Genomic DNA, 57,671 nt, shown 5'->3' with positions numbered 1-57,671 from the left:
TCCATGATGCCCGCATCGCCGGTCTCGTAGTAGCCGGGGAAGGTGTTGAGGTAGCTCTTCTTGAAGCGCTCCTCGGCATTCCACAGCGTCGGCAGCGTGCCCGGGGGCAGCGGCAGCTTGATGGCGATGGCGCCAAGTGTATTCGCCGGAACAGGGTGACCTTCGTCATCGAGGATGGTCACCTCGTAGCCCGGCATGGGCACGGTGGGCGAGCCCAGTTTCGTCGGCAGTTCCTCGATCCCGATCGGGTTCGCGGCGATGGCCCAGCCGGTTTCGGTCTGCCACCAGTGGTCCACCACTGGCACTTTCAGTTGATCCTGCGCCCAGACGATGGTGTCGGGGTCGGCGCGCTCACCGGCCAGGTAGACTTGCCCCAGGCACGACAGATCGTATTTCTTGACGAACTCGCCCTTGGGGTCTTCGCGTTTCACGGCGCGGAAGGCGGTGGGGGCGGTGAAGAAGCTCTTGACCTTATGCTCCGAAATCACCCGCCAGAAGGTGCCCGCATCCGGCGTGCCCACGGGCTTGCCCTCGAAGACAATCGTGGTGTTGCCGCCAATCAGCGGGCCGTAGCAGATGTAGGAGTGGCCCACGACCCAGCCCACGTCCGAGGCCGCCCAGAACACGTCGCCCGGCTCCACGTTGTAGAGGTTCTTCATGGTCCAGTTCAGCGCCACAAGCTGGCCTGCCGTGTGGCGGATCACGCCTTTGGGCTGGCCGGTGGTGCCGGAGGTGTAGAGGATATAGGCCGGGTGGTTGCCCTCGACCGGCACACAATCCGCCGGCTCAACGCCGTACTGGAAGCCGTGCCAGTTGAAATCGCGGCCTTCGATGAGTTCAGCCACTTCCTGCTCGCGCTGGAAGATCACGCAGAAGTCGGGCTTGTGCTCGGAAAGCTCAATCGCGCCGTCCAGCAGCGGCTTGTAGTGCACCACGCGGCCCGGCTCTAACCCGCAGGACGCGGCGATGATCGCCTTGGGCTTGGCGTCGTCAATGCGCACCGCCAGCTCGTTCGCCGCAAAGCCGCCGAACACCACGGAGTGCACCGCGCCAAGGCGGGCACAGGCCAGCATGGCCTCCAGCGCTTCGGGGATCATCGGCATGTAGATGATGACACGGTCGCCTTTCTCCACGCCCTTGGCGCGCAGCGCACCGGCGAGATTGGCCACGCGGTTGCGCAGCTCCACATAGGAAATCTCGCGCTTGGTGTGGGTGATGGGGCTGTCATAGATGATCGCGGTCTGCTCGCCCCGGCCGTTCTCGACATGGCGGTCAACGGCGTTCCAGCAGGTGTTCACCTTTGCGTCGGCGAACCATTCGTACATGTTGTCGCCGCGATCAAAGAGCGCCTTTTGCGGAGCCTCGTCCCAATCGATGGCCTTGGCGGCCTCCATCCAGAACCCTTCTGGATCGGCTTTCCAGCCTTCATAGACCTCTTGATACCCCATGGTCGTCCTCCTCTAAATCGGTTGGGCACAGGCTTAGGGTGCGCTATGCGGTTCGGGCAAGCCTGTTGGCGCATAACAGGACAGATTACCGCAGGAAGTTTGCGAATTTTCGCCAAATAGGGTTGCGAAATTTTGCAAAGTCCTTTGAAATTTGCTGTGAATACAGGGTAAGAAAACGTCTTTGCAAAGTTGCAAAGTTTGCGGCTGCAAATCACCTGTGATTCATCTGCCCCGCCTTTGCAGGGAATCGGACTGAGGCGTTGCGGCGGGGCAGGGCCTGCTTGCGCTCATACCCCGCAAGAAAAACCCCGGAGGCCAGCGGCACCCGGGATCAAGCAGTTTGATCCCAATAAGGGGACAATCCGTTGGAGCCGGGACGAAATGCCTTGCAAGGCATTTGCAAAAGCCTTGGAAGGCTTTTGGCCCGCCCCGGACCGGGGGTTAGCCGTAGTGGTCCACCGGCGTGCCTGCGATGGCCGCCATGTTCAGCAGGCCGCGTGCGGTGATGCCCGGCGTGACCACGTGGGCGCGGTTACCCATGCCCATCAGGATCGGCCCAACCTCCAGCCCGCCCGCTTTCATCTTGAGGATGTTGCGCGTGGCCGAAGCCGCGTCCGCGTGGCCGAAGATCAGCACGTTGGCAGGCCCTTCCAGGCGGCCGCCGGGCAACAGGCGGTCGCGCAGTTCCGGGTCCAGGGCGGCGTCGACGTTCATCTCGCCTTCGTACTGGAAGTCCGTGCGCATTTCGTCCAGCAGGGCCATGGCCTCGCGAATGCGTTTGCCGGAGCCTTCGGTCTGGTTGCCGAACTGCGATTGCGAGCAGAAGGCGATGCGCGGCTCCACCCCGAACCGGCGGGCGTGGCGCGCCGCGCCAATCGCCGTCTCGGCCAGTTGTTCCGGCGTCGGCAGCGACCAGACATGGGTGTCGGCGATGAACAGCGGCCCGTCTTCGAGGATCATCATCGACAGCGCGCCGTTCGGGCGGTGCCGCTCGGAGCCGAGCATCTGCGTGATGTAGTTCAAGTGCCAACGGAACTCGCCGAAGGTGCCGCAGATCAGGCTGTCGGCCTCGCCGCGGTGCACCATGACCGCGCCAATCGCGGTGGTGTTGGTGCGCATGATCGCGCGGGCCAGATCCGGCGTCACGCCGCGCCGCGCCATCAGTTCGTGATAGCTGCCCCAGTAATCGCGGTACCGCGGGTCATTCTCCGGGTTGACGATCTGCAGGCCTTTCTCGGGCGAGATGTTCAGCCCCATACGCTCGCAACGGCGGCCAATCACGTCCGGGCGGCCAATGAGGATCGGCTGTTCGGTGGTCTCTTCGAGGATCGCCTGCGCGGCACGCAGCACCCGTTCGTCCTCACCCTCGGCAAAGACGATCTTGCGGCTGGCGGTCTGCGCGGCCTGAAAGACCGGGCGCATGAGCAGGGCGGATTTGTAGACGCTGGCGTCGAGTTTCTGTTTGTAGGCGTTGAGATCCGCGAGCGGGCGCTTGGCCACGCCGGTCTTCATCGCGGCCTGCGCCACGGCGGTCGAGACAACGCCGGAGAGGCGCGGATCAAACGGTTTGGGGATCAGGTACTCCGCACCGAAGGTCAGCTGCTCGCCGCTGTAGGCGGCGGCGGCTTCGGCGCTGGTGGTGGCGCGTGCGAGGGCGGCGATGCCTTCGACACAGGCCACCTGCATGGCGTCGTTGATCTCGGTCGCGCCCACGTCCAGAGCGCCGCGGAAGATGAAGGGGAAGCACAGGACGTTGTTGACCTGATTGGGAAAATCGCTGCGGCCTGTGGCGATGATCGCATCGGGTGCAACCTCGCGGGCGAGGTCCGGCATGATTTCCGGCGTCGGGTTGGCAAGGGCAAAAACGATGGGTCGCTTGGCCATCTTCGCCACGTTTTCCGGCTTCAGGACACCGGGGCCGGAGAGGCCGAGGAAGAGGTCCGCGCCTTCGATCACGTCATCGAGCGTGCGCTTGTCCGAGGCCTGGGCAAAGGCGGCTTTCTGAGGGTTCATGTCCTCGGTCCGGCCTTCATAGACCAGCCCGTGAATGTCGCACAGCCAGACGTTTTCGCGCTTCACGCCGAGTTTCAGCAGCATGTTGAGGCAGGCAATCCCCGCCGCGCCGCCGCCCGTCGAGACAACCTTGATGTCGCCCCAATCCTTGCCCGCCACGTGCAGCGCGTTGGTCGCCGCCGCGCCGACAACGATGGCCGTTCCGTGCTGATCGTCGTGGAAGACGGGGATGTTCATGCGCTCGCGGCACAATTGTTCAACGATAAAGCAATCTGGTGCCTTGATGTCTTCAAGGTTGATCGCACCGAAGGTCGGTTCAAGCGCGCAGACAATGTCTGCCAGCTTTTCGGGATCAGATTCGTTCACCTCGATGTCAAAGCAATCGATGTTGGCGAACTTCTTGAACAGGACCGCCTTGCCTTCCATCACCGGCTTCGAAGCCAGCGCCCCGATGTTGCCAAGCCCCAGCACCGCAGAGCCGTTGGAGACCACCGCCACAAGGTTGCCCTTGGCGGTGTAACGTGCTGCATTCTCGTCGTTTTCCTTGATTTCAAGGCAGGCTTCGGCGACGCCGGGAGAGTAGGCGCGGGAGAGGTCACGACCATTGGCGAGCGGCTTGGTGGCGCGGATCTCAAGCTTCCCCGGCTTGGGGTGCTCGTGGTAGAAAAGGGCTGCTTGCCGCAGGGTTTCCTTGGCCGTCTCGTCCATGCTGTGTCCTCCCGAAATGCACTTTGTTTAGTGCTAAACCATTTTTTGGCCGCTTTGACTAGCTGCGTCTGGCGCATAGCAGCATCCCGCCTGCGTCCACCATGGTGTAACACGAAACATCCGCGTTGGAAGAAAACGCGCCTGACCCTGCTCGGGTTTTTCTAAAAGAAACCGGCTTCGTTCAGACCAGAGGCGTCCAGACCCCGTTGGCCGCCGACGAGGCGATGCTGGCCGAGATGAAGCGCATACCGTCGAGCCCGTCGTCGATCCCCGGCACATGATGCCCCACGGGCAGGGCGGTGCCGTCCCGGACGTGGCGCACCAGCGCCGCCGCTTCGGAGTAGAGCGTGGCAAAACCTTCCAGATACCCCTCGGGATGGCCCCCCGGCGTGCGCGTCACCCGCAATCCGGCGTCCGTCGCGCCCGCACCACCGCGTGTCAGAATTTGCTTGGGCTCGCCCAGCGGGGTGAAGGTCATCACGTTCGGGTTTTCCTGCGCCCATGCGATGCCGCCTTTGGTCCCGTGCACGCGCAGGCTCAGGGCGTTCTCATTTCCCACGGCCACCTGCGAAGCCCAGAGCATGCCCTTTGCCCCGCCTGCAAAGCGCAGCATGACGTGCACGTTGTCGTCCACCCGCCGCCCCGGCACAAAGGCATCAAGATCGGCGGCGACGCTTTCGGTTTTCAGGCCCGTGACAAAGGACGCCAGATTGAAGGCATGGGTGCCAATGTCGCCAATGCAGCCGCCCGCGCCGGAACGCGCCGGATCGGTGCGCCAGTCGGCCTGTTTGTTGTCCGGGTCCGGCGCTTCGGTCAGCCAATCCTGCACGTATTCCACATGCACCACGCGAATGTCGCCGAGATCGCCGCGCTGGACCATCTCCCGCGCCTGCCGGATCAGCGGGTAGCCGGTGTAGTTATGCGTCAGGATAAAGAGCTTGCCGGTCTCGCGCTGCGCCTTGGCGATGGCGTCCGCCTGTTCGCGCGTCGCGGCCAAAGGTTTGTCGCAGATCACGTGGATGCCTGCGCGCAGGAAAGCCACGGCGGGGGCGGCGTGCATGTGGTTGGGGGTGACAATCGCCGCCGCGTCGATGCCATCGGCGCGGGCGGCCTCGGCCTGTGCCATGTCCTCAAAGGAAGTGTAGGCGCGCGCGTCCGCGATCCCCAGTTCTGCCGCCGAGGCCTTGGCGCGCGCCGGATCGGAGGACAGCGCCCCGGCGACCAGCTCCCATTCGCCGTCCAGCCGCGCCGCAATGCGGTGCACGCCGCCGATAAAGGCGCCCTGACCGCCGCCCACCATGCCCAGTTTCAACGGTTTCATCATGCGGTCCCCAGCATGGCGCGGATCGCGCCCATGTCGGTCTCGCCTCCGGCGAAATCGTCAAAGGCCTTGTCCGTCACTTCGATGATGTGATTGGCAATGAAGGGCGCGCTCTCCGCCGCGCCCTGTTCCGGCGATTTCAGGCAGCATTCCCATTCCAGCACCGCCCAGCTGTCATAGCCGTATTGCGCCAGCTTCGAGAAGATGCCCGAGAAATCCACCTGTCCGTCGCCTAGGGACCGGAAGCGCCCGGCGCGGTTGACCCAAGACTGATAGCCCGAGTAGACGCCTTGTCGGCCATCGGGATTGAACTCTGCGTCCTTGACGTGAAAGGCGCAGATGCGGTCGTGGTAGAGATCAATGAAGGCGAGGTAGTCCATGGCCTGAAGCAGGAAGTGCGAAGGGTCGTAGTTGATCCGGCAGCGCGTGTGCTCGTTGCAGGCGGAGAGGAACATCTCCCATGTGGCGCCGTCAAAGACGTCCTCGCCGGGGTGGATTTCGAACCCGATGTCCACACCCTGTTCTTCGTAGGCGTCAAAGATCGGCAGCCAGCGGCGGGACAGTTCGGCAAACGCTTCCTCGATCAGCCCTTCGGGGCGCTGCGGCCAGGGGTAGAGATAGGGGAAGGCGAGCGAGCCGGTGAAGCTCACGGTGGTATCCAGACCCAGCCGCCGCGCGGCCACGGCGGCTTTCTTCATCTGGTCCACGGCCCAGGCCTGACGCGCGGCGGGATTGCCGTGCACAGAGGCCGGGGCAAAGGCGTCAAAGGCATGGTCATAAGCCGGGTTCACCGCCACAAGCTGGCCTTGCAGGTGGGTCGACAGTTCGGTGATCTCGACCCCGGCATCGGCACAGATGCCCTTGACCTCATCGCAATAGGCCGCGCTCTCCGCCGCCTTGTCCAGATCAAACAGGCGGCTGTCGAATGTCGGGATCTGCACGCCTTTGTAGCCCAACCCGGCGGCCCATTTCGTGATGTTTTCCAACGTGTTGAAAGGCGCTTCATCACCTGCAAACTGCGCGAGGAAAAGCGCCGGTCCCTTGATTGATCCAGCCATGGCTCAGGTCTCCGGTTTGTGGTCTTCAGAATAACGGACATAGGCAAAATGGCGGCCGTCCGGGGCCCAGGGGGGCACGTTCAGCGCACCTTGTCCGCCAAAGATTGCGCCAAGCACGCGCGGCGCGCCGCCGCCGCTTGGCATGAGTTTGAGGGTCACGGACACGCCGAAGGGATGACCTTCGGTGCCCGCAGGATAGGCGATGTAGAGCACATGCCGCCCGTTCGGGGAGGGATGCGGGAACCAGTCCACCTCCGGGCCATGAGTCATGCGTTCGGGGTTGGAGCCGTCAGCGGCCATGCGCCACAGGTCCATGGTTCCGCTCAGGTCGGAGTTGAACCAGATAAAGGCCCCGTCCGGCGTATAATCCGGCCCGTCGTAATGGTGGCGGCTGGTGATCAGCAGTTGTTCGTCGCCGCCATCGCGCGCGCAGGTCGCGATGCCGAACTGATCGTCGCGCACGCAGGCATAGGTGTGACGCGCGCCGTCCGGGGAAAACCCGTGCCACCAGCTTGGCACCTCCTGCGTGATCCGGCGCGGCGTGCCGCCGCCCGCTGGCACGGTGTAGATGCAGGACTTGCCGGTTTCCGTCTTGTCGCTGAAGGCGAGCAGGGTGCCATCCGGCGACAGCCCCTTGTCATTGTTCAGCTGCGCAAAGCCGGTGTCGATCTCCTGCAGGCTCGGTGCCCCGATGACCACATGATACGCCCGGCCCGCCGCATTGACGATCAGCGCGTCGCCCGACGGCGCCCAGTTCGGCGCTTCGATATGCCGCTCGGTTTCGAGCAGGCAGTGTACGCGGCCCGTCTCGCTGTCCATGATTTCGAGAAACGCGGTCATGCGTTGGCCCCTGTGCTGCAAGGGTCGTGACGCACATAGGCAAAGCGCGCGCCATCCGGGGACCAGCAGGGCGAATTCATGCTGCCATTGCCGCCCTGAAACGATCCGAGCGTCCGCACTTCGCCTCCCTGTTGCGGCATCAGGTGCAGCGTCACCGGAGCGTCATGCAGATGGCCACGGGTGCCGGGCGCAAAACTGAGAAAACAGACATGCCGCCCATCGGGGGAGGGGTGTGGGAACCAATCGGCGCGTGGGCCTTGGGTCATACGGTGCAGCGCGCCGCCCTGCGGATCCGCGCGCCACAGGTCCATGGTGCCGGCCCGATCCGAGTTGAACCAGATCGCCGCGCCATCGGGGGTGAACTCCGGGCAGTCGTAGTGGTGGCCGTCCCCCTCGGGTCCGCCCAGCACAAGTGTCTCCGTCCCGCCGTTCACCGGGCTGACACCGATGGCGAACACGTCGTCCCGAATGCATGAGTAGATGATGTCTGACCCATCCGGGGAGAAACCGTGAAACCACGAAGGCTCGGCACTTGTGACAAGGGCAGGCGTCTGCCACGCCTTACGAATGAGGAAAATGCCGGTGCGGTCGCGGCCCGCTTCGTCGTCGCGCACAAAGGCGGTCATCGCCACCATGGATCCGTCACGCGACAGGCCGTGATCATTGGACACCCGTACCGTTGCGTCGCCGGAGACAAGTTGCAGGCTGGCCTCCCCAAGCGTCAGGCAATAGAGCCGTCCGCCACCATTGACATAAAGCCGCCGTCCGTCCGGGCTCCAGTTCGGGGACTCGACCCGGAAGTTCGCCTCCAGCAGGATCTCGGTCCTGCCGCTGTTCACGTTGTATGCTTCGACCACCGAATGCGTCATTCCCACACCTCACCATAATCAAACCGTGTAAACTCTGCGGGCGTGCCTTGCCCGGTGATGTCGAAACCCGCCATGCCGACAAAGTTGCCGGTAAAGCTGCCGTGTTCTCCGCGCCCGCCTTCATCAGACAGAACGCTTGCGTCAAGCGCAGAGCCGACCGGGGTCCAGTCGTCGCCTTGCCGCACAAAAAACTGCTGGCGGGCGTGATCCACCTGCACCGCAAGATCGACCGGGCCGGGGCCGACGGGGGTTGGCGTGACCGGGAAGGTCAGGCGGCCCTCGGGATGATCGCCCTCACAGGACAGGATCGTCACCGCCCGCCCGATCTGCGGCTCGTGCGTTACGGCAAGGAAGTGGAACTTGAAGCGGTTGTAATAGGTGACCAAGCCCGCCGCCTGTTGATAGCCGGTTGGGTCAAAGGCCGAGAGCGTGGTCTCGGCGCGGTAGCGGAAGTAGGTCTGCCGCCGCGCCACCAAAGCCTGTTCGAACCAGCTTCCGATGCTTTCCCGCCCGATCAGCCGCAGCGCCGAGCCGGTCAGCTCGAAAATCCGTTCCGGGTGAGGGGTGCGCAGCCATTGGAACTCCGGCGGCAGCGTGGGTTTGCTGAAAACGCGGGTGATGAAGGGCGCGGAGGGGCGTGTCTCTGGCCCCGGCACAATCTCGCGCGGGGCCTGATCGTCTGTTTCAAGGTACAGCCAGTCATCACGCCAGACACAGCGCTCGATCCCGGTTTCGCGCCCCATGGGGGAAAAGCCGCTGCCCGCGCGCTTGCCTGCCGCATCAATCGGCCGCGAGCACAGGAACGTGTGCCATGTCTCGCCGTCCGGTGTTTCCACCAGTTGCCCATGCCCGGCCCGTTGCAGCGCATTGTCCGGCGCGTCTTTGGTTGTGATCGGATGCAGGTCCGGGTGCAGCTCATACGGCCCCCACAGATCCCGCGCCCGCGCCATGGTGACCGCGTGCTCATAGCCGGTGCCGCCCTCGGCGGTGGTCAGATAATACCAGCCGTTCCGCTTGGAGAGATGCGGCGCTTCGACCAGCCCGTGTGCGGTGCCGGGGAAGATATTTCGTACCGGCCCGGTCAAACCGCCCTCAGGCGACCATTCCTGACAGAGAATGCCATCAAACGCCGGGCTTTTCGGGTGGCCGCCGATGCTGTCCGTGCGGTGGTTCCACTGCATGTTGATGAAATACTTGCGCCCGTCGTCGTCATGAAACAGCGAAGGGTCAAAGCCGCTGGAGTTGACATAGACCGGATCGCTCCACGGCCCTTCGATCTCCTCGGCCCAGACGATGTAATTGTGCGCATCCTTGAAGTTGCCGTCAAAACGCTTCACGTCCGTATAGACCAGCCAGAACCGCCCATCCGCATAGCTCAGGCACGGCGCCCAGACACCGCAGCTGTCGGGATTGCCGCGCATATCCAGCTGGCTGGCGCGGTTCAACGGGCGTGCGGCGAGGCTCCAGTTCGCCATGTCCGTCGAGCGGTGGATCTGCACGCCCGGGAACCATTCGAAGGTGGACGTGGCGATGAAATACTCCGACCCCCGCCGACAGACCGACGGATCAGGGTTGAAACCGGGCAGGATCGGGTTGCGGATCATCTCTTGTCGTCCTGTGTCTTGTCTGGGCCGCGTCCCGGGCTTGGCCCGGGACCTCGTGGAAAGCGTACCCGTGAGGCCCCGGCGCAAGGCCGGGGCGCGATGGCTTGGGTCAGACCAGCAAGGCCTGCGCGTCGTCCGGAGAAAGCGCGGCCGGGCGCTCGCAGCGGGTCTGCATGGTCATCCACGCCCGGTCTTCCCCGGCCTGCAGGATCGCCGTCATGACCTCGACCACATGAGTGGCCAGCTCCTGGCTGCAGCGATGCGGGCGGCCCGCGAGGATCGCCTGCGCCATATCCGCCAGCCCGGCACAGCGGTAATTCGCCCGTGGAATGTCGCGCCCGTCGTTTGTGTTGCTGACACTGAACGGATGGCCGCGCTCCGCCACAACCTCTTCGCCCTCTGGCTTGGCTAGCACCACATCACCGCCAAAGAAGTTCGGATCAGGCACGTAGAGCGAGGCATCAAGGCCATAAAGCTCCATGTTCGGGTGCCGATGCGCCTTCACATCCCAGCTTGCGCCGAAATTGATGATCGCGCCGTTCTCGAACTCCAGAAGCGCCTGAATGGTTGTTGGCGTATCCACCGGAATCTGCTCACCATCCCGCGGCCCGTTGCCGATGGTCCGCGTCTCGCGCCCTTTGCCGGTCATCGCAGCCACGGCTTTCACCGGGCCAATGAGTTGCACCAGATTGGTGATGTAATAGGGGCCGAGATCAAGGATCGGCCCGCCCCCCGGCTGGAAGAAGAAATCCGGGTTCGGATGCCAATGCTCCATGCCGAAGGACAGCACATGGCAGGTGCCGCCCCGGATCGCCCCGGTGCTGCCTTCGTCAAGCACGGCGCGTGCCAGCTGATGCGCGCCGCCCATGAAGGTGTCCGGCGCAGAGCCGACCCGCAGGCCTTTTTCCTCGGCCAGTTTGCGCAGGTTCTCGCCCTCTTCGAGCGTGAGCACAAAGGGCTTTTCCGAATAGGAATGTTTGCCCGCTTCCAGAATGCGCCTTGAGACCTCGTAATGCGCCGCCGGGACGGTGAGATTGACAATGATATCAATGTCATCGGCGGCCAGAAGCCCCTCCACCGTCTCGGCCCGCAGACCAAACTCCTCGGCCCGTGCTTTTGCCGCGTCCGCGTTGAGATCGGCGCAGGCGCGCATCTCGATGCCTTTGAACAGCGGCGCAAGTGTCATGTAAGAGGCAGAGATGTTGCCGCAGCCAATCACGCCGATACCTAAAGTGCTCATGCCTCAGAACCCTTTGAAATTGTTGATGGACCGGGTGGCGAAACGGGCGGCGTCCGAAGGTTTGTCATGCTCCATGACAAACAGCTCGACCCCGGCCCCGCGCAGGGCCGTCATAAGCCCGGCCCAATCCATGGTGCCCAGCCCCACATCGGCCCAGCCGTCCTCGTCTTCGCACTGCCCTTCGGGCGCGATGTCCTTGACGTGGGCGGCGGTGATGCGGCCCTTGTAGGCCTCGATCCACGCCATGGGATCGCCGCCGCCGCGCACCACCCAGGCCACGTCCATTTCCCATTCCATGTCCGGGGCCTCTTCGAGCAGGATCTTCATGCCCTCAGCCTCGTTGAAAAACTCCCAGTGGTGATTGTGCCAGCCAAAGGCAAACCCCGCATCGCGCACCTTGGCCGAGGCCGTCTGGATCCGCGCCGCCAGCGCCTTCCACGCCGCCGGATCAGCAGCGTCCTTGCGCAGGTCATCCTCCGGGGCCGGGCAATAGAGCCGCTCCATCCCCAGTGTTTTCGCCGCCGCCAGAGTCTGGTCCAGCCCTTCTTCAAAAGAGGTGATGGGGAAGAAATGCCCGGACGGCATGCTCAGGCCATTCTCGTCCAGCAGCGCCTTGAAGGCGGCCGGATCCGCATAGACCCCACCAAAGCCCTCCACCTGCGTATAGCCCAGATCGGCCAGCGTTTTCAGGGTCCTGTCCCACGGCCCGGCATCGCGCGCCGAATAGAGTTGAAACGATACGTCCATCTGTCTTGTCCTCTTTGCGCCTCTTACAGGCGCGCCTCGCTTGATTTGTCGAAAAGATGTGCGCGCTCGGCGCTGAACCCGATGGGCAGGGCGCTGCCCGGTGTGACGCTGGCCTGACCGTCCATGCGCACCCAGAGCTTCTGCTCACCCACCCGCACCCGCGCGAGCGTGTCCGAACCGAGCGGCTCCACCAGCTCGATGGTGCTGTCGAGACGGATCGGCATCTCTGCCGCCGCCGCGCCAGAGGCGATATGCTCGGGCCGAATGCCAAAGACCGCCGGGGCCGTGCCGGGCTCTGCGGCAAAACCGTAGCCTTCCAGCGCAAAGCTGCCCACGTCGCTGGCAAAGCTTCCGCCGCTCACCACGCCATCAAGGAAATTCATCGACGGCGAGCCGATGAACTCCGCAACATAGAGGCAATTGGGGCGGTTGTAGATTTCATGGGGCGCCGCGAATTGCAGCACATGCCCGCCTTTCATGATCGCAATCCGGTCCGCAAGCGTCATGGCTTCGATCTGATCATGGGTCACGTAGATCATCGTGTTGCCGAGCGTGGCGTGCAGCTGCTTGATCTCCACCCGCAGATCGGCGCGCAGCTTGGCGTCGAGGTTGGACAAAGGCTCATCAAACAGGAACACATCCACGTCCCGCACCAAGGCGCGCCCGATGGCCACGCGCTGCCGCTGACCACCCGAGAGCGCGGCAGGCTTGCGCTTGAGCAACGGCTCGATCTGCAAAACCTCCGCCGCCCGCGCGATCTTGGCCCGGATCTCATCCTTCGGCACACCCGCATTCTTCAGACCAAAGGCAAGGTTCCCCTCCACGGTCATCTGGGGGTAGAGCGCGTAGGACTGGAACACCATCCCGATCCCGCGCTTGCTCGGCTCTTCCCAGGTGACGTTCTGCCCTCCGATAAAAATCTGCCCGGCGGTCACATCGAGCAGCCCGGCAATGCAGTTGAGCAGGGTGGACTTGCCACAGCCCGAGCTGCCGAGCAGAACGACGAACTCACCCTGCGCCACGTCGAGGTTGAGGTCCTTGAGAACCCGCACTGCGCCAAAGCTCAGGTCGAGGTTCTTGATAGAGATACTTGGATCACTGGCGGTCATGTCATCGGCCCCATGTGTGTGTCGAATTGAGAGGTCTGACTGGCAAAGCTGCGGCTTGCGCTTCTTTGGGCCAAAAATACCTCGGGGTTCCGGGGCAGAGCCCCGGCCTACAGGAGATGGTACGCGCAACAAATGTCACCCTTTGACAGCTCCCGCCGCGATCCCGCGGACAAACAGCTTGCCGGAGACGAAGTAGATCACCAGCGGCACCAGCCCGGTCAGCAGGGTCGCCGCCATGTTGACGTTGTATTCCTTCACGCCCTGCACGGAGTTGACGATGTTGTTGAGCTGCACGGTCATTGGGTAGAGATCCGGCTTGGTGTAGATCACGCCGAACAGGAAATCGTTCCAGATCCCCGTGACTTGCAGGATCATCGCCACCACGAAGATCGGCAGGCTCATGGGCACCATGATCTGCCAGTAGATCTGCCAGAACCCCGCGCCATCGACCCGCGCCGCCTTGAACAGCTCTTCAGGCAGGGCGGTGAAGTAGTTGCGGAACAGCAGCGTCAGGATCGGCATGCCGAAGATCGAATGCACGATCACCAGCCCCCAGAGCGAGCCATAAAGACCAATCTCGCGCAGGATGATCACCAGCGGGTAGAGCATCACCTGGTAAGGGATGAAGGCCCCGAAAATCAGGATGGTAAAGAACATGTCCGCGCCTTTGAACCGCCAGTTGGCCAGCGCATAGCCATTCACAGAGGCGATCAGGATCGAGACCAGAACCGACGGCACGGTGATCTGGACAGAGTTCCAGAAGCCGCGCGACAGCCCGTCACAGTTGAGCCCCGTGCAGGCCTGCGACCAGGCTTTGACCCATGGCTCGAAAGTGATCTCCACGGGCGGCGCAAAGATGTTGCCGAGCCGGATTTCCGGCATCCCCTTGAGCGAGGTCACGACCATCACATAGAGCGGCAGCAGGTAGTAGAGCGCCACCACGATCAGCGTGCCGTAGATCAGGATATTGTTGCGCGACAGGCGCTTGCGGGGTTTCGGGCCTTGCGGGCCGCTCAGCGCGTTCTGTGCAGTGTCAGCCACGTTTCTTGCCTCCGAATTCCAGCATCGCCCAGGGGATCACCACGATCAGCACCGCCAGAAGCATCATGGTTGAGGCCGCAAAGCCCTGTCCGAGGTTCTGGCCGCCGAACATGTAGTCGTAGACGTATTTTGCGGGCATTTCCGTTGCGATGCCCGGGCCGCCGCCGGTCTGGGCAACGATCAGGTCATAGACCTTGACGATGCCCGAGGCGACGATCACCAGCGTGGTGATGAACACCGGGCGCATCATCGGGATGATGATGAAAATGTAGGTCTTCCAGGCCGGGATGCCGTCCACTTTTGCGGCTTTCCAGATGTCCTGATCAATACCGCGCAGCCCGGCCAGCATCAGCACCATGATCAGCCCGGTGCCCTGCCACAGCCCGGCAATCAGCACGCCGTAGATGGCAATCTCGGCGGTGTAGAGCGGGTCAAAGTCGAAGCTTTCCCAGCCAAGCGCACGAATGACGCTCTGTACCCCCAGATCGGGGTTGAGCAGCCATTGCCAGACAAGGCCGGTCACGATGAACGACAGGGCAAAGGGGTAGAGGATGATGGTTCTGAAGGTGTTCTCGAAGCGGATTTTCTGATCCATCAGTGCCGCGAGGATGAAACCGATCACAAAGCTCAGAACCAGCATGCAGGCGCCGTAGATAAACAGGTTCTCGATCGAGATCATCCAGCGGCGGCTGCCCCAGAGGCGCTCGTACTGGTCAAGCCCGATGAACTTCCACTTCGGCAGAAGACCGGACTTGGTGAAACTGTAGGCCACGGTCCAGATCGTTCCGCCGGTGAACACCACAAGGGCGGTCAGGATCATCGGGATCGCCGCGATCTTGGCATTCAGGTTGCGGAAGAGGGACTTTGGGCGTGAAGCGGCCATGGGCGCCTCCCAGGGTTCGTCTATTTGTCAGGCAGAGCAGGGCAGGGACCCGCCGCGCAGGAGGAGCGCAGCGGGTCTTGATATCGCCGGATCGATCAGTCAGCGTCGGCGATAATATCGGCGAACCGCGCCTGCGCGGCTTCCGGGGTCATGCTGGCGTCAGCAAAGAACTCGGTGAACAGTTCTTCGATCTGCGTGCGCGTGTCGGAGGAAACCAGCTGGTTCACATCCGGGATCGCATCGCCCGTGGCCAGAATGTCGAGACCCTTTTGCATGCAGTCATTGGCGGTGGAGAGGTCCACGTCGCCGCGCACCGGCAGAGAGCCTTTCTTGAGGTTGAAGGCCACCTGTGTTTCCGGCTCCAGCAGCAGCGCCGCCAGTTCGCCCTGCGCGGCGTTCAGATCGCCATCGCTCAGCACCGGGAAATAGAAGGCATCGCCGCCCGCCTGCAGCGTCTTGTTCACGCCGAGGCCCGGCAGGCAGGTGTAGTCCTCGCCCGCGGTCATGTTTGCGACCTGGAACTCGCCCTGCGCCCAGTCCCCCATGATCTGACCGCCCGCCTTGCCGGTGATCACCATGTTGGTAGCCTGGTTCCAGTCCTGCACGTTGGAATCGGCACTCATGGCGCGCGCGTCTGCGGCGGCGGCAAAGATGCGCGCGACCTCGGGCCCGGCGGCCTTGTCCGCGTCCTTGTCACCGTAAACGCTCAGGTAAACGTCCTTGGGCAGGAGCGAGATCATCATGACGTTGAACGCGCCGCTCTGCTGCCAGCCCTGCTGACCCATGGCCAGCGGCACGATGCCCGCGGCCTGCAGTTTCGGTGCGGCGGCGGCAAACTCGTCCCAGTTGGTCGGCACGGCCACGCCTGCGTCTTCATAGGCCTTGTGGCTGAGCCAGAGCCACTGCCACGAATGGATGTTGAGCGGCGCGCAATAGACCTTGCCATCAACGGTGCAGGCATCAAGCAGCGACGGCGGGTTGATCACCTCACGCCAGTTGCCCGCCTCGGCAATCTCGGTCAGATCGCGCATCAGGCCCGCTTCGACCAGCTCCTCGGCCTGACGGCCATGGTTGAACTGCGTGGCCGCCATCGGATCGCCGCCGGTGATGCGGCTGATCATGATCGGGCGCGCGGTGCTGCCGGAGCCCGCAATCGCGCCGTCCACCCAGTTGTGTTCGGTTTTTTCATTGAATGCCTTGGCCAGCTCGCCCACGGCGGCGGCTTCGCCACCGGACGTCCACCAGTGGGTGACCTCCAGATCGGCGGCAGAGACGGCACCGGCGGCGCAAAGCGCTGTGGTGCCTGCAAAAACAGTGCGCAGGATGTTCATTGTTCGTCCTCCCATGGCCGCCTCCCTGCGGCCGTTTTTGTTGCGTGATGACCCGTGAGGCCACCTGTGCAACCGCTCCTCGTTTCCCTTGAAGCGGCTTTGTAATCGTTTACATTTACCGCTGGACTGTGGCGAATGAAAACGATTACAATGATCATCATCCGTCAGGGCCCCACTTGTCAAGAGTGTGATTCTGCGGCGCCAACAGGGGGAAATGATGGCTCAGAAAACGGTCCGAATTCAGGATGTTGCCCGCGCCGCCGGGGTTTCCACGGCGACGGTCAGCCGGGCTTTGTCCAATCCTGACATCCTCTCGGAACGCGCTCGCAAGGCGGTTCAGGACGCGATTCGGGAGACCGGATACCGGGTGAATCAGGCGGCGCGCAATCTGCGCAAACAGCGTGCCGGGGCGCTTCTGGTTCTGGTGCCAAACCTTGGCAACCCGTTCTTTTCGCAGATCCTCGCGGGCATCAGCGCGCGCGTCGAAGGCACGGATTACGCGGTGCTGATCAAGGACACCGAAGGGCTGTCGGACGGGCAGGGGGCTTTGGTCGATTACGTGCTCGATTCGCGCGTCGACGGGATCATTTCGCTCGATGGGAGCCTGAGCGCGGCAGAGCTGTCTGCCTTTGCGGCGGGCGGCGCGGATGGGCGGCTGGTCTTTGCCTGTGAATGGGTCGCGGATAGCCCGCTGCCGTCCGTGCGCAGTGACAACGCCGAAGGCGCGCGGCTTGCGGTGCGGCATCTGCACGGGCTGGGCCATAGCCGCATCGCCCATGTGACCGGGCCGGAGGGCAACGTGCTCACCGCCGCGCGGCGCACCGGAATGCTGGAAGAACGCGACCGCCTCGGCCTGCCGGGACGCAGCGACTGGATCATGCGGGGCAATTTTTCGATGGAGTCGGGGCAGGCCGCCGCGCGCCGGATCATCGCAATGCAGGACCGCCCCTCGGCGGTGTTCTGCGCCTCCGACATGGTTGCCTTCGGCCTGATCGCCACGCTGACCGAGGCAGGCATCCGCGTGCCGCAGGACATCTCGGTGATCGGGTTTGACGATATCGAAATGTCGCAGTTTTTCATCCCGGCGCTGACCACCATCCGGCAGGATCGGCGCACTTTGGGCGTGCGTGCGGCGGAGCTGCTTCTGAGCCGCCTGCAAACCCCGGAAGCCGAGCCCGGAGAGGCAGGCGCAGTGGATCTGGTCGGCGTGGAGTTGATCGCGCGCGCCAGCACCGCCCCGCCCGCCGGATGACCCTAACCAACCCGCAATTGACCTTCCCGGCGTTCTGGCGTCAAATTCGGGTCCCATAGGCCCGCGCGCAATAAGACTGTCAGGACATGCCCTTGCACACCCCATGGATTGCCTTCGCCGCTCTCGCCCTCACGGGCGCAAGCCCCGCCGTTGCGGGCTGTGTCGATTTCACCGAAAGCACAACGCCGCCGCGCGCGCGCATCTGCATCGACAGCGCCTGCGCCGAGACCACCCAGACCTACCTGTGTTCCACTGCGAACCAGGCTTCGGCGGGCTATGCCAACGGCATGCACGTGCAGGAGGACGTCTCGGGCGGCACGAGCACCATTTCCATTCTGGTCAATGACGTGGTCCTGCCGAAAGAGCAGCACGAAAACATCACCTGCAACACCTTGCCGGACGGGCTGCCCTGCGATTTCTTCCCGACCTCCAACATGAATGCGGTCAGCCTGAACTGGCTGACGAGTTCCTCGCCGCTCGATGGTCTTTGCGTCGAGCGCGCCATCGAAGGCTGTGACGGGGCGCTTTCCCCATTCAAGGGTGGGCGGCTGGCGATCTGCGGCTCGACTTGTCGGCTGAGCAACCCGGTCAACGTGCGCAACATGGATGCCACGCTCTACGATCTGGCCTGCGCCGTGCCGGAAAGCGTGCCGGTGGCGCTGACCTCTGACCGGGTCATGGTGCTCAAACAGACGGACATGGCCGGAGAGGCCAGCCTCGCCTTTGTCACCGAAAGCTGGACTGCGCCAATTGTGCCGTGCCCTTGAGGCCGGGCGCCGGAATTTAAGAAAATTCCGGGTCAAATTCTTTACAGCGTTTCCAGTTTACATAGAATCAACAAGCATCACCAATGGCTTGAGAATGCGAAGCGTGACAGAGCATTGGTGATCCAATCATAACTGGAAACGCTCTAAAAAGAATTTGTCAGAGCCCCTTGGCCACGCTCCTTAGTTCGAACTTCTGAATTTTGCCTGTCGAAGTTTTGGGAAGTTCCATAAACACCACCTGTTTGGGCGTCTTGAACCCGGCCAGCCTCTCGCGGGCAAAGGCGATCAGGTCCGACTCGGACACCTCATGCCCGTCTTTCAGCTCGACAAAAGCGCAGGGCACCTCGCCCCATTTCTCATCGGGCTTGGCCACCACGGCGCAGAGCAGCACCGCGTCATGGTTCATCAGGCAACCTTCAACCTCGACTGATGAGATATTCTCGCCACCCGAGATGATGATGTCCTTGGCCCGATCCGCGATCTGCACGTAGCTGTCCGGGTGCTGGATGGCGATGTCGCCGGAGTGGAAATAGCCGCCCGCAAAGGCCTCTTCCGTCGCGGCCTCATTCTTCAGGTAGCCTTTCATCACGCCGTTGCCCCGGAACATGATCTCACCCTTGGTTTCGCTGTCGCGGGTGACCGGGGCCAAAGCCTCGTTGGTGACAACCACCTCCTCCATGAAGGGCATCGCCACGCCCTGCCGTGCCTTGATCGCCGCGCGGTCTGCGCCTTCCAGCGGCTCCCACTCGTCTTTCCAGGTGCATTCCGTCGCCGGGCCATAGACCTCGGTCAGCCCGTAGACCTGCGTGACGTTGAAGCCCATCGGCTCGATCTTGGCCAGCGTCGCCGGGGCCGGGGGCGCGCCCGCGGTAAAGACCTCTACGACGTGATCGAAATCGCGCTTTTGCTCCTCCGGCGCATTCACAAGCGTATTCAGCACAATTGGCGCACCGCCAAAATGGGTGACGCCCTCATCGGCAATCGCGTCAAAAATCGCAGGCGCGGTGATGTCTCGGCAGCAGATGACCGTGCCGCCAAGCGCGGGCATCATCCAAGTGTGGCACCAGCCGTTGCAATGGAACAGCGGCACGATGGTCAGGTACTTCGGATGCAGCGTCATGCGCCAGCTGAGCACCTGCCCCATGGCGTTCAGATAAGCCCCCCGGTGATGGTAGACGACACCCTTGGGCCGCCCGGTGGTGCCGGAGGTATAGTTGAGCGCAATGCTTTCCCACTCGTCCTCCGGCATGACCCAGTCGAAATCCGGATCACCTGAGGCCAGCAGCGCCTCGTACTCTGTGTAATGGCCATGCCCGTGCACCCCGGCCTGATCATCCGCCACTTCGATGATCTGCGGGGCGGGGCCGTCCATGCGCTCGACCGCCTCGGCCAGCATGGGCAGGAACTGCGGATCGCACAGGACAACCTTGGCCTCGCCGTGGTCTAGAATGTAGGCGACCGTATCGGGATCAAGCCGCGTGTTGATGGCGTTCAGGACTGCCCCGCAGGCGGGCACTCCGAAATGCGCTTCGGCCTGCGCCGGGATGTTCGGCAGGATCGTTGCCACCACATCTCCCGAAGCCACCCCGAGCTTGGACAGAGCCGAAGCCAGACGGCTCACCCGCTCCGCATACTCGGCATAACTCTTGCGATGCGCGCCATAGACCACCGCCGGATGATCCGGCCAGATGCCAACCGCACGCTTCAGAAAGGACAGCGGCGTCAGCGGCACATAATTCGCTGCCCGCTTGCCAAGACCGGTCTCATCGCGCATCCAACCCATATCGTCCCTCCCGTCAGATTTCGGGGGATAATGACGAGGGTTTCAACTGGTGAAAAGTCCGATTTGCGGTAGACAGACAACATGATCATTTCTCCCGGCCGCGGCTATATCTTCGTGCACATCCCCAAAACCGGCGGCACCTCGCTGGCGCTGGCCCTTGAGAGCCGCGCGCACAAGGATGACATCCTGATTGGCGACACGCCAAAAGCCTTGAAACGCCGTGGGCGGCTGAAAGGGCTGACACCGGCGGGACGGCTCTGGAAACACGCGAGTTTGGCAGATATCGACGGGATCCTGAGCCCTCAAGAGATTGCCGGGCTGCAGATTGTCACCCTTGTGCGCAATCCCTGGGACCGGATGGTGAGCTACTACCACTGGCTCGGCCAGCAAGGCTTTGACCACGCGGCCGTCACGCTTGCCAAAACGCTCGGCTTCGCAGACTTCCTTCACCACGATCACACGGTCCAGACGATCCGCGGCTGGCCCGTGCGCCGCTACCTCACCGACGCGGCCGGGGCAGAGCACCCGGCCTACTGCCTGCGGCTCGAACATCTTGCCGAGGACGCAGAGAGACTTTGGGCGCTCCTTGGCTTCCGTCTTGATATTCCCCACGAAAACCGCTCGCACCGCCGCAGGTATCAGGACTACTATGATGAGGGGCTCGCGGATCACGTGGCGGATATCTGCGCCGAGGATATCACACGCTTCGGGTACAGTTTCGAAACATGAGCCCGGCTCTTTATCGTTGTTGCGGAGGGTGGCCGGGTATGCCTCCGGCGGGGATATTTCTGGCACAAAGAAACAAGGGCGATCAAAAAGACCCGCCCCGATTGCTCGGTGGCGGGTCGGAAGCCAAGGCTTCTTCGTGCACGGTCATCGGCGTCCCCGCCTGTACCGTGCCCGCAGGGTGGCCGATTAAGGTTAACACCGTGTTTCTTTGTGCCAAAAATATCCTGGGGAGCCCGCAGGGCGGGGCGAAGCCCCAAGTGGGGTCTGGGGGCCACGCCCCCAGTGATCAATGTGCGCTGAAAGGCGCTCCTTTTGAGAACGGTCAGGGAATTGGGGCGAAGAGGGCGTCTTTCATGGAGCAGTCTTTCACCACGTCGCGCCCGCAAGGCACGGGGTCGAGCTCTTTGGACAAACACACGCGCGCCTCCTGGATGCGGCCTGCCTTGCAGGTGATTGTCAGCATGTCCGGCTCCAGCCCGGGGTTGTCCTTCAGGAAGGCTTCCTCCACCAGCGACGCGGGCAGGGTCACCGCCTTGTCGAGTTTGCGGAACACCGCTGGCCGCGTGATGCTCTCATACGCCTGCCGTGCAAGGGCGAAGTAGTCCGGCGCTGAGAGCCCCGAGCACACCCCGTGTTTCTTCCACTGGTACCAAGCCAGCCCCGACGTGCCCATGATATCCGCCATCTCTGCTGTCATGGCCCGCGAGGGCTGGCGCGCGTCGGTGCGGCAGTAGGACGGCCAGCCGCGGTGGTACTGCGGCCAGAGCCCATGCATGACCCAGCCGAAATCCGCCTCCGCGTCGCATTGCGGTGAACCCCGCCCGTCGCCTTCCAGAGCGCACCATGTGGGCGACCACGACAGCGACAGCACGTAATAATCAAACTCCCCGGCCTTTTCGCCCTCGGCCGAAACCATCCCCGCCCAGAGCGCCAACGCCCAAACCAGAACCACACGCATTTTCTCTTCCTTCTTTGGCTCAATGGGACTATAGAGCCTTCAGGTTTCCCTACAACGGCAACTCGTCCCGGAAAAGCGGGGCCGCCCTGATCCGGCACACCGGATTGAGGCGAGGAGCGAAATATTGCCGTTTCACAAGCGTTTGCACGGAGGCACGCATGGCCAAACTTCTGCACCCCAAGGCGACCGCCGTCTGGCTGGTCGACAACACCACGCTCAGCTTCAAGCAGATCGCGGACTTCACCGGGTTCCACGAGCTGGAAATTCAGGGCATCGCCGATGGCGACGTTGCGGCGGGCGTCAAGGGCTTTGACCCCATCGCCAACAACCAGCTGGTTCAGGACGAGATCGACCAGGCCGAGAAGAACCCGCTCTACAAGATGAAGCTCAAGTACAACGCCGCCGCGCAAGACGAAGAGAAGCGCCGCGGTCCGCGTTACACGCCGCTCTCCAAGCGTCAGGACCGCCCGAACGCGATCCTCTGGCTGGTCAAGTTCCACCCGGAGCTGGCCGACAGCCAGATTGCCAAGCTGGTCGGCACCACCAAGCCGACGATCCAGTCGATCCGCGAGCGCACCCACTGGAACATCCAGAACATGCAGCCGATTGACCCGGTTGCGCTTGGCCTGTGCAAGCAGTCCGAGCTGGATGCCGCCGTGGCCAAGGCAGCGAAGAACAAGGATGCGGTCATGACCGATGACGAGCGCCGCAAGCTGGTCTCCACCGAGCAAAGCCTCGAGATGGACGCCGAGCCGCGCCTGCCGTCCGCCATCGAAGGTCTGGAAAGCTTCAGCCTCTCCGATCCGCGCGGCGAGGACGACGACGAAGACACCCGCAGCGACAGCGATTTTGCAGACGCCGACAGCTTCTTCAACTTGCCCTCGGGTGGGGATGAAGAGGACGACGAAGACGACAAGTAAGCCGCGTCCTTCGCGACAAACAGAAGCCCCGGTCGCATTGGCCGGGGCTTTTTCGTGGGGCGGGGATGAGGGTCCGGGCAAAAGGAGACATGGAATGGCGTGGGGCGTCGAGCCGGACATGATGCAGGCCTTTCACATCGACGGGAGTCTTCGTGACAACTATGTCTTTGAGGCGACAGAGGCGGACTGGGCACGGTTGGTCGAGGCCTTGCGGGCGCAGGGTGCGGGGTATTTTCGGAAAGGTGAGAAGAGGCCGTTCCCGAAAGACTGCACCGATCTGTTTCGAGGAGATGCGCAGCATCTGTTCCGGATTGACCTGAACGGCATTGCTGTGAACTGCCATGCCTTCACGGTCGGGGAAATCGAGCTGGATGTTGCGCCGGATGACGTCTCAACCCCGGCCCAGGCGTCACAGGTTTTGGCCTTTATGGCAGACATTGGGGAAGCGCTTGGCAAACCGGTCGTTCTTACGGAAGAGAATGGCCGCCACCATGTCTGGTTCCGTTACGATCCAGTGCGGGCGTTGATGACGTACGGTTTGGATGGAAGGCAGGTTGTTTGGACGGGCGGGTATTAAGTCACGCATTGATCGACGGCTCTCCCGGCGTCAGCTCCAGCGAAAGGCCCCGCCCTTCCACCCATCCCCACACGCCCCAGCTGTTGTCCCAGACAACGCGGCGGCCGGAGCCGCCGGGCAAGGCGATGACCTGCAATGAGCCGACAATGCCATCCGTGTCCGTGTCTTCGAGCGACAGGGCAGTGATGCGGTCAAACGTGAAGGTAACCACCGCGTGGTTTTCGCAGACAAAGACCCCGCTTGTGTCCACACGGTCTGTCATTGTCCAGCTGTGAAGCTTCAGAAACCCCGGAGCATCCGGTGACACATCATGTGCGAAGAGTTCGGCATCGTGAAACCTTGGGACGCGGCCAAACCATTGAATAACCGATCTTGCGCCGGGCAGGGCGCGAAACGTGCTGCCATCAACTGTAGCCATTCAACGACTTCACCCTACAACTGCGCGCCGAGGGGCTGGCGATTTCTTGCCCCCCTCACTGATAATGCTTGTTGCGGCTCATCTTGCCAAGGCCGGGGTTGAGCGAGTTCGTCGGGTCGATGCTCTGGTAGAAGGCGGCGAGATCCGGTTTGGCTTTGTACAGGTGCCCGACGTTGTGCTCCGCCGGGTATTCCGCGCCGCGCTGGTCGAGGATTTCCAGCATTTGCGCCTTCAACGCCTTCGCGTCCACGCCCTTCTTCACGATGTAATCCTGATGCAGCACGTGGCAGAAGAAATGCCCGTAGTAGAGCTTGTGGGTGATCTGTGCGTCGATCTCCTCGGGCAGCACTTCGAACCAGTCTTCGTCATTGCGCCGCAAGGCGATGTCGAGCGCCAGCACATCTTCGGACTGGCCAAGATGCGTGTTGTGAAAGCGGATCGCCGCGCCTGCCGCCGCGAAACGGTGCAGCCCGGCCAGCTTGCCCTCGCGCGGGGTGCAGGCAAAGAAATCCCCTTCGTGCTCCGCGAAATGCGCCTTGAGATAGCGCTCCGCCTCTTCGATGCCGCCGTCTTTCATCTTCAGGATCAGGTGGTGTTCATAGCGTTGCCGGAACGCCATGACACGATCCGGCAGCACCTTGGGCCAGACGCGCGACAGGGTTTGCATGACGTGATCGGTCAGGTTTTTCGGCAGCAGCGGCAGTTTGTTCAGCCGCGCATCCACCGCGCCCTTGATCGCGAAGAACAGCGGCAGGCGGTCGGTGCCGAGCTTGTCGATCATCACCAACGTGTCCTTGCCGTACCGCTCTGAAATATCAAAGCAATCCGCGTGCATATACTCGCCGCTCACCGGCAGGTTTTCGAACCCCGAGAGGACGTCGCGCCGCAGTTTGCCCAGAACCTTCGTGTCATTGGTGCCGATATAAAACACCTGTTCGCGGTCGTTTTTCGGGTAGGTGTCGAGCCGCACCGCAAAGACCGCCAGCTTGCCCGCGCAGCCCGCCGCCTCGTAGAGCCGCCGCTTGTCAGCGTTGAAGCGGGCCGGGCTGGCGGCGTCCACGTCGCGCACGCGCTCCACATATCCGGTGTCGGAGGCCTTGAGGTTGGTGGTTTGCCCGGTGGTGTCGAAATCGCCTTTCTCAAGCCGCATCAGGATCTCTTCGGGCGTATCCCCGAGGTCGATCCCGAGGTGGTTGACCAGCTCCAGCCCCTGATCCGTGACCTGCGCAAAGAGCGACAGCTCCGTATAGCTCGGTCCGCGTTCGATCAGCGCGCCGCCGGAGTTGTTGCAGACCCCGCCGACGATGGATGCGCCGATGCAGCTTGACCCGATCACCGAATGCGGCTGGCGGCCCAGCGGATCGAGCATCTGTTCGAGCCGGAACAGGGTGGCGCCGGGGAAGCTCAGCACCTGCTTGCCACCGTCCAGCAGCTTGATCTCGTCCATGCGTTTGGTCGACATCACCACCACGTCCCGGTCATAGCTGCCCTTTGGCGTCGAGCCTTCGGTCAGCCCGGTGTTGGCGGCCTGCATGATCACGATCTTGTCCGCCGCGACGCAGGCCTGAAGCACCTGCCATTGCTCCAGCAGCGTGCCGGGCCGCACCACAGCGATGGCCGCGCCCTGGCCGGAGCGAAAGCCCTTGCAATAGCGCTCCATGGCCTTGGGATTGGTCAGCACATGTTTGCTGCCACAGATGTCGGTGAAGCGGGCGATCAGGTCTTGGTTGGTCATAAGAGTCCCCGGTCTGGAGGCATGGCTGAGCCGCGGCGGGTAGGGGGCTGCGACGCAAAATGGATGTTTTGGTAAGAATTGTTTACCACATCCCCGCATCTGGGTTCAACCCGATGTGGAGGGAACCTCTGCGTTCAGCCTGCGGCAAATGCGCTTTTTGGTTTCCCGCTTGGGGCAAAACCCGTAGGATCAGCGCAATTGAGAGGCAGAGCAGCCCACCCATGACCGCACTGAAGGAATTTGACCGGCTTGAAGCCACCGGCCTCTGGCGCGCCACGCCGGAGGATCAGCGGCGCGAGGTGATTGTCTCTTTGGGCGATGCCACGCTGACGATTTCGACCATCTCCGGCGAGATCCTCGATCATTGGTCGCTGGCGGCGGTGAACCGGTCCAATGGCACGGCGGTCCCGGCCATCTACCATCCCGATGGGGATCCGGGCGAGACGCTGGAGCTGCCGGCCTCCGAGACGGAAATGATCACCGGCGTTGACCGTCTGCTGAAGGCCATCGAGAAACGCAGGCCCCGCCCGGGCAAGCTGCGGCTTGTGCTGGGGCTCGGCTTTGCCGCCGCACTGGCGGCGGGGGCGGTGTTCTGGCTGCCCGACGCCTTGGAGCGCTACGCGGTCACGGTGGTGCCCCCGGTGAAACGGGCGGAAATCGGCAACACGCTCTTGACCCATATGACCCGCGTCACCGGCGCGCCGTGCCGGGCGTCCGATGCGCTGCGTCCGCTGGACCGGTTGGCGGTGCGCCTTCTTGGGCCGGGCCGCGAAGGGGCGGTGGTGGTGGTGCCGCAGGGCGTCGCTGAAAGCGCGCATCTGCCGGGCGGGTTGATCCTGCTGGGGCGCGCGGTGATCGAAGACCACGAGGACCCGGATGTGGCGGCGGGCTATATCCTCGCGGAAACCGTGCGCGGTGCGGCGAGCGATCCTCTGGCGGATCTGCTCGACCATGCCGGGCTGATGGCGAGCCTGCGGTTGATCACCACCGGGGCCCTGCCGGACGAAGTGCTGTCCAGCTACGCCGAAGTGCTGCTGACACGGGCGCAGAGCGAGCCTGCCCTTGAGGCGCTGCTGGTGGCCTTTACCCGCGCCGAGGTGCGCAGCACGCCTTATGCCTACGCCCGCGACATCACCGGCGAGAGCACCTTGCCCCTGATCGAAGCCGACCCGCGCGCAGGCCAGGCCAGCCGCGCGGTTCTCAGCGATTCCGACTGGGTGCGGCTGCAAGGGGTCTGCGGGGCCTGAGGCGCGGATTTCTGGCTTGAAACGGCCGTTCATCTCACCACAGGCTCGGAATCAAGGCCGCAGGCCGCCGCGCCTATCGACGGGCCGTCCGCACGGCACGGCGATTGGGTTGTCGTATCGACCTACACCGGCCTAGCGCACCAGTGGCCGGGATAAATCGAGGGGATCAACGGTTACATCGCCATGCCACGGCCCGTCGATAGGCGCGGCATGAGCTCTAACCCTGAGGTCCCGGATCAAGTCCGGGACGAGGTCGGCTCAACGTCCCCTTCAGCCCAGAAACCGCCCCCTAGCCACGCGCTGCCCAATCCGCTACGCTTGCCCCAAGGCCCGCTCGCAGGGGGCCACCTGATCCGCGGAAAGCGCGCGCACCTGCCTCAGACTGACGACCGACCATATTCGGTTTTCTCTTGCCCGAACCGGCGGATCGCGGGCCACTGAGACAGAGGAACCCGGATCATGTCTGATCTCTCCCTTGATGACCTGCGTTTTGCGGCCAAACGTTTGCATCGCGCCTTTATCGCCCGTGACACATGGGCCGTGGAACAACTCAAGCAATACCCGCCCGGCAAACCCGCCGAGGCGCTCACGCGCGCCGACTTTTTGCATATCATCGCCCGCGAGCAGGGCTTTGCCAGCTGGCCAAGGCTGAAGAGCGCGGCTGAAACGCTCGGCCTTGACCGCGCCACTGCGCAGCAGCGGCTCAAGATCGCGCTCTACCACGGCCAGACGCCACAGGTTGACGCGTTGCTGGACCGCTTCCCCGATCTTGCCGACGGGCTGTTTGGCCTTGAATGCGCGCTCTACCGACGCGAGGCCGTTGAGGCCGCGCTGGCCAAAGACCCTGCGCTGGCCACCACGCAGATCGGCCCGCGCCGCCCGATCCTGCACCTGGCATTTTCCAAATGGATCCACGCCCGCCCGGAGCTGGAGGCAGACATGCTCGCCATCGCCCGGATGCTTGTCGATCATGGGGCTGATGTGAACGATGGCTACCCGTTTGAACCCGGCTCCGATCATCTGTTGTCGGCGCTTTACGGGGCGATTGGTCATGCGAACAACATGGTGCTGGGGCGCTGGCTGCTCGATCATGGGGCGAACCCCAATGACAACGAATCGCTCTACCACGCGACGGAGCTGGGCCATCTGGACGGGCTGACCTTGCTGCTTGAGGCCGGGGCGGACCCGGCGGGCACCAATGCGCTGTTTCGCGCGATGGACTTCAACGATCACGCGGCGGTTGAGTTGTTGCTACGGTATGGTGCGAAGGTTGATGACTACAACGCCGGACCGGTCGGGGGCGAATTGCCCACGGTGATCCCCGCGATGCACCAGGTCGCGCGCCGGAGCTGTGATGCGGCGATGGCGCGGCTGGTGATCAAAGCCGGGGCGGAGCCATCGGCGCGCTGGAACGGCGTGTCGGCCTATGAAATGGCCGTGGTCATGGGCAATGCGGCGGTGGCGCAGGCGCTGCGCGAAGCGGGTGCGGATACGCGGGTCAGCCCGGAGGCCGCGCCCTTGGTTGCCGCGGTAGAGGGGCGGGACGGGCCGTTCATCGATGAGGCCAGACTGCCCGCCGCCTTCCAGTATTTGCTGAACGATATGCTGCATCTGCCCGGACGGCTGCCACATATGAAAGCGCTGGTGGCGCGCGGGCTGCCCTATGACCGGCCCGATGCGCATGAGCAGATCACCCCAACCCATGTGGCCGGGTGGATCGGCGATCCGGAGGCGCTGGTCTGGCTGCTTGGCTTGCGGCCGGACATGTCTTTCGTCAACGGCTATGGCGGTACGTTGCTTGGCACCATCGTGCACGGCTCGGAGAACAATCCGGGCCGGGAGAGCGGCGATTACATCGCCTGCCTGAGGCTGGCGCTGGAGGAAGGTGTGGCCCTGCCGCGCGCGCAGATCCGGGGTGCCGGGCGCTCTGACGTGTCAGAGTTCCTTTCGGGCTGGGCCGAGGCGCATCCCGGTCAGGTTGTCTGACCCCGGGCGGGGCAGGCCGGGCCTGCCCCCCCTTTTCGCACGCGCGAACTTTCTTTTGTATAGGCTGCATTACCCCTATGGGCAGGCGCGCGACTTTGTGTATCATCTCCTGCGGGTCAGTGCAGGTCAGGACGGTATGAAAGAAACGGTGATCCAGAAGTTGGGAAGAGACGCAACGCGCGCCTCCGGCCTTGGAGCGCGCCATCTCTGAGACCATCGTGATCCACGCCCTGCCGGTTGGTGGAGGCATCCTTGCGCTCTCGCCTCTGCCCGGGGCCGGGGGCGACTACGAAGGGGATCTGGCGCATATCGCCAGCTGGACCCCGGCCTTTGTCATCACGCTTGTGACCAATGTCGAGCTGTTCGAGGCGGGCGCGCAGAAGCTCGGGCCGGATATTGTTGATCACGGCACACGGTGGGTGCATCTGCCGGTGCGCGATTTTGACGTGCCCAACAGCAACTTCGACAACGACTGGCCCGAGGTGTCCGAACGCGCGCGGCGCGCGCTGATGGGCGGCGGGCGGGTGCTGGTGCATTGCCGGGGCGGGTGCGGGCGATCCGGCATGGTGGCGCTGCGGCTGATGATCGAAGCCGGCGAAGCCCCGGACGAGGCGCTGGAGCGTCTGCGCAATGTCCGCCCCTGCGCCATCGAGACCGACGAACAGATGTCCTGGGCTTTGAAAGCACAGCGGCAACCGGCGGTATTCGTGCGCCACAACGAGTAAGCGCCGGACCTTGCCTTCCCCGCGCGACCGCCTATTCTGACGCGAACATTTCGCAAACATCCGGCAGTCCCGCATGACCCGTCGCAACGATCCCATCGAGGCCCTGATCGCGCTTATGGCCCGCCTGCCGGGCCTTGGCCCGCGCTCGGCGCGGCGGGTGGTGCTCTACCTGATCCGCAAGCGCGCGCAGGTGCTCCGCCCTCTGGCCGAGGCGATGATGGCCGTCTCCGAAAGCGCCCGCGAGTGCCTGAACTGCGGCAACGTCGGCACCTCCGACATCTGCGAGATCTGCGAGGACACGCGCCGCGCCAACGGTATCTTGTGCGTGGTCGAGGAGGTCTCGGACCTTTGGGCCATGGAACGCGCGGGCGTGTTCAAAGGGCGGTATCACGTGCTGGGCGGGACGTTGTCTGCGCTTGAAGGGGTCGGGCCGGAGGACCTGCGCATTCCTGGGCTGATCAACCGGCTGGAAACCGAAGAGATCACCGAGGTGATCCTCGCCCTGAACGCCACCATCGACGGCCAGACCACCGCCCATTACATCGCCGATCAATTGCCCGGGCAGGTCACCGTCACGACATTGGCGCAGGGCGTGCCTATTGGCGGGGAACTGGATTATCTCGACGACGGGACAATCTCGGCGGCACTGAACGCGCGGAAGACGTTTTGAGCGGTTGTTTTTCGGGGGCATGGAGCGCGCGCCCGTCCCGGACTTGATCCGGGACCTCAGGGTTAGAGCACAAGCCGCTCCTATCGACGTGCCGTGCGGACGGCCCGTCGATAGGAGCGGCGGCCTGCGGCCTTTGTTCCGCGCCTGAGGGGGGCAAACCGCCCCGCCAGGTCAACGCCGCCTCGCCGTCACTCCCCCATGGACGCCGCCGCGCTCTGAGCATACCTTAGGCCTGACTCCCGAGACAGGACGCCCATGACCGAGACCGACGCCCCCGCCGAATACCAGGTGCTTGCCCGCAAGTACCGCCCCGAGACCTTTGCCGATCTCGTCGGGCAGGACGCCATGGTCCGCACCCTGCGCAACGCCTTCAAGGCCGACCGCATCGCGCAAGCCTTTGTCATGACCGGTATTCGGGGCACGGGTAAAACCACCACAGCGCGGATCATCGCCAAAGGCATGAACTGCATTGGTGAAGACGGGCAGGGCGGGCCGACCACCGATCCATGCGGCAAATGCGAGCATTGCACCGCCATCATGGAAGGGCGGCATGTGGATGTCATGGAAATGGACGCCGCATCCCGCACCGGCGTGAACGACATCCGTGAGATTATCGACAGCGTGCATTACCGGGCGGCCTCGGCGCGCTACAAGATCTACATCATCGACGAGGTGCACATGCTCAGCACCTCCGCCTTCAACGCGCTGTTGAAAACGCTGGAAGAACCGCCCGCGCATGTGAAATTCATCTTTGCCACAACCGAGATTCGCAAAGTGCCGGTGACGGTTCTGTCGCGCTGTCAGCGGTTTGACCTGCGCCGGATCGAGCCCGAGGACATGATTGGTCTTTTGCGCAAGATTGCGGGAAGCGAGAGCGCGGAAATCACCGATGATGCGCTGGCGCTGATCACCCGCGCGGCGGAAGGCTCGGCGCGGGATGCAACCTCGCTTCTGGATCAGGCGATTTCCCACGGCGCGGGCGAGACGACCGCCGATCAGGTGCGGGCGATGCTGGGCCTTGCGGACCGGGGCCGGACGATGGACCTCTTTGAACGCATCATGCGCGGCGATGCGGCGGGGGCTTTGACGGAGCTGTCGGCGCAGTATTCGGACGGGGCGGATCCGCTTGCGGTTCTGCGCGATCTGGCGGAGCTGACCCATTGGGTGAGCGTGGTGAAGATCACCCCGGATGCGGCCGAAGACCCGACGATCTCCCCCGATGAGCGCGCGCGCGGGCTGGCTTTTGCCGATGGTCTGGGGATGCGGCCCCTGAGCCGCGCCTGGCAGATGCTTTTGAAGGCGATCGAGGAGGTCTCGAACGCGCCCAACGCCATGATGGCCGCCGAAATGGCTCTGATCCGGCTGACCCATGTGGCCGAGCTGCCCTCGCCCGAAGAGCTGATCCGCAAACTGCAGGACACGCCGCCCCCGCCGGGGCCGGGGCCGTCCGGGGGCGGGCTGTCGCATCAGGGTGGCAGCGTGACAGAGGCGCAGGGCCTGCCCGCGCCGACCCATCGCGGGCCATCGGGGCCGTCGGCCTCTTTGGCCCCTGCGGTCGCGCCGCAGAACGCGCTGGCGCATTATCCGACGTGGGAGCACGTGATCGAACTGATCCGCTCCAACCGCGATGTGAAGCTGCTGGTCGACGTGGAAAGCGGCGTGCGACTGGCGGCCTATCAGCCGGGCCGGATCGAGTTTACCCCGGCAGAGAACGCGTCCGCCAACCTCGCCCAATCACTCGGCACGGCTTTGCAGCGCTTTACCGGCAACCGCTGGGCGGTGACCTTGGTGAATGGCTGCGAGGCGGAGACGATTCAGGAAAAGCGCGATGCGGCGAAGCGGGCTTTGCATGCGGAGGCGGCGGAGCATCCGTTGGTGCAAGCGGCGCTGGCGGCTTTCCCGAAGGCGGAGATCACCGCCGTCAAAAGCGCGCAGGAGGTGGCCAGTCAGGCGCTGGAAGACGCGCTGCCCGAGGTTGAGGATGAATGGGATCCGTTTGAAGAAGACTGAGGCCGGGCGCGGCAAGATCCATCGATGGATCTTGCAAATCTCTTGCAAGAGATTTGGCGCGGGGGGCTGAGGGCAGGGCAAGACTTGCGGGCGGGGCGCGCGCAGCCTATCTGGGGCGCAACGGATCTGACATTGGAAGGACAGCGGTATGCTCAAGGGACTGGGACAGCTTGGCGATATGGCCAAGATGATGAAGCAGGCACAGGAGATGCAGGCGAAGGTTCAGCAGCTTCAGGACGACCTGAACACCATGACCGTGATCGGCGAGAGCGGCGCGGGTCTGGTCAAGGCCACGGCCACCGCCAAGGGCGAGCTGAAAGCGCTGGACATTGATCCGACGATTTTTGATCCCAATGAGAAAGAGGTCGTCGAAGACCTGATCCTCGCCGCGATCAAGGATGCGCAGGCCAAGGCGAGCGAGCGCGCACAGCGCGAGATGGGCAAGATCACCGAAGAGCTGGGTCTGCCGGCGGATATGAAACTGCCGTTCTAAGACCGCAATCCGAAAAGTGGGAACCGGTTTTCGGGTCAAATTGCGCGACGAAACCAAAGCGCTATCCGAAAAGTGGGCACCGGTTTTCGGATGAATTTGCGCGACAAAACGAAAGCCACGCGCAACCGGTGCTGCCCGCCGTCGGCCTGAGGTGGCCGGGCGGGGAGCGCTGCTCTTCTTGTTGTAGGCTTTTTTGAAAGATGGCGGCCGCCAGGTGCGGATCAGGAACAGGGGTGCCAGACCCTGCCTCCGTGTGCGGGGGATGGCCCGCGCGCCGATGGAATCGCGATCCCGAAGGCTTCGGGAGGGTGATCCTGTCTTTTCATGGTTAACCGATGTCAAGGATCGGCGGGCAGGGTTAAGCAAACCTTGACGCAGCGCGCGGTGCTCTGAGCGGTCAGCCCTCCCCGCGAAAGGCGCTGGGCGGTGCGCCGTATTCGGCCACGAAGGCCCGCGTCATCGCCGCCGCATTGCCATAGCCGCAGCGCAGGGCGATCTCGGCAATCGAGTAGGAAGATTGCTGCGCATAACGCCGCGCCGCCGCAAGCCGCAGGCGCTTGTAGACGACGCGCGGCGCGGCGCCAAGTTCGGCCTGAAACGCCCGCGCGAGAGTCCGCTGCGTGGTCCCAGCGCGCGCGGCGATCCCGTCGATTGGCAAAGGGTCTTCCAAGGCCCCGGACATGAGCGCCAGCGCGCGTTCGACAAGCGGCGAGGCGGCGCGCGGGAAAAGGCGGCCCTGCGGTGCCTCCGTGCTCTGGTGCAAGAAGAAGGCCGAAACCTCCAGCCGCAGCGCCGTGCCATGCGCGCGCCGGATCAGCTCCAGCGCAAAGTCAAAGGCGGTCATCGCCCCGCCGCAGGTCATCCGGTCGCCATCCACCACGTAGCGTTCGGGCAAGACCTCAACTTCCGGGAAAGCCTCGGAAAATCCGGTCAGCTCGTTCCAGTGAATGGTCGCCTTGCGCCCGTCCAGAAGCCCGGCATGGGCCAAAAGCCACGCGCCGGTGTCAAAGCCCACCACGGTTTCGAAGCGGCGCGCGGCGGCGGTCAGAGCGCGGGCGCTGCCGGGGGTGGCAAGGCGGGTGACATCATAGCTGGTCATGACAAAGAGAAACGCGCCGCCCGGCTCGTCACGCAGGCGGCCATGGGGCAGGACAGGCAGGCCGCTGGAGGAGGACACTTCCGCGCCGTCGAGCGTCACGAAACGCCAACGAAATGCCTCGCGCCGCAGGATCTCATTGGCCGCGCGCAGGGGCTCCACCGCATTGGCCAGGCAGTGGTTGGAGAAGCGTTCGAACAACAGGATGACAACCTCCTGCGTTTCGGTCTGGGATGTTGTCCATTCTTGCATGAAAAATGTCTAATTCCGCATTATAGCCCGCGTCAACCGCTCTACGACTTTAAGGGTCAGGACCCATTTATTTACGACGCGCAGTTTGACGGGTTTTGTTCCAGACTAGGCATGGAGCCGCAGGAATAGTCATCTATTTCAAGGCTCTATAACGCAGGCTGGGGCAAAACCCGTCAAATCCGAAGGACAAGGAGAAATGCACGCTCTCAGCCGCTTGGCTTCCTTGACAAGGCAACCAGCCTTGCCTGCGAAACCCAAACGCCTGATAACGCGCATTCTTCCTTGCTGCGCATCGCAAATAAATGGGTCCTGACCCTAATCAATCAGCCGGGGAGTGAGCCGATGCAGTTTGGTCTGAGCGAAGAACAGGAGATGATCGTCTCCACCGTGCGCAGCTTTGTGGAGAACGAGATTTATCCGCATGAGGCGGAGGTCGAGCGCACAGGCCAGGTGCCGCATGAGCTGGGCGAAGAGGTCAAGCGCAAGTGCATTGATCTGGGCTTTTATGCCTGCAACTTCCCGCAGGAGGTGGGCGGTGCGGGGCTGAGCCATCTCGATTTTACGCTTGTGGAACGGGAGCTTGGGCGCGGTTCCATGGCTCTGACGCATTTCTTTGGCCGCCCGCAGAACATCCTGATGGCCTGCGAAGGGGAGCAGCGCGAGCGGTACCTTTTGCCTGCCGTGCGGGGTGAGCGCATGGACGCTCTGGCGATGACCGAACCAGACGCCGGATCAGACGTGCGCGGCATGAAATGCCAGGCGCGGCGGGACGGCGGCGATTGGGTGATCAACGGCTCCAAACATTTCATTTCCGGCGCGGAACACGCGGATTTCTTTATCGTTTTCATCGCCACCGGCGAGGACGACACGCCCAAAGGGCCGAAGAAGCGCATCACGACGTTCCTTGTGGACCGGGGCACGCCGGGGTTTGACGTGCGCGAGGGCTACAATTCGGTCAGCCACAAAGGCTACAAGAATTACATCCTCGCCTTTGACAATTGCCGCCTGCCGGACGCGCAGGTGTTGGGTGAGGTCGATGGCGGCTTCGAGGTGATGAACACATGGCTCTACGCCACCCGCCTGACCGTTGCGGCCTTCTGCGTGGGGCGCGCGCGGCGCTGTTTTGATCTGGCGCTGGAGTATTCCGCCGAGCGCAAGCAATTCGGCCAGCCGATTGGGAAGTTTCAGGGCGTCGGCTTTCAGATCGCCGATATGATCACCGAGATTGACGCCGCCGATTGGCTGACGCTGGCCGCGGCGTGGCGGCTGGACAATGATCTGCCGTCGAACCGGGAGATTGCCTCGGCCAAGCTTTATGCCTCGGAGATGCTTGCCCGTGTCACCGACACGTCTTTGCAGATTTTTGGCGGCATGGGGCTGATGGACGATTTCCCGATTGAACGCTTTTGGCGCGATGCGCGGGTTGAGCGGATCTGGGACGGCACCTCGGAAATTCAGCGGCACATCATCAGTCGGGACCTGCTGCGTCCGCTGGGGGCCTGATGGACCGCCTGCTGAGGCCGCGTTCCATCGCCGTGGTCGGCGGCGGGGCGTGGTGTGCCAATGTCATCGAACAATGCGCGCGAATCGGCTTTGCCGGGCCGGTCTGGCCGGTGCATCCCAAACGCGAGAGCGTGGCCGGGGTGCCGGCCTTTGCTTCGATTGACGCTTTGCCCGAAGCGCCGGACGCGACCTTCATCGGCGTGAACCGCGAGGCGACCTTGGAGGTGGTGCAGGCGCTTGTCGATCGCGGCGCGGGCGGGGCGGTTTGCTTTGCCTCCGGCTTTCTCGAAGCGCAGGCAGAGATGGGCGACGGGGCGGACATGCAGGACGCGCTTTTGCGCGCGGCGGGGGAGATGCCGATCCTCGGGCCGAATTGTTACGGCTTTATCAACTATTTGGACGGGGCGGCGCTCTGGCCGGATCAGCATGGCGGGAGCCGTGCCGAGCGCGGCGTGGCGATTGTCACGCAATCGTCCAATATCGCGCTGAACCTGACCATGCAGCGCCGGGCTCTGCCGCTGGCCTATGTGGTCACGGTGGGCAATCAGGCGCAGCAGGGGCTGTGGGATGTGGCGGCGGCTCTGCTCCGCGACGATCGGGTGACGGCGATTGCCTTGCACGTTGAGGGTGTTGGCGATCTGCGGCGACTGGAGGCCTTTGCGGCGGAAGCCCACGCCTGCGGCAAGCCGGTGATTGCCCTCAAAGTCGGCCGCTCGGAGCAGGCGCAGGTGGCCACCGTTTCGCACACCGCCTCGCTGGCGGGTGGCGCGGCGGGGGCGGAGGCGTTGTTCGCGCGGCTCGGCATCGGGCAGGTCTCCAGCCTGTCGGCCATGCTGGAGACGCTCAAGCTGCTGCATGTGGCCGGGCCTTTGAAATCGAACCGCATCGCCTCGCTGTCCTGTTCGGGCGGGGAGGCCTGTTTGATGGCCGACGGCGTGGTGGATCGGGGGCTCCGTTTTCCACCCTTGGATGAGGGGCAGCAGAGCGCGTTGCGCGCCGCCTTGGGCCCGAAGGTCGCGCTGGCCAACCCTTTGGATTACCACACCTATATCTGGGGCGATGAAGAGGCGTTGACCGCCACCTTCAGCGCCATGATGTCCGGCGATTTGGCCATGGGCTGCGTGGTGCTCGACTTCCCCCGCGCAGACCGCTGTGATCCTGCCGCATGGGAGCCGGTCATCGCCGCCGTCCAGCGCACGCAGGAGCAGACGGGCAAACCTCTGGCGTTGCTTGGCTCGATAGCCGAAGCCATCTCCGAAGAGGTAGCAGAGCGGCTTTTGGGGCTGGGTGTCATTCCGTTCACCGGCATGGAGGAGGCGCTTGCCGCGATGGAGATCGCCGCCTTCATCGGGATGCAGGATGCGGCGGCCGCGCCGCTTTGCCTGCCCAATCTCGATCCGTCCGGCGAGACCCTGACGGAGGCGGCGGCCAAGGCCGAGCTTGCGGCATTCGGGTTGAGCGTGCCGGGCGCGCAGGAGGCCGTTGCCGAGACGGTCGGCGCGGTGTCGGAAGAGATCGGCTTTCCGGTGGTCCTGAAAGGGCAGGGCATTGCGCATAAAACCGAAGCCGGGGCAGTGGCGCTTGGGCTGACACGCGCCAGCGCGGTGACACAGGCTGCCGCCGCCATGCCGACAGAGCGCTTTTTGGTTGAGGAAATGATCACCGGCGCGGTCTGCGAATTGATCGTCGGGGTGGTGGCCGACCCGCACGGCTATGTGCTGACGCTGGGCGCGGGCGGGACGCTGACCGAGATTTTGCAGGACACGGCGACATTGCTTGTTCCGGCCTCGCGGCAGGCCGTGGACGCGGCGCTGAATGAGTTGAAACTCGCGCCTGTGCTGCGCGGGTACCGGGGCAAAGCCCCGGTGAACAGAAACGCAGTGCTTGACGCGATCATGGCTCTGCAGACCTATGTTGAGGCGCGCCGTCCCGCAGAGGTGGAGATCAACCCGTTGATCTGCACGCAAACGCGCGCCGTGGCCGCGGACGCGCTGATCCGCACCGGAGGAGAGACAAGATGAGCGACACCCCGATCAGAACCGAACGGCGCGGGCACGTGCTTGAGGTCACGCTGGACCGGCCCAAGGCCAACGCGATTGATCTGGCCACCAGCCGGATCATGGGCGAGGTCTTCACCGAGTTTCGCGACGATCCCGAGCTGCGCGTGGCGATCCTGACGGCGGCGGGCGAGAAGTTTTTCTGCCCCGGTTGGGATTTGAAAGCCGCGTCCGAGGGCGACGCGGTGGATGGCGATTACGGCGTCGGCGGCTTTGGTGGCCTTCAGGAGCTGCGCGGGCTGAACAAGCCGGTGATTGCGGCGGTGAACGGGATCTGTTGCGGCGGGGGGCTGGAGCTGGCGCTATCTGCGGACATCATTCTGGCCGCCGATCATGCGAGCTTTGCCTTGCCTGAAATCCGGTCCGGGACCGTGGCGGATGCGGCCTCGATCAAGCTGCCAAAGCGGATTCCGTATCACATCGCCATGGAGATGCTGTTCACCGGGCGGTGGATTGACGCCGAGGAGGCGGCGCGCTGGGGGTTGATCAACCAGATCCATGCCGCCGGTGATTTGATGGCCCGTGCGCGCGAGATGGCCAATCAGCTGGCCTCCGGCCCGCCGCTGGTCTTTGCGGCGATCAAGGAGGTGGTGCGCGAGGCGGAGGACATGAAGTTCCAGGATGCGCTCAACAGGATCACCAAAAGCCAGTTTGCCACCGTGGAGACGCTCTACCGCTCCGAGGACCAGCTTGAAGGCGCGCGCGCCTTTGCCGAGAAACGCGATCCGGTCTGGAAAGGCCGCTGAGCATTTCTTGGCAAACGTGAGGACCGGTTTTGCGTCCAATCCATGCGCCAGACACATCCCGCTCATCGGGCCTGACAGCCCGCCTCGCGCGGCCGCCCGATGGGGCGGATGAGCCGAAACAGGAAGGAAATTGACATGCCTCTTACCATGAACCGCGAGGTTTTCATCACCTGTGCCGTGACCGGATCGGGCGGCACGCAGGACCGCAGCCCGCATGTGCCGCGCTCGCCGCAGCAGATCGCCGAGAGCGCCATTGATGCCGCAAAGGCAGGCGCGGCGGTGGTGCATTGCCACGTGCGCGATCCTGAAAGCGGCGCGCCGTCGCGGCGGCTGGCGCTTTACCGCGAGGTGACGGACCGCATCCGGGATGCGGAGGTTGACGTGGTGCTGAACCTGACCGCCGGGATGGGCGGCGACATTGTGTTTGGCGGGGTGGAAGCACCGCTGCCCACGGCGGACGGCACCGATATGGTCGGGGCCACCGAACGCATGGCGCATATTGCCGAGTGCCTGCCGGAGATCTGCACGCTTGATTGCGGCACGATGAATTTTGCCGAAGCCGATTACGTCATGACCAACACGCCCGGCATGCTGCGCGCCATGGGCGGGATGATGACGGAGCTTGGTGTGAAGCCGGAGATCGAAGCCTTTGACACCGGCCACCTGTGGTTTGCTAAGGAGTTGGTGAAGGAAGGCACGCTCGCCCCGCAGGCTTTGGTGCAGCTGTGCATGGGGGTGCCGTGGGGCGCGCCGAATGATCTGAACACGCTGATGGCGATGGTCAACAATATTCCCGACGATTGGACATGGTCGGCGTTTTCGCTGGGCCGCGATCAGATGCCCTATGCCGCCGCTGCCGTTCTGGCCGGGGGCAACGTGCGTGTGGGGCTGGAGGACAACCTCTTCCTCGACAAAGGCGTTCTGGCCACCAACGCGCAGCTTGTGGAGCGCTCGGTCAACGTGATTGAGAACATGGGTGCGAAGGTCATCGGGCCGGAGGCCGTGCGCGAAAAGCTGGGGCTGGTGAAGCGGGCGCCGAAATGAGCTTTGGCGGCCAGCGGATTGTTGTCACGGCGGGAGGCTCGGGCATCGGGGCTTGTCTGGTGCGTCGGTATCTGGCCGAAGGGGCACGCGTCGCCTATTGCGATCTCGCCCCCGGCTCTGCGCCCGAAGGCGCGCTGGGCGTCAAGGCGGATGTGACCAATGAAGCGCAGATGGCGGCGTTCTTCGCAGAAGCCGAGCGCTTTTTGGGCGGCGTCGATGTCCTTTGCGCCAATGCGGGCACGGGCGGTCCGGCCGCGCCGCTTGCAGACATGGATTTCGAGCCGTGGAAGGCTTGCATCGCGGCCAATCTGGACGGAGCTTTCCTCGCCTGCCGCTGGGCGGCGCAGCGGATGACGGCGCAGGGATCGGGAGCGATTGTCTTGACCTCGTCGACCTCCGGTCAATGGGGCGTGCCGACCCGCGCGCCCTATGTCGCGGCAAAATGGGGCATTCTGGGGCTGATGAAAACGCTGGCCATGGAGCTTGGGCCAAGCGGTGTGCGGGTCAACGCGATCTGCCCCGGCGCGGTCGAAGGGGACCGTATGGAACGGGTCATCGCCATGGAAGCCGCGGCGCGCGGGGTGCCGGAAGAGAGCGTACGCGCGCTTTATGCACAAGGCACCAGCCTGCGCACATGGGTCACGGCGGATGATCTGGCTGATACGATCCTGTTTCTCACATCGCCCAAAGGGGCAAAAATTTCCGGGCAGGCAATTGCCGTGGATGGACATACGGAGCGCATGACATGAAAGCGACAATCATCGGCGGCGGCGTCATTGGCGGCGGCTGGGCCGCGCGGTTTCTTCTCAATGGCTGGGACGTGGCCGTGTTTGACCCGGACCCGGAGGCGGAGCGCAAAATCGGGGAGGTGCTGGCAGGCGCGCGCCGCGCCTTGCCCTCGCTTTATGACAAAGCATTGCCGGATGAGGGGGCGTTGAGCTTCCATGATGATCTGGGGGAGGCGCTGGCCGGGACGGATTGGGTGCAGGAAAGCGTGCCGGAGCGGCTCGACCTGAAGCACAAGGTGCATGCGCAGATCACCGAACTGGCCCCGGAATCCGCCGTAATCGGCTCGTCCACCTCCGGGTTCAAACCCACCGAGCTGACCGAGAAAGGCGCGCGGGTGATCGTGGCGCATCCGTTCAACCCGGTCTACCTGCTGCCGCTGGTGGAGCTGGTTGGGGAGGCGGATCACATGGCCCGCGCGGCGGAGATCCTACGCGGCATCGGCATGTTCCCCTTGCCCGTGCGCAAGGAGATCGACGCGCATATCGCGGACCGTTTCCTGGAGGCGGTCTGGCGTGAGGCGCTCTGGCTGGTGAAGGACGGCATCGCCACCACCGAGGAAATCGACGAGGCTATTCGCATGGGGTTTGGCCTGCGCTGGGCGCAGATGGGCCTGTTCGAGACCTACCGGATTGCGGGCGGCGAGGCGGGCATGAAGCATTTCATGGCGCAGTTCGGCCCGGCGCTGGAATGGCCCTGGACCAAGCTGATGGACGTGCCGGAGTTCAATGACGCGCTTGTGGATCTGATCGCGGGGCAGTCCGATGCGCAATCGGGCCATATGACGATCCGCGAGCTGGAGCGGCTGCGCGATGACAATCTGGTGGGCATGATGCGCGCGCTCAAGCAATCGGGCAGCGGGGCCGGGGGCACGATCCGGGCGCATGAGGCGCTGTTGGCGGAACCAGAGGGGGCGGATTTGCCGATCACCGTTGCCCGCGCCATTCCGCAAAGCTGGACCGACTACAACGGCCACATGAACGAAACGCATTACATCGAGCTTGGCTCCAAGGCCAATGACCGCTTCATGGAAATGGTTGGCTGCGATGCGGAGTACATCGCGTCGGGCGGCAGCTATTTCACGCTGGAGAACACCGTGCGCTATCTGGCCGAACTGAAGGCGGGGCAACGGGTGACGGTGGACACGCAAGTGCTGCAAGGGGAGGGCAAGAAGCTGCGGCTCTTCCACCGGATCATGGACGAGAGCGGCGCGGTGGCGGCGACGGTGGACAGCCTGATGATCCACGTCAGCCTTGAGACCCGCCGCAGTTCTCCGCCATCGGCAGGGATCAGCGCGAAGATCGACAGCTATGTGGTGGCGCAGGCGGATCTGCCCTGGCCTGAGGGCGCGCGCCGGTAAGATTTTTCGGGGCAAAAATCTTGTTTGGGGCGCTGCCCCGTCCTGCGGACTCCCCGGGATATTTAAGGCACAAAGAAACGGGAAGGGGTGCGGCGGATTTTGCTCTACGCTGCGTTATCTGGCGCTGAACGTATTCATACTTCGGCGCGCCGTACGGCGGACAAACGATCCACTGGATCGTTTGTTTACCCGCCTACCCTTGCGCCGAGCAAAATCCGTCTCGCGCAGGCGGCGCGTGGCAGACTCAGACGCCCCGCAGGGCCCCGGGATCTTTGAGGCACAAAGAAACGGGAAGGAGTGCGCGCCGGAGGGCGGGTGTTACGGCCGTCCCACCACGTCGTCGCGCAGGGTGCGCATGATCCGGCGGAAGGGGGCGCGGTGGCGGTTGCGCAGGTGCAGCGCGGCAAAGACCGGCTGGGTGATGATTGGCGCGCCCACGACGATCCGGGCCTCGCCCGCAGCCTGCATTTCCTGCGCAGTGCGGCGCAGGACGTAGGTTGCCCCGCCAAGAGCGGTAAACAGCCCGCAGCCCACCGCATGTTCACCGCAGGAGATGGTGCTGACCGACAGATCGGGCAGCAGTTCGGCGTGTGACATGGCAAAGGCCTGAGAATAGAGCGGCAGGATGTAGCTCTCCGCCTTGACCTGATCGAGCGTGTCGGCCTCGGAGGCGATCATCTGGTAACTCACCGTCCCGATGCTTTCGAAGTGCAGGTCGGGGTTGGGTTTGGGGGTGAAGAGGATGGCGAAATCCACATACCCGTCGGCCACGTCGGCACACATCTGCGTGGAGTAATCGCCTTCCACGTGGAAAGCGGTGTCCGGCAGTGCGCTTTGCAGGGCGGTGATCCAGGGGGCGACGCGCTCGCCGAGGATGTCGTGCTGGATGGCAACGCGCATGTTCGCCGCCTGACCGGTTTCGCGCACCGCTTCGCGCGCTACGGTCCAGTTGCGGCGCATGGTGCGCGCGTGCGGTTCAAAGCGCAGACCCTGAGTCGTCAGGTCTGTCCCGGCGCGGCTGCGCCGCAAAAGCGTGCAGCCAAGCGCCGATTCCAGGGTGCGCACCCGTCCCGAGACGGTGGACTGTGTAACCCCGAGGCGACTCGCGGTTCGGTTGAAACTTCTGGTTTCACAAAGGTCCAGGAAAGTTTCGATCTGGTCGATGTTCATGGCGGGTGTCGTGGCTGTGGTCTCTAATCGGATAAACCGATCAAAACACATGCGCCAGCCCAATTGAACCGAAAAGCGCGAGACGTAATAGTTTGCGGGACCGTTTCACGGATCACCTTTGGCGTGCCGACCCGGCGCAGCCAGTGGTCCGTGGGCAGCAAGACACTGAATAAGGAGAAGAACCGTGGCGGATTTGCCCGAAAAGGCGCGCGTGGTCATTATTGGGGGCGGCGTTGTCGGCGTCTCTACACTGTATCATCTGGCCAAGAAGGGATGGACCGATTGTGTCCTCCTTGAAAAGAACGAACTGACCGCAGGCTCTACGTGGCATGCTGCCGGCAACGTGCCGACCTTCTCGACCTCCTGGGCTATCATGAACATGCAGCGCTATGGGACCGAGCTGTATGCGCGGCTTGGCGAGGAAGTCGACTATCCGATGAACTATCATCAGTCCGGCTCGATCCGCCTTGCGCACACCAAGGAGCGCGTGCAGGAGTTCGAGCGCGCCTGTTCCATGGGCCGCTACCAGGGCATCCCGATGGAGATGTGGACGCCGGAGCAGGCCAAGGAGCGCTATCCGTTCCTCGAAATCCACGATCTGCTGGGCGTGCTTTACGATCCCACCGACGGCGATATCGACCCGGCGCAGCTGACGCAGGCGCTGGCCAAGGGCGCGCGCGAGTTGGGCTCCACAATCAAACGGTTCTGCCCGGCCACCGGTGTGACGCAGCTCGAGGATGACAGCTGGATCGTGCACACCGATCAGGGGGATGTGGCCTGTGACTATGTCGTCAACGCGGCGGGGTATTACGCGCAGCGGGTCAGCGAGTGGTTCCTGCCCTATGGCGGGCGCAAGGTGCCGATGATGGTGATGAGCCACCAGTACCTGCTGACCGATCAGATCCCCGAGGTTGAAGCCTGGTCCAGGGAACACGGCGGCAAGCTGCCGCTGATCCGCGACGTGGATGTGTCCTACTACCTGCGTCAGGAGAAGAACGGCTACAACCTTGGCCCCTATGAGCCGAACTGCAAGGGCGAATGGACCGAATCCGGCGATGCCATCCCGGAAGACTTCAGCTTCCAGCTCTGGCAGGAAGATCTCGACCGGATCGAGGATATTGTTGTCGACGCCATGGACCGCGTGCCGCTGATGCAGAGCGTGGGTGTCTCGTCGGTGATCAACGGCCCGATCCCCTACGCGCCCGATGGCCTGCCGCTGATTGGCCCGATGCCAGGGGTCAAGAATGCCTTTGAAAACTGCGTCTTTACCTTCGGGATCGCGCAGGGCGGCGGCGCTGGCAAGGTGATGGCGGAATGGATCGTCGACGGTCAGACCGAATGGGACATGTGGGCTGTCGATCCGCGCCGCTTCACCGATTACACCGACCACGAATACTGCGTTGAGAAGGGGCTGGAGGTCTATGGCAACGAATATGCCATGCACTTCCCGCATCACCGCTGGCCTGCCGCGCCGGACCGTAAGGTCTCGCCGGTGCATGAGGTGATCAAGGCGCAGGGCGGCCAGATGGGGGACTACGGCGGCTGGGAGCGCGCGAACTGGTTTGCGCAGCCGGGCGACGACACCTCCGAGGAGGCGACCAAGACCTGGGGCCGCGCTGGCCCGTGGGAGCCGCGCGTGCGCGAGGAATGCGAAGCGGTGCGTGATGGCGTCGGCGTTCTCGATCTGCCGGGCTTCTCGCGTTACCGCCTGACCGGGACGGGCGCGGCGGACTGGCTGCGCAGTCAGACAGCGGGCGGTCTGCCCAAGACCGGGCGCATGTCGCTGGCCTATTTCCCCGATGAGCGCGGCCGGATCGTCACCGAAATGTCTGTCGCCAAGAATGACGAGGACGATTACACGCTGATCACCGCCGCCGCCGCGCAGTGGCACGATTTCGAGTGGCTGAAACGCACGCTGCCCGAGGGGCTGAGCCTGACCGATCACACGCGGGAGATGTCCACGCTGATTGTCACCGGGCCGGAATCCCGCGCGCTCTTCGAGAAGATCGGCACCGATGCGGATCTGACCTTGCCGTGGCTGACACATCAGAAGGCCACCGTGGCGGGCCAGCCCTGCACCTTGGCGCGGGTGTCCTTTGCTGGCGAACTTGGCTGGGAAGTGCACGCGGAAAACGCCGTGATGCCAGCGCTTTACGAGGCGGTCAAAGGCGGCGGGGCGAAGCCGTTCGGCATGTTCGCACTCAACAGCCTGCGCATCGAGAAAGGCTACCGCGCGTGGAAAGGCGATCTGTCGACCGACTACAGCCTTGTCGAAGGCGGACTGGAGCGCTTCATCCGGCTTGCCAAGCCGCAGGATTTCCCGGGCAAGACCGCGCTTTCGGTTGAAATGCAGTCCGGACCGGCGAAGCGGTTTGTTACGCTGAAGGTGGACGCGGGCGAGGCGGATGCGCCGTACATGTCGACGGTCTGGCAGGGCGATGATGTGGTTGGGGAGACCACATCCGGTGCCTGGGGCTATCGCGTGGGCAGTTCCATCGCGCTGGGCATGGTCCGCACCGATCTGGCGGTGCCGGGCACGGAGCTTGAGGTCGATATCTACGGGGAGCGCTGCAAGGCGGTTGTCCAGCCGGACGCCCCGATGTGGGATCCGGAAAACGAAAGACTGCGCGCCTAAGGGCGCGGGGTTCGGGTCAGGGGGACCGCGCGTCTTCCTGACCCAAGGGAGGAGGGCCCAAGGGCCGATCAGAGAAAGGCAAAGCCAATGAGCGCATCTGCTGAAGCCCCGGAACGTCGGCGTAGAGGGGGAGGGCGCGCGGCGCGCGTGGCCTCGCGCGCGGCACCATTGAGCGAAGACACGCGGCCCGTCCGCCCCGGCATGAAAGGCGGGCAATACAACCCGTTGACCGAAGCCGAGGTGCAGCGCATTCACCACGCGGCGCTTGAGGCGCTGGAGGTGGTCGGAGTCAGTCAGGCGCCGGAGACCGGCCAGAAGGCGATGATCGAAGCGGGGGCGATCCTGGGCGACGACGGGCGCCTGCGCTTTCCGCGGGCCTTGGTCGAGGACATGCTGGCCAAGGCGGCGCGGGGCATCACCCTGCACGGGCGTTCTTCGCAGTTTGATCTGCAATTGACGGACACGCGGGTGCATTTCGGCACGGCGGGCGCGGCGGTGAACGTGGTGGATGCGGTCACGGGCGAATATGAGCCGTCAACGATCAAGGACCTCTACGATTCTGCGCGGCTGGCGCAGAACCTCGACAACATCCATTTCTTCCAGCGCACCATGGTGGCCTGCGATATTCGCGATGTGACCGAACTGGATGTCAACACGGCTTATGCCTGTCTCAGCGGCACGCAAAAGCACATCGGCACGTCGATCTCGGATCCGATCACGGTCGAGCCCGTGATGGACCTGCTGCACGTTGTGGCAGGCTCTGAAGAGGCATGGCGGGCAAGGCCCTTCATGTCCATGTCCTGCTGTTTTGTCGTCCCGCCCATGAAGTTTGCCACCGAAAGTTGCGAGGCGATGGAAAAGTGCATCGCGGCGGGCATGCCGGTTCTGCTGCTCTCGGCCGGGCAAGCGGGGGCGACGGCCCCTGCGCCGATTGCGACGGCGATTGTGCAGGCGGTGGCGGAGTGCCTTGCGGGCGTGGTCTATGTGAATGCCATCGCGCCGGGCCATCCGGCGATCTTTGGCACATGGCCGTTTGTCTCGGACCTGCGCACCGGGGCGATGTCGGGCGGTTCAGCCGAACAGGCCCTCTTGTCGGCGGGCTGCGCCCAGATGCACCGGTTCTACGGCATCCCCGGCGGCGCGGCGGGCGGCATGACGGACAGCAAGGTGCCGGACATGCAGGCCGGTTGGGAGCAAGGGATCATCAATGTGCTGTCGGGCCTGTCGGGGCTGAACATGGTCTATGAATCGGTGGGCATGTATGCCTCGCTCATGGGTTTTTCACCCGAGGGCATGGTGCTGGGCAACGATGTCATCGGGCAAGCGCTGCGCTGTGTGCGCGGGATCGACGTGACCGAAGATGCGCTGTCCATGGAGGTGATGAAATCGGTTTGCCTCAATGACGGGCCGGGGCACTACCTTGGCACGGATCAGACGCTGTCGCTGATGCAGACGGAGTATCTTTATCCCGATATCGGCAACCGGATGACGCCAAAAGATTGGAATGAACAGGGGCGGCCTGCCTTGCTCGAAGCAGCGCAGGCGCGGGTGAAGGGTATTCTGTCCGAGGCCCCGTCGCTGATCGCGCCGGATCTGGATCGTGCGGTTCGGGAGCGCTTTGCGATCCATTTCTGATCGTGGTTGAAACGAGACGTGTGCCGAAGGCCTGCGGGAAACCTGCGGGCCTTTGTGCGTTTTGTGTGGGAATGCGCGGGCATGTGAACCGGGCTACGGCCCCGATGTATCTTGTGGCGCTTGGCAATGTGATAACATACCATTCCGGGCAGGACATATGGCAAGCAAGGATGGGGCATGAACAACGAGAGTATGGACAACCGCATACCGGTGACCTTGCTGACGGGCTTTCTGGGCGCCGGAAAAACCACACTTCTCAATCACTTGATCCGCGATCCCGAGGCCGGGCGCGTGGCGGTGATCATGAACGAGTTCGGGGATGTCGGGCTGGACCATGACCTGATCGAGGCGGCGACCGAAGAGACGATCTTGATGGAGTCGGGCTGCCTGTGCTGCACGATCCGCCGTGATCTGATCAAGACGCTGAGCAAGTTGAGCGCGCGGAGGCGGCGGGGTGAACTGGGGTTTGACCGGGTGATTATCGAGACCACCGGCATCGCCGATCCCGGCCCGATCCTGCACTGCCTTGCCGCCGGAAACAGCGTCGCGGCAAGTTTTCGGATGGACGGGGTTGTGACGGTAGCGGATGCGGCCACGGGCGCTGAAACGCTCGACCGGCAGTTTGAATCGGTCCAGCAGCTGGCGATGGCGGATCTGATCGTGCTGTCCAAAACCGATCTGGTCGATCCGTCCGCGCTGGCCCGCTTCGAGGCCCGGCTGGAGCAGATCAACAGCACCGCGAAGCGGGTGCGGGCGGAGCGTGGCCGGGTGCCCGTGGGTGTGCTCTTTGGCCTGTCTGCCATGCGGGGCGGTGTGCAAGAGGACGATGTTGCGGCATGGCTGGGCGCGGAGGCGGCCAAACCCGATCCGCTCGCCGGGTTGTCCGGTTTTTCGCAAGTCCTGCAAGGCGGCGCTCAGCCTGCGGCTCTACCCTTTGCTGCGACCGCCCAGCCTGCGCCTCTTGATCACAGAATTGCTTCTGCTTCGATTTCGGTCGAGACGCCGATCCCGGCGGAGGTGTTTGATTTCTGGCTGGACACGCTGATCGCGCTCAAGGGGCCGAACGTGCTGCGGATGAAGGGGATCCTGCATGTCGAGGGGCTCGCCTATCCCTTTGTGTTTCACGGCGTTCAACACGTGTTCGACGCGCCTGTCCCGATGAAATCCTGGTCCGGGGATGACACCACCAGCCGGGTTGTCGTGATCGCGCGGGACATGACCGAAGAAGAGCTGCAGGCCAGCCTGAGCCTGTTGCTGCGGCGCAAAACGGAGAAACCCGCGATGTAGCGGGGCGCTTGGTGCAAATACGGCCTGTGCCATTCTTGACTATTTAACTTTTGGCTTAAATATCGCATCACGCCCGGTGAAACGCTCAGGACAAGGATTGATACGATGATCAGCGAACAGGATCTTACCGCAGCCCGGACCGCTTGGGGGGACGCACTTGTTGCCATTTCCAAGGCTTACGAGGAAGGCGGGATCGAGAGCGCGCGCGCTCTGGCTGTCACGGTGATCGACACGGCTTATGGCTATAACCTTGGCCCGGTGCTGTTCAAACCGACGCTGAGCGGCGGCGAGAAGACCTTCCGCACCACAAAAGAAGGCTGCCTGTCCTATTTCGTGGGGCACGACGCGGACTATCCGCAGGACGGCGGCTTTGGCATCAAGGGGTGGCGCGAGGTGCGTTCGGAGACGGCGGCCAGCTTCATTGATGGCAACACCGGGATCTGGATGGGTTGGATGTTCTTCACCGACAAGGACGGCAACACGATCAAGGTCGACAAGACCTTTGGCTACAGCAAGGACGCGGACGGCGCGGTGCGCATTGTGCTGCACCACTCTTCGTTGCCGTTCGAGGGCTGATCGCGGATCCGGCGGAGATCGGGCGCGTCGCGTTTGGTCTCTCGGCGGGTTCCTACCCGATAGGCCATGATCGGTCTCTTGCGCGGCAAAAGACGGCGGCGCGAGAGACAAAAAGAACCCGGCGCGGCGTACTTTCCGCCAAGCCCGTGATGACCCCGGCGACAGTCGGGGTTTTTACATGTTTGGCGCTTGTTACGACGCCTTTTGACATTGCGATAATTAACCATTTGAAAACATTCAAAAGTTGGTCGATTTGTTCACTCAATTCATTCGGCTTTCGGAATGCATCCCTGTATGAAACCGGTGTTTTCAAAAAAGGGATCTGCGATGTTGAACGTTTTCAAGGGGCTTGCCGTTTGTCTTGTGACACTCCTGCCTTGCGCGGCTAGCGCGGCAGAAGAAGCGCCATTCACCGTGGGCGGCACCACGGTTGTTGACACGGATCAGGCGATGACGCTGTTCGAGGAAGAAGCGCATTTCTTTGACGCGCGCAAACCCTCCGACTTTGAGGCGGGCCGCGTTCCCGGCGCGGTCAACTTCTTTGCCAAGCAAACGGACAGCGCCGATATGGTGCTGGAGGTCGCGCGCAAGGAGGATGTGATCGTGGTCTATTGCAACGGGCCGCGCTGCCTGATGTCCGCCGTTCTGGCAGAGAATCTCGTGGCTTGGGGCTTCACCGAAGTGCGCTATTACCGCGACGGTTTCCCGGCCTGGTACAACGCAGGATATCCCATCGAATAAACCTTTTCCCATAAACAGGCGCATTTCATCATGACCTTGTCTAGCCGAATTTTAACCAGCATTGTTTTGTTTACGGCTGTGCTCCTTGGCGGTCTCTATGTGGGCGGCAAACGCGTTGTGGACAGTGTCGAAACGGCGCTCCTGTCCAAAAGCGCGGATGATGCGGCGGCGGCGGTCACTGCGCTGCTGTCGCGCAGTGAGAAACCTCTGATTGACCTCAGCCGCATCATGGGCCGGGAACGGGCGATCGGCGCGGCCATGGCCGAGGGGCGTTATGGCGATCTCGACGATCTGGTGCGCCCGACCTTCAACCGCGTGGCCGGCACCCATGTTGTCACGGATCTGACCATGTTCACGGGGGCGGGGGAGCAGGTACTGTCCCTGTCGGTCTACGAAGATACGCAGACAGCACGCGGGGCAGGGATCCCACCGTTTGTGGCGCAAACGCAGGAGACAAGGCGCAACACGTTCGGCGTGACGCAGATCACCGATGAGCGCTTTGGCACTGCGCTGGCCTTCCCGCTGCGCCGGGGGCGCGAGATTGTCGGCACGGTGTTGCTCGGTCTGGATATCGAAGTTGCGGTGCCGGACATGGCGCATATGATCAACGGCACCGCGCTGCTGGTCGAAGCCGCGCCTGGCGCCAGCCCGACGTTCCGGGCGTTCAGCGGTCTGCCGGAGTTTCCCGCATCGGACCATGACGCCGCCGCCGAGGGAGTGGAAACGGGCGCTGATGTGACCGTTGAAGCCGGTGTTTTTGGCACTGCAGCGCTGGCCGCACTGGGCGGTGAACGCCCCGCGGCGATCATGGATTTCGGCGCGAAGAGCTTTGTCGCGGCGCTTTATGAGGTTGGCGTTCTGTCCAATGGCACCGCGCTTTCGGCCCTGTTGGTGACGGATTTCACCGAGGCGCGAAAGCTCAAGCAGTCCACGGTACAAACGGTGATGATGACGGTTGCGGGGTTTGTCATCGCCTTTGTGGCGTTGCTCATGCTGTGGTTGCGCGGTCAGTGCAGGCCATTGAAAGATATTGCTGCGGCCTTGTCGCAGGTGGCTGAAGGGCAGACGGTGACGCGCAGGCGCCCCAATCGCCCTGCACAGGAAATCGCGCGGCTGGATTCGGCGTTCGAGACCTTTGCCGAGAAGATCCGGCACGAGGAGCAGGCGGCGGCGGAGCTTGCCCTTGTGGTTGAAGCCTGCGCCAAGGGCGATTTCACCCAGAGGCTCCCTGTCACCGACAAGTCGGGCGTGTTCGCGGCACTCAGCGCGGATGTGAATCGGATCGGGGAGGCGGCAGACGAAGGGCTGACTGCCGTCAAACATGGGTTGGAAGAGCTTGAGCGGCGCAATCTGACCTACCGGATGCCAGAGGGGTTCACCGGGATCTTCGCGGAGATCGCCACCTCCATGAATGCCTCCTTTGACAGCCTGTCAAACGTGATCGAAACGGTCACGGAGGCCGCAAGCGTGGTTCACAGTTCGGGGGCGCAACTGGCGAGCACGACGGGCGAGCTGGCAACGCGCACCGAGAAGGATGCGGCCAGCCTGGAGGAATCGTCTCGCAATCTGGCCCAGATCAACGGTGCGATCAGGCGGTCTGCTGCGGACGCGATGTCGGCGCGGGACACCGTGGAACGGATTTCCGAAAAGGCGGACGCGGGCCGGGGCATGTCCCGGAACGCCATTGAAGCGATGGACAGAATCAAGCAGTCCTCCGAAGAAATCGGCAAGATCATCGGTGTGATCGAAGATATCGCCTTTCAAACCAACCTGCTGGCGCTCAACGCTGGTGTCGAGGCGGCGCGGGCCGGAGAGGCGGGGCTTGGCTTCAGCGTGGTTGCGGCGGAAGTGCGCGCATTGGCGCAACGTACGGCCCAGTCGGTTCAGGAAGTCTCTGGCCTGATCGCAAAATCGGCGGGGAACGTGGAGTCCGGTGTGGGGCTGGTCCGGCAGTCTGATGAGTCCATGGCCGATATTCTCAGCGAGGTGGTCTCCTCCGTTGACGTGATCGAGAACATCGCAACCTCCACGAAGAGCATCGAAACCAGCGTGTCGGAGCTTCAGGACGCCACGCGCAACATTGACCATTCCATGCAGTACAACGCGGCCGGTCTGGAACAGACCCGCGCGGCGGTCGATGATCTGGACCAACGCGCCACCCATCTTGCAGCCGCGATGCGCAGCTTTACCCTGAACAAAGGCGGCCCCGGCGGCCACGCCATCGCGGCGGAATAAGGGCGGGCCAGGCCGCTTGGGAAATCGGCGTTTCCTTTCTGCGACACTCTGTGCAACGAACTAGGAGAGGGCATCCCCCTTCTGTCCCATCACGGAGTAGGAAGACGCATATGAAAGTTGGGTTCATCGGCCTCGGGAACGTCGGCGGCAAGCTGTCGGGCTCCCTGTTGCGAAACGGAATTGATCTTACAGTTCATGATCTTGATGCGGATCTTGTCGCAGAGTTCGTCGCACAGGGCGCACGAAACGGCGCGGGCCCGGCAGAACTGATGCGCACATGTGACGCGGTCATCACCTGTCTGCCGTCACCGGCCGCTTCTGCTGCAGTGATGGAGGAGATGCTGCCGGAGGTCACGGCGGGCAAGATCTGGATGGAGATGTCCACGACTGACGAGGCCGAGGTCAAACGCCTTGGCGCGCAGGTCGCGGAGCGGGGCGGGGCAGCAGTGGACTGCCCGGTTTCAGGCGGCTGTCACCGCGCCGCGACAGGCAACATTTCGATCTATGCGGGCTGCGACCGGGCAACCTTCGAGCGGATCGTGCCGCTTCTGAAAACCATGGGACGGCGCATTCTGCACACCGGGGACCTCGGCTCCGCATCGGTGCTGAAGGTTGTGACCAACTACCTCGCCACGGCCAATCTTGTGACCTGCTGCGAGGCCCTTGTCACCGCCAAGGCCGCGGGGATGGATTTGAACACCGCCTATGAAGCGATCAAGATTTCGTCCGGCACGTCGTTTGTGCATGAAACCGAGAGCCAGGTGATCCTGAACGGCTCGCGTGACATTTCCTTTACCATGGATCTTGTGAAGAAGGACGTGGGGTTGTTTCAGGAGGTGGCGGATCGCCACGCGGTGCCGCTGGAGATCGCGCCGATGCTTGTTGATATTTTCGATGACGGTATCGCGCGCTTTGGAGAGCGGGAGCTTTCTCCAAATATTATCAAGCGTTTGGAGGAGGCGACCGGGCTGGACATTCGCGCACCGGGCTTCCCGCCGGAAATGCAGGACGATGAACCCGAAGAGCCCGGCTACGAAGTGGTCCCGAAAGGCGGCTGAACTCTCTGCACTGTGGGGCAGTTGGACCGGGTGGATTGCACCCGGTCCGTCCGCTCAGACTAATCCGGCATCTTTACCGATTTTGAACCGGGATGGGCGATATTTGCGGCGATTCCATGCGGTCTGCCGGGTTGTTTGATGCATTCCAGTCAAAATAACGCTTCAATGGCGTTGGTGAAAAAACAGAACGTTTCCATCATCCTGGCGATCCTATTGGCGTTCGGGGTGGTGTTTTTGGCATCGGGTTTCATCCTCCAGCAAAACGCGACGATTTCGATGCAAAGCCAACGGGCGGCGGTGCGCAATGAGGCGAGCCTGCTGCGCTCGAACCTCGAAGGCACCGTAAACGCCGACATCGAATTGTTCCGAAGCATCGCCGCCGTCCTGTCGACCGAGCCGGATATGCAGCAGGCGCGCTACAGCACACTTTTGTCCCAGATTACGAAAGGCCGCGAGCGGTTTCGGAACGTCGCGGCGGCGCCCGGTCTTGTCGTGTCCATGGTCTATCCGGTTGAACAGAACAGGGCTGTGTTGGGGCTGGACTACCATCAGAATGCGGCGCAAAGGGCGGCGGCCTACCGGGTGCGCGACAGCGGCGGCGTCGTTCTGGCCGGGCCGGTCAATCTGCTTCAGGGCGGATCGGGCTTTATCTACAGGTTGCCGGTTTTCACCGGCAGCGGCGCTGATAAGTCGTTCTGGGGCATCGTGAGCGCCGTGATCGATGTGGACCTGGTCCTGGCCGAAGCCGGGGTTACATCGAACGATCTTGGTATCGAAGTGGCGCTTGTGGGCAAGGACGCCACAGGCGCGGAAGGAGAGTTGTTTTTCGGGGATGCAGCGATCCTTGAGGACAATCCGGTTCAGGTTGAAATCACGCTGCCCGAAGGGTCCTGGATGCTGGGAGCTCGTCCCAAGGGAGGCTGGCCTGCGACGCCGGAAAACTTCTGGCTGCTCCGGGGCGGGCTGGTGCTGGCCGGGTTGATGATCCTGACCCCGCTGGTTCTGTCAGGGCTGCTTGCATCGGCACGCAGCCGCGCCATTGCCACGTTGCGCCACCGGGAGCAGGAACTGCGCACCATGGCAAAACGCCTCGAGATCGCTCTGAAAGGATCGAGGATCGGCGTGTGGGAAAGTAATCTCGCCACCGGCGAGACGTTTTGGGACCAGTCGATGTGCACGCTTTATGAAACGCAGAGCGGTCCGGGGATCCAACCGGCCGGTGTCTGGGAGGACGCGCTGCATCCGGAGGATCGTGCCCGGGCGATTGAATGCGCTGATGATGCCAAGACCAGCGGCAAGTTGTCCACGGACTTCCGCATCATCCTGCGCGACGGCAGCATCCGCCACATCCGCGCCCTGGCCAGCAATGTGACGAAGGGAGACACGGAGTGGCTGATCGGGATCAACTGGGATGTGACGGCGGATGTTCAACTGCGCGAAGAGGTGGTGCAGGCCAACCTGAACCTGCTTGAGAGTAATTCGGAGTTGCAGGAGGCGAAGGCGCGCGCGGAAAGGGCGGACCGGGCCAAATCGGAGTTTTTGGCCAACATGAGCCACGAGATACGCACGCCCATGAACGGCATCGTCGGGGCGGCGGATCTTTTGTACGAGGGCGATTTGCCGGCGGAAGAAAAGCAGAACGTGGACATGATCCGCGACTCCTCGCTCGCGCTGCTGAAAATCATCAATGACATCCTGGACTTGTCGCGTCTTGAGTCCGGGGAGCCGGTCATGTGCAGCGAAGTTTTTGACCTGCGCGCGACCATTCTTGGGGCGACCAGCATTTTTCGCGTGAAGGCGAGCCAGAAAAAGATCGCGCTGATAACAGAGATAGACGACCAGTTGCCGCAATATGTGTACGGCGATGGGGGGCGGCTGCGTCAGGTGTTGGTGAACCTGCTTGGCAACGCAGTCAAGTTCACGTCCGATGGGCAAGTCGCCTTGCGCGCGTTTGCCAGTGCAACGCAGCCCGACACGCTGATCGTGGAGATTGAAGACAGCGGGATCGGCATCCCGCCAGAGCGCCAATCGGCGATATTCGAGCGCTTTTCGCAGGTGGATGCGGCAGTGACGCGCGCCTATGGCGGCACGGGGCTGGGCCTGACGATCTCGCGTCTGCTCGCCAAACGCATGGGCGGGGACATCGCGCTGACCTCGGAGGTCGGGAAAGGCACGTGTTTCACCGTAAGCGTCGTGCTGCCAGCTGCCGAAGCTGAGCCAACACCGGTGAAGGCGCAAACCGGTGAGGATCTGTCACATCTTGAAGGTCTGCGCATTCTTTTGGCGGACGACAATCAGACAAATCGCGTCTTGATAGAGAAATATTTGAGGAATCAACCTGTTATCTTGTCTCAGGCCACGAACGGCCTTGAGGCGGTTGCACTGTGTCAGCATGAGCCGGACGTTGTCTTGATGGACATGTCCATGCCCGAACTCGACGGGCTGTCCGCGACCCGTCGGATCCGGGATCTGGCGATCAGGCAACCCCATATCATTGCGCTGACAGCCAATGCTTTTGACAAGGATCGTCAACGCTGCCTCGACGCAGGCATGGACGATTTCCTGGCCAAGCCGATCAGGAAGCACGACCTTCTGGAGGCGCTGGTTCACTTTGCGAACACACTGGACCGTCCCGGCGAAGAGCAGGGCAAGACCCGCCGCCGAGCCGGATCCTGAGGGCCGTGGTCGTGCGGTGGAGGGTTCGTTCGAGGACGGAAAACCTCGGGCATTCGGGCGCGGGATGCGCCAACTGGATCAATCCGTCTTCGGCGGCGGTGTGGCCGACGGGGCCCCGAGGGTGGCGGCGATGTTCTTGCCGCCGTAGTTTTCGATCATCTTTTCCTGATCGGCAAAAGCCATGGCATCGACCGTTTCGGGATCGCAAATCCTGCGCATCTCGCCTTGGAGCGCGGCCAGAACCGCTGCCTGTTCGGGGTGCCCGGCAAGGTTTGTTGTCTCTTCCGGGTCTGCCTCCAGATCAAAAAGTTCCGGCGCGTAGCCAACATATTCAATGAGTTTCCAACGCCCTTTGCGCAACATGAACGCGCCGGACACCGCGCCGACCGCGTGATACTCGCTGAACACGGCGCGCTCGGGATTGTCCTGTGATGCGGCAAGCGCGTAGAGGGACTGACCGGGCCTCTGCCCCGGCAGATCGGCGTCAAAGTGGTCCAATATGGTCTCCGAGACATCCAGCAGGCTGGCCGTTGTGGCGCATTGCGCGCGCGGTCGCACCTCCGCGTTTGGGGCCGGGGCGACGATGAGGGGGATCGAGGCGGATTCCTCATACATGTTCATCTTGCCCCAAAGCCCGCGCACGCCCAGGTTTTCGCCATGGTCGCTGCTGTAGATGATGGTGGTGTCCTCATACTGGCCGCTGGCCTTGAGCGCAGCCACGATCCGCCCGACGTTGTGGTCCATGTAGCTGGTTAAACCATAGTAGGCGGCGATGGCCTGACGCCGTTCGTGCGCGTCCTTCCAACCGTCTTCCCCGACCATGGCAAAGGCCAGTTTCTTGATCCAGGGATGCTGTTCGTAGCCGTCTTTTGGCGAGAGTTTGTCCGGCGGCAGGCTGTCTAGCGGGTAGAGATCATAGAACTCCTGCGGCGCGACAAGAGGGTGATGGGGGGCAACGAGTCCGACATAGAGGCACCACGGCTCCTGATCCCCGGCGGCGTCCGACAGCCAATCGCAGGTGCGATCGGTCACCGCCTTGTCATAGCGGGTGTAGCTGCTGTCGCCGGGGCCGACGTAGTCGCCCATCATGCGCACTTCCTTGTGGTAAACGCGCTCGTCTTCCTTGCGGATCGAGCCCCAGACCATGCCGACCCCGTCGTGGACATGCATCGGGATGTGCTGAACATCGAACCCGGCATCATCTTCGATGGTCCGGTAATGTAGCTTGCCAATCGATTCGACCCGAACGCCCTTGTCCTGAAGCGCATGGCCCCAACCGCGCGGCGTGCCGGTATAGGGCATGGCGTTGTCCCACAGGCGAACCTGGTGGCTGTATTGCCCGGTGGCGAAGGCTGCGCGCGCCGGAACACAGATCGGTGACGGCGTATAAGCGTTGGTGAAGCGGGTGCCGCGCGCGGCCAGAGCATCAAGATGCGGGGTTTTGGCAACCGCATGTCCAGCGCAGGACATGGCATGGGCCTGATGCTGGTCAGACAGGATGACCAGGAGGTTCGAGGGTTTCTTCATCGGTCAGGTGTCTTCCGGTTCGGGTGGGGTGATGTCGAAATCGGTCTTGGTCGCGGCGGCGGCGATGGCCTTGATGGCTTTGCGCACGACCTCTTGTTCTTCGGTTGTGAGGGTCGCGACGAGGTGTTGTTGCCGGGCATCAAGGACCGGGCCGAGCCGGTCATGCGCCCTGCGCGCCCTGTCGGTGAGTTCGAGCACGTGCTGTCTCTTGTCCTCGGGGCAGGGGTGGACGACCACGTAGCCTTTTGCCTCCAACACGGCGAGCATCTTGCTGAACTGGCCTTTGTCCAGACCGGCGGCGGTGCGCACGGCGGTTGAGCTGTGCGCAATGTCGAGCGCAACAACCCGGACGATTCGCCACTGCGCCAGGTTCAGATCGCCGTATTGGGCGATGATCACCTTGGCCTGAGCGCTCAGGGCCGAATGCAACTGCGCAATCTGAAATGGCAGATGCAAGCCGAGATCGATCGCACTTTCTGATTTAGCCATGGCTTTGGGTCCTCCCTCCGAAAGTCAGATTCGACCGGTTTCGTGGAAAAGTCAACTTGATCGTTGACTTTTCCACCATTTGAGGTGAGAAATGATCCCAACACGTCGATTGCTTCAGGGAGGAAAGCATGAAGAAGACGCTTAAACTTGCGGCCGCAGCGCTGGCCGGGGTCTGCATTTCCACAGCCGCCTTTGCACAGGACTGGACGCCGCCGGGGCCGATCAAGATGATGATCGCCTTTGCCGCGGGCGGAGGAGCCGACACGCAGGCCCGGCTGATCGCGGAAGAGCTGGAAGCCCGGCACGGCTGGAAAAT

47 protein-coding genes (2 of these 47 running past the window's edge) are annotated in these 57,671 nt (G+C 63.2%); 26 read left to right on the top strand and 21 right to left on the bottom strand.

The annotated features are described in order from the left end of the window. The 13 genes from prpE to E4662_RS01270 form a co-directional block, all read right to left on the bottom strand. Positions 1–1,448 carry the 5' portion of a propionate-CoA ligase PrpE gene (prpE, locus tag E4662_RS01335; RefSeq protein WP_136439446.1) on the bottom strand. The gene continues 445 nt to the left of window position 1, outside the view, so 1,448 of the gene's 1,893 nt are visible here — the first part of the coding sequence; the start codon lies at positions 1,446–1,448; its stop codon lies off the left edge, out of view. Between the two features lie 441 nt (positions 1,449–1,889). Beyond that, complete coding sequence (locus E4662_RS01330) at positions 1,890–4,169, bottom strand: NADP-dependent malic enzyme (protein ID WP_136439445.1); 2,280 nt, start codon at positions 4,167–4,169, stop codon at positions 1,890–1,892. A 181-nt stretch (positions 4,170–4,350) separates the two neighbouring features. After that, entirely contained in the window at positions 4,351–5,490 is a 1,140-nt protein-coding gene (locus tag E4662_RS01325) for a Gfo/Idh/MocA family protein (RefSeq protein WP_240705120.1), read from the bottom strand. Continuing rightward, on the bottom strand, positions 5,490–6,548 hold the full coding sequence (locus E4662_RS01320) for a sugar phosphate isomerase/epimerase family protein (protein WP_136439443.1): 1,059 nt from the start codon (positions 6,546–6,548) through the stop codon (positions 5,490–5,492). The genes E4662_RS01325 and E4662_RS01320 overlap by 1 nt, the downstream gene beginning before the upstream one ends. Positions 6,549–6,551: 3 nt before the next feature. Then, positions 6,552–7,388 carry a TolB-like translocation protein gene (locus E4662_RS01315; protein WP_136439442.1) on the bottom strand — a complete coding sequence of 279 codons (837 nt, stop codon included), beginning with the start codon at positions 7,386–7,388 and terminating at the stop codon, positions 6,552–6,554. Beyond that, positions 7,385–8,257 (bottom strand): TolB family protein, encoded by an 873-nt coding sequence (locus E4662_RS23980; protein WP_168797859.1) that lies wholly within the window; start codon positions 8,255–8,257, stop codon positions 7,385–7,387. Before E4662_RS23980 ends, E4662_RS01315 begins: the two co-directional genes overlap by 4 nt. Beyond that, on the bottom strand, positions 8,254–9,861 hold the full coding sequence (locus tag E4662_RS01300) for a glycoside hydrolase family 43 protein (protein ID WP_136439441.1): 1,608 nt from the start codon (positions 9,859–9,861) through the stop codon (positions 8,254–8,256). Before E4662_RS01300 ends, E4662_RS23980 begins: the two co-directional genes overlap by 4 nt. A 109-nt stretch (positions 9,862–9,970) precedes the next feature. Next, the gene (locus E4662_RS01295; RefSeq protein WP_136439440.1) at positions 9,971–11,101 is read right to left on the bottom strand and encodes a Gfo/Idh/MocA family protein; all 1,131 of its coding nucleotides are present in this window, start codon (positions 11,099–11,101) and stop codon (positions 9,971–9,973) included. Between the two features lie 3 nt (positions 11,102–11,104). After that, complete coding sequence (locus tag E4662_RS01290) at positions 11,105–11,848, bottom strand: sugar phosphate isomerase/epimerase family protein (protein ID WP_136439439.1); 744 nt, start codon at positions 11,846–11,848, stop codon at positions 11,105–11,107. A 23-nt stretch (positions 11,849–11,871) separates the two neighbouring features. Then, the gene (locus E4662_RS01285; RefSeq protein WP_136439438.1) at positions 11,872–12,957 is read right to left on the bottom strand and encodes an ABC transporter ATP-binding protein; all 1,086 of its coding nucleotides are present in this window, start codon (positions 12,955–12,957) and stop codon (positions 11,872–11,874) included. Between the two features lie 135 nt (positions 12,958–13,092). Further along, on the bottom strand, positions 13,093–13,998 hold the full coding sequence (locus E4662_RS01280; RefSeq protein ID WP_136439437.1) for a carbohydrate ABC transporter permease: 906 nt from the start codon (positions 13,996–13,998) through the stop codon (positions 13,093–13,095). Beyond that, positions 13,991–14,881 (bottom strand): carbohydrate ABC transporter permease, encoded by an 891-nt coding sequence (locus E4662_RS01275; protein ID WP_136439436.1) that lies wholly within the window; start codon positions 14,879–14,881, stop codon positions 13,991–13,993. The genes E4662_RS01280 and E4662_RS01275 overlap by 8 nt, the downstream gene beginning before the upstream one ends. Positions 14,882–14,976: 95 nt before the next feature. Next, the gene (locus E4662_RS01270; protein WP_240705082.1) at positions 14,977–16,227 is read right to left on the bottom strand and encodes an ABC transporter substrate-binding protein; all 1,251 of its coding nucleotides are present in this window, start codon (positions 16,225–16,227) and stop codon (positions 14,977–14,979) included. A gap of 202 nt (positions 16,228–16,429) precedes the next feature. Between E4662_RS01270 and E4662_RS01265 the strand changes: the two genes are divergently transcribed. Both E4662_RS01265 and E4662_RS01260 read left to right on the top strand, forming a co-directional pair. After that, positions 16,430–17,464 carry a LacI family DNA-binding transcriptional regulator gene (locus tag E4662_RS01265; RefSeq protein WP_136439435.1) on the top strand — a complete coding sequence of 345 codons (1,035 nt, stop codon included), beginning with the start codon at positions 16,430–16,432 and terminating at the stop codon, positions 17,462–17,464. An 86-nt stretch (positions 17,465–17,550) separates the two neighbouring features. Continuing rightward, complete coding sequence (locus tag E4662_RS01260; RefSeq protein ID WP_136439434.1) at positions 17,551–18,231, top strand: hypothetical protein; 681 nt, start codon at positions 17,551–17,553, stop codon at positions 18,229–18,231. Between the two features lie 157 nt (positions 18,232–18,388). Here E4662_RS01260 and E4662_RS01255 read toward each other — a convergent pair whose 3' ends face one another. Further along, positions 18,389–20,014 carry an AMP-binding protein gene (locus tag E4662_RS01255; RefSeq protein WP_136439433.1) on the bottom strand — a complete coding sequence of 542 codons (1,626 nt, stop codon included), beginning with the start codon at positions 20,012–20,014 and terminating at the stop codon, positions 18,389–18,391. Between the two features lie 81 nt (positions 20,015–20,095). Here E4662_RS01255 and E4662_RS01250 point away from each other — a divergent pair, with 81 nt between their 5' ends. Further along, positions 20,096–20,743, top strand: coding sequence for a sulfotransferase family 2 domain-containing protein (locus tag E4662_RS01250; protein ID WP_136439432.1), 648 nt, complete (start codon positions 20,096–20,098; stop codon positions 20,741–20,743). Between the two features lie 322 nt (positions 20,744–21,065). Here the strand turns inward: E4662_RS01250 and E4662_RS01245 are convergent, their stop codons facing one another. Continuing rightward, positions 21,066–21,701, bottom strand: a complete 636-nt coding sequence (locus tag E4662_RS01245; protein WP_136439431.1) for a ribonuclease T2 family protein — start codon at positions 21,699–21,701, stop codon at positions 21,066–21,068. A gap of 158 nt (positions 21,702–21,859) precedes the next feature. Between E4662_RS01245 and E4662_RS01240 the strand changes: the two genes are divergently transcribed. Together E4662_RS01240 and E4662_RS01235 are read left to right on the top strand one after the other, a co-directional pair. Further along, positions 21,860–22,621 carry a DUF1013 domain-containing protein gene (locus tag E4662_RS01240; RefSeq protein ID WP_136439430.1) on the top strand — a complete coding sequence of 254 codons (762 nt, stop codon included), beginning with the start codon at positions 21,860–21,862 and terminating at the stop codon, positions 22,619–22,621. Positions 22,622–22,715: 94 nt separating this feature from the next. Then, on the top strand, positions 22,716–23,198 hold the full coding sequence (locus E4662_RS01235; RefSeq protein WP_136439429.1) for a hypothetical protein: 483 nt from the start codon (positions 22,716–22,718) through the stop codon (positions 23,196–23,198). A gap of 1 nt (position 23,199) precedes the next feature. On the opposite strand, the gene E4662_RS01230 is transcribed toward E4662_RS01235, so the two are convergent. Both E4662_RS01230 and dld read right to left on the bottom strand, forming a co-directional pair. After that, entirely contained in the window at positions 23,200–23,616 is a 417-nt protein-coding gene (locus E4662_RS01230; RefSeq protein ID WP_136439428.1) for a hypothetical protein, read from the bottom strand. A gap of 55 nt (positions 23,617–23,671) precedes the next feature. After that, positions 23,672–25,351, bottom strand: a complete 1,680-nt coding sequence (gene dld / locus E4662_RS01225; RefSeq protein WP_136439427.1) for a D-lactate dehydrogenase — start codon at positions 25,349–25,351, stop codon at positions 23,672–23,674. Between the two features lie 221 nt (positions 25,352–25,572). Here dld and E4662_RS01220 point away from each other — a divergent pair, with 221 nt between their 5' ends. The 6 genes from E4662_RS01220 to E4662_RS01195 all read left to right on the top strand — a co-directional run bounded on the left by E4662_RS01220 (position 25,573) and on the right by E4662_RS01195 (position 32,482). Beyond that, positions 25,573–26,598: a hypothetical protein gene (locus E4662_RS01220; RefSeq protein ID WP_136439426.1), complete on the top strand. Its 1,026-nt coding sequence runs from the start codon at positions 25,573–25,575 to the stop codon at positions 26,596–26,598. A 459-nt stretch (positions 26,599–27,057) separates the two neighbouring features. Further along, a complete protein-coding gene (locus E4662_RS01215; protein ID WP_136439425.1) occupies positions 27,058–28,584 on the top strand; it encodes an ankyrin repeat domain-containing protein in 1,527 nt (508 codons plus the stop codon). 215 nt (positions 28,585–28,799) lie between these two features. Next, positions 28,800–29,309, top strand: coding sequence for a protein-tyrosine phosphatase family protein (locus tag E4662_RS01210; protein ID WP_136440200.1), 510 nt, complete (start codon positions 28,800–28,802; stop codon positions 29,307–29,309). A 73-nt stretch (positions 29,310–29,382) separates the two neighbouring features. Then, complete coding sequence (gene recR, locus E4662_RS01205; protein WP_136439424.1) at positions 29,383–29,979, top strand: recombination mediator RecR; 597 nt, start codon at positions 29,383–29,385, stop codon at positions 29,977–29,979. A gap of 255 nt (positions 29,980–30,234) precedes the next feature. Continuing rightward, positions 30,235–31,989 (top strand): DNA polymerase III subunit gamma/tau, encoded by a 1,755-nt coding sequence (locus tag E4662_RS01200; protein WP_136439423.1) that lies wholly within the window; start codon positions 30,235–30,237, stop codon positions 31,987–31,989. Positions 31,990–32,137: 148 nt separating this feature from the next. Continuing rightward, positions 32,138–32,482 carry a YbaB/EbfC family nucleoid-associated protein gene (locus E4662_RS01195; protein ID WP_136439422.1) on the top strand — a complete coding sequence of 115 codons (345 nt, stop codon included), beginning with the start codon at positions 32,138–32,140 and terminating at the stop codon, positions 32,480–32,482. 397 nt (positions 32,483–32,879) lie between these two features. Here E4662_RS01195 and E4662_RS01190 read toward each other — a convergent pair whose 3' ends face one another. After that, positions 32,880–33,830 (bottom strand): GlxA family transcriptional regulator, encoded by a 951-nt coding sequence (locus E4662_RS01190; RefSeq protein WP_136439421.1) that lies wholly within the window; start codon positions 33,828–33,830, stop codon positions 32,880–32,882. 342 nt (positions 33,831–34,172) lie between these two features. Here E4662_RS01190 and E4662_RS01185 point away from each other — a divergent pair, with 342 nt between their 5' ends. From E4662_RS01185 to E4662_RS01160, 6 genes are all read left to right on the top strand, one after another. Beyond that, the gene (locus E4662_RS01185; protein WP_136439420.1) at positions 34,173–35,333 is read left to right on the top strand and encodes an acyl-CoA dehydrogenase family protein; all 1,161 of its coding nucleotides are present in this window, start codon (positions 34,173–34,175) and stop codon (positions 35,331–35,333) included. Continuing rightward, complete coding sequence (locus E4662_RS01180) at positions 35,333–37,354, top strand: acetate--CoA ligase family protein (RefSeq protein WP_136439419.1); 2,022 nt, start codon at positions 35,333–35,335, stop codon at positions 37,352–37,354. Before E4662_RS01185 ends, E4662_RS01180 begins: the two co-directional genes overlap by 1 nt. After that, on the top strand, positions 37,351–38,136 hold the full coding sequence (locus E4662_RS01175; protein ID WP_136439418.1) for a carnitinyl-CoA dehydratase: 786 nt from the start codon (positions 37,351–37,353) through the stop codon (positions 38,134–38,136). The genes E4662_RS01180 and E4662_RS01175 overlap by 4 nt, the downstream gene beginning before the upstream one ends. 135 nt (positions 38,137–38,271) lie before the next feature. Next, complete coding sequence (gene bcoG, locus E4662_RS01170; protein ID WP_136439417.1) at positions 38,272–39,180, top strand: 3-dehydrocarnitine:acetyl-CoA trimethylamine transferase BcoG; 909 nt, start codon at positions 38,272–38,274, stop codon at positions 39,178–39,180. Then, positions 39,177–39,929, top strand: coding sequence for an SDR family oxidoreductase (locus E4662_RS01165; protein ID WP_136439416.1), 753 nt, complete (start codon positions 39,177–39,179; stop codon positions 39,927–39,929). The genes bcoG and E4662_RS01165 overlap by 4 nt, the downstream gene beginning before the upstream one ends. Then, entirely contained in the window at positions 39,926–41,326 is a 1,401-nt protein-coding gene (locus E4662_RS01160; RefSeq protein WP_136439415.1) for a carnitine 3-dehydrogenase, read from the top strand. Before E4662_RS01165 ends, E4662_RS01160 begins: the two co-directional genes overlap by 4 nt. Positions 41,327–41,644: 318 nt before the next feature. Here the strand turns inward: E4662_RS01160 and E4662_RS01155 are convergent, their stop codons facing one another. Then, a complete protein-coding gene (locus tag E4662_RS01155; protein WP_136439414.1) occupies positions 41,645–42,496 on the bottom strand; it encodes a LysR family transcriptional regulator in 852 nt (283 codons plus the stop codon). A gap of 184 nt (positions 42,497–42,680) precedes the next feature. Between E4662_RS01155 and E4662_RS01150 the strand changes: the two genes are divergently transcribed. From E4662_RS01150 to E4662_RS01115, 8 genes are all read left to right on the top strand, one after another. Next, complete coding sequence (locus E4662_RS01150; RefSeq protein WP_136439413.1) at positions 42,681–45,131, top strand: GcvT family protein; 2,451 nt, start codon at positions 42,681–42,683, stop codon at positions 45,129–45,131. A gap of 87 nt (positions 45,132–45,218) precedes the next feature. Beyond that, positions 45,219–46,766 carry a trimethylamine methyltransferase family protein gene (locus E4662_RS01145; protein ID WP_136439412.1) on the top strand — a complete coding sequence of 516 codons (1,548 nt, stop codon included), beginning with the start codon at positions 45,219–45,221 and terminating at the stop codon, positions 46,764–46,766. Between the two features lie 177 nt (positions 46,767–46,943). Beyond that, a complete protein-coding gene (locus tag E4662_RS01140; RefSeq protein ID WP_240705081.1) occupies positions 46,944–48,053 on the top strand; it encodes a CobW family GTP-binding protein in 1,110 nt (369 codons plus the stop codon). A gap of 105 nt (positions 48,054–48,158) precedes the next feature. Continuing rightward, positions 48,159–48,629 (top strand): phosphoribosyl-AMP cyclohydrolase, encoded by a 471-nt coding sequence (locus E4662_RS01135; protein ID WP_136439411.1) that lies wholly within the window; start codon positions 48,159–48,161, stop codon positions 48,627–48,629. 327 nt (positions 48,630–48,956) lie between these two features. Further along, on the top strand, positions 48,957–49,370 hold the full coding sequence (locus tag E4662_RS01130) for a rhodanese-like domain-containing protein (protein WP_168797858.1): 414 nt from the start codon (positions 48,957–48,959) through the stop codon (positions 49,368–49,370). A 30-nt stretch (positions 49,371–49,400) separates the two neighbouring features. After that, positions 49,401–51,605 carry a methyl-accepting chemotaxis protein gene (locus E4662_RS01125; protein WP_136439409.1) on the top strand — a complete coding sequence of 735 codons (2,205 nt, stop codon included), beginning with the start codon at positions 49,401–49,403 and terminating at the stop codon, positions 51,603–51,605. Positions 51,606–51,715: 110 nt separating this feature from the next. Further along, on the top strand, positions 51,716–52,663 hold the full coding sequence (locus E4662_RS01120; RefSeq protein ID WP_136439408.1) for an NAD(P)-dependent oxidoreductase: 948 nt from the start codon (positions 51,716–51,718) through the stop codon (positions 52,661–52,663). 165 nt (positions 52,664–52,828) lie between these two features. Continuing rightward, complete coding sequence (locus E4662_RS01115) at positions 52,829–55,339, top strand: ATP-binding protein (protein WP_240705080.1); 2,511 nt, start codon at positions 52,829–52,831, stop codon at positions 55,337–55,339. A 78-nt stretch (positions 55,340–55,417) separates the two neighbouring features. Here E4662_RS01115 and E4662_RS01110 read toward each other — a convergent pair whose 3' ends face one another. Beyond that, the gene (locus E4662_RS01110; protein WP_136439407.1) at positions 55,418–56,866 is read right to left on the bottom strand and encodes a sulfatase family protein; all 1,449 of its coding nucleotides are present in this window, start codon (positions 56,864–56,866) and stop codon (positions 55,418–55,420) included. 3 nt (positions 56,867–56,869) lie between these two features. Next, positions 56,870–57,355 carry a MarR family winged helix-turn-helix transcriptional regulator gene (locus E4662_RS01105; protein WP_136439406.1) on the bottom strand — a complete coding sequence of 162 codons (486 nt, stop codon included), beginning with the start codon at positions 57,353–57,355 and terminating at the stop codon, positions 56,870–56,872. 128 nt (positions 57,356–57,483) lie between these two features. Here E4662_RS01105 and E4662_RS01100 point away from each other — a divergent pair, with 128 nt between their 5' ends. Beyond that, positions 57,484–57,671: the start of a Bug family tripartite tricarboxylate transporter substrate binding protein gene (locus tag E4662_RS01100; protein ID WP_136439405.1), read on the top strand. Its footprint extends 760 nt past the window's final position; the window shows 188 of its 948 coding nt (coding positions 1–188); the start codon lies at positions 57,484–57,486; the stop codon falls past the right edge of the window.

This window comes from Pacificoceanicola onchidii (assembly GCF_004804335.1).
Lineage (GTDB): Bacteria > Pseudomonadota > Alphaproteobacteria > Rhodobacterales > Rhodobacteraceae > Pacificoceanicola > Pacificoceanicola onchidii.
Note: the sequence above shows the minus strand (reverse complement) of the source record. Positions and strands in the feature narration are given on the sequence as shown.

Coding starts and splice junctions, on each gene's coding strand:
- E4662_RS01330 (WP_136439445.1), bottom strand. CDS start 4,169: ATGGACGAGACGGCCAAGGAAACCCTGCGGCAAGCAGCCCTTTTCTAC.
- E4662_RS01325 (WP_240705120.1), bottom strand. CDS start 5,490: ATGAAACCGTTGAAACTGGGCATGGTGGGCGGCGGTCAGGGCGCCTTT.
- E4662_RS01320 (WP_136439443.1), bottom strand. CDS start 6,548: ATGGCTGGATCAATCAAGGGACCGGCGCTTTTCCTCGCGCAGTTTGCA.
- E4662_RS01315 (WP_136439442.1), bottom strand. CDS start 7,388: ATGACCGCGTTTCTCGAAATCATGGACAGCGAGACGGGCCGCGTACAC.
- E4662_RS23980 (WP_168797859.1), bottom strand. CDS start 8,257: ATGACGCATTCGGTGGTCGAAGCATACAACGTGAACAGCGGCAGGACC.
- E4662_RS01300 (WP_136439441.1), bottom strand. CDS start 9,861: ATGATCCGCAACCCGATCCTGCCCGGTTTCAACCCTGATCCGTCGGTC.
- E4662_RS01295 (WP_136439440.1), bottom strand. CDS start 11,101: ATGAGCACTTTAGGTATCGGCGTGATTGGCTGCGGCAACATCTCTGCC.
- E4662_RS01290 (WP_136439439.1), bottom strand. CDS start 11,848: ATGGACGTATCGTTTCAACTCTATTCGGCGCGCGATGCCGGGCCGTGG.
- E4662_RS01285 (WP_136439438.1), bottom strand. CDS start 12,957: ATGACCGCCAGTGATCCAAGTATCTCTATCAAGAACCTCGACCTGAGC.
- E4662_RS01275 (WP_136439436.1), bottom strand. CDS start 14,881: ATGGCCGCTTCACGCCCAAAGTCCCTCTTCCGCAACCTGAATGCCAAG.
- E4662_RS01270 (WP_240705082.1), bottom strand. CDS start 16,227: ATGGGAGGACGAACAATGAACATCCTGCGCACTGTTTTTGCAGGCACC.
- E4662_RS01265 (WP_136439435.1), top strand. CDS start 16,430: ATGGCTCAGAAAACGGTCCGAATTCAGGATGTTGCCCGCGCCGCCGGG.
- E4662_RS01260 (WP_136439434.1), top strand. CDS start 17,551: ATGCCCTTGCACACCCCATGGATTGCCTTCGCCGCTCTCGCCCTCACG.
- E4662_RS01255 (WP_136439433.1), bottom strand. CDS start 20,014: ATGGGTTGGATGCGCGATGAGACCGGTCTTGGCAAGCGGGCAGCGAAT.
- E4662_RS01250 (WP_136439432.1), top strand. CDS start 20,096: ATGATCATTTCTCCCGGCCGCGGCTATATCTTCGTGCACATCCCCAAA.
- E4662_RS01245 (WP_136439431.1), bottom strand. CDS start 21,701: ATGCGTGTGGTTCTGGTTTGGGCGTTGGCGCTCTGGGCGGGGATGGTT.
- E4662_RS01240 (WP_136439430.1), top strand. CDS start 21,860: ATGGCCAAACTTCTGCACCCCAAGGCGACCGCCGTCTGGCTGGTCGAC.
- E4662_RS01235 (WP_136439429.1), top strand. CDS start 22,716: ATGGCGTGGGGCGTCGAGCCGGACATGATGCAGGCCTTTCACATCGAC.
- E4662_RS01230 (WP_136439428.1), bottom strand. CDS start 23,616: ATGGCTACAGTTGATGGCAGCACGTTTCGCGCCCTGCCCGGCGCAAGA.
- dld (WP_136439427.1), bottom strand. CDS start 25,351: ATGACCAACCAAGACCTGATCGCCCGCTTCACCGACATCTGTGGCAGC.
- E4662_RS01220 (WP_136439426.1), top strand. CDS start 25,573: ATGACCGCACTGAAGGAATTTGACCGGCTTGAAGCCACCGGCCTCTGG.
- E4662_RS01215 (WP_136439425.1), top strand. CDS start 27,058: ATGTCTGATCTCTCCCTTGATGACCTGCGTTTTGCGGCCAAACGTTTG.
- recR (WP_136439424.1), top strand. CDS start 29,383: ATGACCCGTCGCAACGATCCCATCGAGGCCCTGATCGCGCTTATGGCC.
- E4662_RS01200 (WP_136439423.1), top strand. CDS start 30,235: ATGACCGAGACCGACGCCCCCGCCGAATACCAGGTGCTTGCCCGCAAG.
- E4662_RS01195 (WP_136439422.1), top strand. CDS start 32,138: ATGCTCAAGGGACTGGGACAGCTTGGCGATATGGCCAAGATGATGAAG.
- E4662_RS01190 (WP_136439421.1), bottom strand. CDS start 33,830: ATGCAAGAATGGACAACATCCCAGACCGAAACGCAGGAGGTTGTCATC.
- E4662_RS01185 (WP_136439420.1), top strand. CDS start 34,173: ATGCAGTTTGGTCTGAGCGAAGAACAGGAGATGATCGTCTCCACCGTG.
- E4662_RS01180 (WP_136439419.1), top strand. CDS start 35,333: ATGGACCGCCTGCTGAGGCCGCGTTCCATCGCCGTGGTCGGCGGCGGG.
- E4662_RS01175 (WP_136439418.1), top strand. CDS start 37,351: ATGAGCGACACCCCGATCAGAACCGAACGGCGCGGGCACGTGCTTGAG.
- bcoG (WP_136439417.1), top strand. CDS start 38,272: ATGCCTCTTACCATGAACCGCGAGGTTTTCATCACCTGTGCCGTGACC.
- E4662_RS01165 (WP_136439416.1), top strand. CDS start 39,177: ATGAGCTTTGGCGGCCAGCGGATTGTTGTCACGGCGGGAGGCTCGGGC.
- E4662_RS01160 (WP_136439415.1), top strand. CDS start 39,926: ATGAAAGCGACAATCATCGGCGGCGGCGTCATTGGCGGCGGCTGGGCC.
- E4662_RS01155 (WP_136439414.1), bottom strand. CDS start 42,496: ATGAACATCGACCAGATCGAAACTTTCCTGGACCTTTGTGAAACCAGA.
- E4662_RS01145 (WP_136439412.1), top strand. CDS start 45,219: ATGAGCGCATCTGCTGAAGCCCCGGAACGTCGGCGTAGAGGGGGAGGG.
- E4662_RS01140 (WP_240705081.1), top strand. CDS start 46,944: ATGAACAACGAGAGTATGGACAACCGCATACCGGTGACCTTGCTGACG.
- E4662_RS01135 (WP_136439411.1), top strand. CDS start 48,159: ATGATCAGCGAACAGGATCTTACCGCAGCCCGGACCGCTTGGGGGGAC.
- E4662_RS01130 (WP_168797858.1), top strand. CDS start 48,957: ATGTTGAACGTTTTCAAGGGGCTTGCCGTTTGTCTTGTGACACTCCTG.
- E4662_RS01125 (WP_136439409.1), top strand. CDS start 49,401: ATGACCTTGTCTAGCCGAATTTTAACCAGCATTGTTTTGTTTACGGCT.
- E4662_RS01120 (WP_136439408.1), top strand. CDS start 51,716: ATGAAAGTTGGGTTCATCGGCCTCGGGAACGTCGGCGGCAAGCTGTCG.
- E4662_RS01115 (WP_240705080.1), top strand. CDS start 52,829: ATGGCGTTGGTGAAAAAACAGAACGTTTCCATCATCCTGGCGATCCTA.
- E4662_RS01110 (WP_136439407.1), bottom strand. CDS start 56,866: ATGAAGAAACCCTCGAACCTCCTGGTCATCCTGTCTGACCAGCATCAG.
- E4662_RS01105 (WP_136439406.1), bottom strand. CDS start 57,355: ATGGCTAAATCAGAAAGTGCGATCGATCTCGGCTTGCATCTGCCATTT.